At 71.4% G+C, this 55,234-nt stretch carries 53 protein-coding genes (1 of these 53 cut by a window edge); 30 read left to right on the top strand and 23 right to left on the bottom strand.

The genetic code is table 11. The features are described from left to right. From atpE to ACWD5Q_RS22710, 8 genes are all read left to right on the top strand, one after another. Positions 1–119, top strand: the 3' end of a protein-coding gene (gene atpE / locus ACWD5Q_RS22745) for an ATP synthase F0 subunit C (protein ID WP_351250117.1). The gene continues 121 nt to the left of window position 1, outside the view; 119 of the gene's 240 nt are visible here — the last part of the coding sequence; the start codon falls outside the window, past its left edge; the stop codon is at positions 117–119. Positions 120–164: 45 nt separating this feature from the next. Continuing rightward, positions 165–725, top strand: coding sequence for a F0F1 ATP synthase subunit B (locus ACWD5Q_RS22740; RefSeq protein WP_451428862.1), 561 nt, complete (start codon positions 165–167; stop codon positions 723–725). Further along, the gene (locus ACWD5Q_RS22735) at positions 722–1,537 is read left to right on the top strand and encodes a F0F1 ATP synthase subunit delta (protein ID WP_451428861.1); all 816 of its coding nucleotides are present in this window, start codon (positions 722–724) and stop codon (positions 1,535–1,537) included. Before ACWD5Q_RS22740 ends, ACWD5Q_RS22735 begins: the two co-directional genes overlap by 4 nt. Positions 1,538–1,652: 115 nt before the next feature. Beyond that, complete coding sequence (gene atpA / locus ACWD5Q_RS22730; RefSeq protein ID WP_451428860.1) at positions 1,653–3,245, top strand: F0F1 ATP synthase subunit alpha; 1,593 nt, start codon at positions 1,653–1,655, stop codon at positions 3,243–3,245. Between the two features lie 21 nt (positions 3,246–3,266). Further along, positions 3,267–4,178, top strand: coding sequence for a F0F1 ATP synthase subunit gamma (locus ACWD5Q_RS22725; RefSeq protein ID WP_451428859.1), 912 nt, complete (start codon positions 3,267–3,269; stop codon positions 4,176–4,178). Positions 4,179–4,180: 2 nt separating this feature from the next. After that, positions 4,181–5,623, top strand: a complete 1,443-nt coding sequence (gene atpD, locus ACWD5Q_RS22720) for a F0F1 ATP synthase subunit beta (RefSeq protein WP_451428858.1) — start codon at positions 4,181–4,183, stop codon at positions 5,621–5,623. Positions 5,624–5,754: 131 nt separating this feature from the next. Next, positions 5,755–6,129 carry a F0F1 ATP synthase subunit epsilon gene (locus ACWD5Q_RS22715; protein WP_451428857.1) on the top strand — a complete coding sequence of 125 codons (375 nt, stop codon included), beginning with the start codon at positions 5,755–5,757 and terminating at the stop codon, positions 6,127–6,129. Between the two features lie 129 nt (positions 6,130–6,258). Next, positions 6,259–6,705, top strand: a complete 447-nt coding sequence (locus ACWD5Q_RS22710) for a DUF2550 domain-containing protein (RefSeq protein ID WP_451428856.1) — start codon at positions 6,259–6,261, stop codon at positions 6,703–6,705. 36 nt (positions 6,706–6,741) lie between these two features. Here ACWD5Q_RS22710 and ACWD5Q_RS22705 read toward each other — a convergent pair whose 3' ends face one another. The 3 genes from ACWD5Q_RS22705 to ACWD5Q_RS22695 form a co-directional block, all read right to left on the bottom strand. Then, positions 6,742–8,574 (bottom strand): glycosyl hydrolase family 18 protein, encoded by a 1,833-nt coding sequence (locus ACWD5Q_RS22705; RefSeq protein ID WP_451428855.1) that lies wholly within the window; start codon positions 8,572–8,574, stop codon positions 6,742–6,744. 146 nt (positions 8,575–8,720) lie between these two features. Next, the gene (locus ACWD5Q_RS22700; RefSeq protein ID WP_451428854.1) at positions 8,721–9,362 is read right to left on the bottom strand and encodes a response regulator; all 642 of its coding nucleotides are present in this window, start codon (positions 9,360–9,362) and stop codon (positions 8,721–8,723) included. Then, on the bottom strand, positions 9,359–10,525 hold the full coding sequence (locus ACWD5Q_RS22695; protein ID WP_451428853.1) for a sensor histidine kinase: 1,167 nt from the start codon (positions 10,523–10,525) through the stop codon (positions 9,359–9,361). Before ACWD5Q_RS22695 ends, ACWD5Q_RS22700 begins: the two co-directional genes overlap by 4 nt. 152 nt (positions 10,526–10,677) lie before the next feature. On the opposite strand from ACWD5Q_RS22695, the gene ACWD5Q_RS22690 reads away from it, so the two are divergent. Then, complete coding sequence (locus ACWD5Q_RS22690; protein ID WP_451428852.1) at positions 10,678–11,253, top strand: hypothetical protein; 576 nt, start codon at positions 10,678–10,680, stop codon at positions 11,251–11,253. Between the two features lie 87 nt (positions 11,254–11,340). Here the strand turns inward: ACWD5Q_RS22690 and ACWD5Q_RS22685 are convergent, their stop codons facing one another. Then, positions 11,341–11,913 (bottom strand): cob(I)yrinic acid a,c-diamide adenosyltransferase, encoded by a 573-nt coding sequence (locus ACWD5Q_RS22685; protein WP_451428851.1) that lies wholly within the window; start codon positions 11,911–11,913, stop codon positions 11,341–11,343. A gap of 355 nt (positions 11,914–12,268) precedes the next feature. On the opposite strand from ACWD5Q_RS22685, the gene ACWD5Q_RS22680 reads away from it, so the two are divergent. The 3 genes from ACWD5Q_RS22680 (at position 12,269) to ACWD5Q_RS22670 (ending at position 16,483) form a co-directional block, all read left to right on the top strand. Continuing rightward, positions 12,269–13,117, top strand: coding sequence for a 3-hydroxyacyl-CoA dehydrogenase family protein (locus ACWD5Q_RS22680; protein ID WP_451428850.1), 849 nt, complete (start codon positions 12,269–12,271; stop codon positions 13,115–13,117). 151 nt (positions 13,118–13,268) lie between these two features. Beyond that, complete coding sequence (locus tag ACWD5Q_RS22675) at positions 13,269–13,592, top strand: STAS domain-containing protein (protein ID WP_451428849.1); 324 nt, start codon at positions 13,269–13,271, stop codon at positions 13,590–13,592. A gap of 245 nt (positions 13,593–13,837) precedes the next feature. Continuing rightward, positions 13,838–16,483, top strand: coding sequence for an ATP-binding protein (locus ACWD5Q_RS22670; protein WP_451428848.1), 2,646 nt, complete (start codon positions 13,838–13,840; stop codon positions 16,481–16,483). Positions 16,484–16,570: 87 nt separating this feature from the next. Here the strand turns inward: ACWD5Q_RS22670 and nucS are convergent, their stop codons facing one another. Further along, complete coding sequence (nucS, locus tag ACWD5Q_RS22665; RefSeq protein WP_451428847.1) at positions 16,571–17,242, bottom strand: endonuclease NucS; 672 nt, start codon at positions 17,240–17,242, stop codon at positions 16,571–16,573. 290 nt (positions 17,243–17,532) lie between these two features. Here nucS and ACWD5Q_RS22660 point away from each other — a divergent pair, with 290 nt between their 5' ends. After that, positions 17,533–17,925: an SCO5389 family protein gene (locus tag ACWD5Q_RS22660; RefSeq protein ID WP_451428846.1), complete on the top strand. Its 393-nt coding sequence runs from the start codon at positions 17,533–17,535 to the stop codon at positions 17,923–17,925. Positions 17,926–18,029: 104 nt separating this feature from the next. On the opposite strand, the gene ACWD5Q_RS22655 is transcribed toward ACWD5Q_RS22660, so the two are convergent. Then, positions 18,030–19,058 (bottom strand): LLM class flavin-dependent oxidoreductase, encoded by a 1,029-nt coding sequence (locus ACWD5Q_RS22655; RefSeq protein WP_451428845.1) that lies wholly within the window; start codon positions 19,056–19,058, stop codon positions 18,030–18,032. Between the two features lie 221 nt (positions 19,059–19,279). Between ACWD5Q_RS22655 and ACWD5Q_RS22650 the strand changes: the two genes are divergently transcribed. Continuing rightward, the gene (locus ACWD5Q_RS22650; RefSeq protein ID WP_451428844.1) at positions 19,280–19,612 is read left to right on the top strand and encodes an ATP/GTP-binding protein; all 333 of its coding nucleotides are present in this window, start codon (positions 19,280–19,282) and stop codon (positions 19,610–19,612) included. Positions 19,613–19,643: 31 nt separating this feature from the next. Here the strand turns inward: ACWD5Q_RS22650 and ACWD5Q_RS22645 are convergent, their stop codons facing one another. The 7 genes from ACWD5Q_RS22645 to mce form a co-directional block, all read right to left on the bottom strand. Further along, complete coding sequence (locus tag ACWD5Q_RS22645; RefSeq protein WP_451428843.1) at positions 19,644–20,513, bottom strand: ABC transporter permease; 870 nt, start codon at positions 20,511–20,513, stop codon at positions 19,644–19,646. After that, positions 20,510–21,829, bottom strand: coding sequence for an ABC transporter ATP-binding protein (locus ACWD5Q_RS22640; RefSeq protein ID WP_451428842.1), 1,320 nt, complete (start codon positions 21,827–21,829; stop codon positions 20,510–20,512). The genes ACWD5Q_RS22645 and ACWD5Q_RS22640 overlap by 4 nt, the downstream gene beginning before the upstream one ends. A gap of 359 nt (positions 21,830–22,188) precedes the next feature. Further along, positions 22,189–22,689, bottom strand: a complete 501-nt coding sequence (locus tag ACWD5Q_RS22635) for a universal stress protein (RefSeq protein WP_451428841.1) — start codon at positions 22,687–22,689, stop codon at positions 22,189–22,191. A gap of 6 nt (positions 22,690–22,695) precedes the next feature. After that, positions 22,696–23,952 (bottom strand): SLC13 family permease, encoded by a 1,257-nt coding sequence (locus ACWD5Q_RS22630; RefSeq protein ID WP_451428880.1) that lies wholly within the window; start codon positions 23,950–23,952, stop codon positions 22,696–22,698. A 300-nt stretch (positions 23,953–24,252) separates the two neighbouring features. Further along, positions 24,253–25,188: a cellulose-binding protein gene (locus ACWD5Q_RS22625; protein WP_451428840.1), complete on the bottom strand. Its 936-nt coding sequence runs from the start codon at positions 25,186–25,188 to the stop codon at positions 24,253–24,255. A 183-nt stretch (positions 25,189–25,371) separates the two neighbouring features. Further along, entirely contained in the window at positions 25,372–29,220 is a 3,849-nt protein-coding gene (gene scy, locus ACWD5Q_RS22620; RefSeq protein ID WP_451428839.1) for a polarized growth protein Scy, read from the bottom strand. Between the two features lie 234 nt (positions 29,221–29,454). Next, positions 29,455–29,895 (bottom strand): methylmalonyl-CoA epimerase, encoded by a 441-nt coding sequence (gene mce, locus ACWD5Q_RS22615; RefSeq protein ID WP_451428838.1) that lies wholly within the window; start codon positions 29,893–29,895, stop codon positions 29,455–29,457. 148 nt (positions 29,896–30,043) lie between these two features. Between mce and ACWD5Q_RS22610 the strand changes: the two genes are divergently transcribed. The 3 genes from ACWD5Q_RS22610 (at position 30,044) to ACWD5Q_RS22600 (ending at position 33,981) form a co-directional block, all read left to right on the top strand. Continuing rightward, a complete protein-coding gene (locus tag ACWD5Q_RS22610) occupies positions 30,044–31,246 on the top strand; it encodes an acetyl-CoA C-acetyltransferase (protein ID WP_451428837.1) in 1,203 nt (400 codons plus the stop codon). Positions 31,247–31,302: 56 nt separating this feature from the next. After that, positions 31,303–32,259: a methylmalonyl Co-A mutase-associated GTPase MeaB gene (gene meaB, locus ACWD5Q_RS22605; RefSeq protein WP_451428836.1), complete on the top strand. Its 957-nt coding sequence runs from the start codon at positions 31,303–31,305 to the stop codon at positions 32,257–32,259. A gap of 471 nt (positions 32,260–32,730) precedes the next feature. Continuing rightward, complete coding sequence (locus ACWD5Q_RS22600; RefSeq protein ID WP_451428835.1) at positions 32,731–33,981, top strand: MFS transporter; 1,251 nt, start codon at positions 32,731–32,733, stop codon at positions 33,979–33,981. A 24-nt stretch (positions 33,982–34,005) separates the two neighbouring features. On the opposite strand, the gene ACWD5Q_RS22595 is transcribed toward ACWD5Q_RS22600, so the two are convergent. The 4 genes from ACWD5Q_RS22595 to ACWD5Q_RS22580 all read right to left on the bottom strand — a co-directional run bounded on the left by ACWD5Q_RS22595 (position 34,006) and on the right by ACWD5Q_RS22580 (position 36,653). Beyond that, complete coding sequence (locus tag ACWD5Q_RS22595; protein ID WP_451428834.1) at positions 34,006–34,482, bottom strand: MarR family winged helix-turn-helix transcriptional regulator; 477 nt, start codon at positions 34,480–34,482, stop codon at positions 34,006–34,008. Between the two features lie 92 nt (positions 34,483–34,574). Beyond that, positions 34,575–35,330: an AIM24 family protein gene (locus ACWD5Q_RS22590; protein WP_451428879.1), complete on the bottom strand. Its 756-nt coding sequence runs from the start codon at positions 35,328–35,330 to the stop codon at positions 34,575–34,577. A 38-nt stretch (positions 35,331–35,368) separates the two neighbouring features. Then, the gene (locus ACWD5Q_RS22585) at positions 35,369–36,019 is read right to left on the bottom strand and encodes an AIM24 family protein (protein WP_451428833.1); all 651 of its coding nucleotides are present in this window, start codon (positions 36,017–36,019) and stop codon (positions 35,369–35,371) included. Position 36,020: 1 nt separating this feature from the next. Next, positions 36,021–36,653, bottom strand: coding sequence for an AIM24 family protein (locus ACWD5Q_RS22580; protein ID WP_451428878.1), 633 nt, complete (start codon positions 36,651–36,653; stop codon positions 36,021–36,023). Between the two features lie 326 nt (positions 36,654–36,979). On the opposite strand from ACWD5Q_RS22580, the gene ACWD5Q_RS22575 reads away from it, so the two are divergent. The 4 genes from ACWD5Q_RS22575 to ACWD5Q_RS22560 all read left to right on the top strand — a co-directional run bounded on the left by ACWD5Q_RS22575 (position 36,980) and on the right by ACWD5Q_RS22560 (position 39,209). Next, entirely contained in the window at positions 36,980–37,324 is a 345-nt protein-coding gene (locus ACWD5Q_RS22575) for a DUF3817 domain-containing protein (RefSeq protein ID WP_451428832.1), read from the top strand. Next, positions 37,321–37,617: an MTH1187 family thiamine-binding protein gene (locus ACWD5Q_RS22570; RefSeq protein WP_451428831.1), complete on the top strand. Its 297-nt coding sequence runs from the start codon at positions 37,321–37,323 to the stop codon at positions 37,615–37,617. Before ACWD5Q_RS22575 ends, ACWD5Q_RS22570 begins: the two co-directional genes overlap by 4 nt. Positions 37,618–37,795: 178 nt before the next feature. Continuing rightward, entirely contained in the window at positions 37,796–38,548 is a 753-nt protein-coding gene (locus tag ACWD5Q_RS22565) for an SRPBCC family protein (RefSeq protein ID WP_451428830.1), read from the top strand. A gap of 28 nt (positions 38,549–38,576) precedes the next feature. Then, the gene (locus ACWD5Q_RS22560; protein WP_451428829.1) at positions 38,577–39,209 is read left to right on the top strand and encodes a TetR/AcrR family transcriptional regulator; all 633 of its coding nucleotides are present in this window, start codon (positions 38,577–38,579) and stop codon (positions 39,207–39,209) included. 138 nt (positions 39,210–39,347) lie between these two features. Here the strand turns inward: ACWD5Q_RS22560 and ACWD5Q_RS22555 are convergent, their stop codons facing one another. Continuing rightward, on the bottom strand, positions 39,348–39,779 hold the full coding sequence (locus tag ACWD5Q_RS22555; RefSeq protein ID WP_451428828.1) for an SRPBCC family protein: 432 nt from the start codon (positions 39,777–39,779) through the stop codon (positions 39,348–39,350). Between the two features lie 125 nt (positions 39,780–39,904). Here ACWD5Q_RS22555 and ACWD5Q_RS22550 point away from each other — a divergent pair, with 125 nt between their 5' ends. The 3 genes from ACWD5Q_RS22550 (at position 39,905) to ACWD5Q_RS22540 (ending at position 42,602) form a co-directional block, all read left to right on the top strand. After that, positions 39,905–40,414 (top strand): MarR family winged helix-turn-helix transcriptional regulator, encoded by a 510-nt coding sequence (locus ACWD5Q_RS22550; RefSeq protein ID WP_451428827.1) that lies wholly within the window; start codon positions 39,905–39,907, stop codon positions 40,412–40,414. A gap of 73 nt (positions 40,415–40,487) precedes the next feature. Further along, entirely contained in the window at positions 40,488–40,826 is a 339-nt protein-coding gene (locus ACWD5Q_RS22545; protein WP_451428826.1) for a DUF3817 domain-containing protein, read from the top strand. 75 nt (positions 40,827–40,901) lie between these two features. Then, positions 40,902–42,602, top strand: coding sequence for an acyl-CoA mutase large subunit family protein (locus ACWD5Q_RS22540; RefSeq protein ID WP_451428825.1), 1,701 nt, complete (start codon positions 40,902–40,904; stop codon positions 42,600–42,602). A gap of 93 nt (positions 42,603–42,695) precedes the next feature. On the opposite strand, the gene ACWD5Q_RS22535 is transcribed toward ACWD5Q_RS22540, so the two are convergent. After that, positions 42,696–43,316, bottom strand: coding sequence for a TetR/AcrR family transcriptional regulator (locus ACWD5Q_RS22535; protein ID WP_451428824.1), 621 nt, complete (start codon positions 43,314–43,316; stop codon positions 42,696–42,698). Between the two features lie 256 nt (positions 43,317–43,572). On the opposite strand from ACWD5Q_RS22535, the gene ACWD5Q_RS22530 reads away from it, so the two are divergent. The 3 genes from ACWD5Q_RS22530 (at position 43,573) to ACWD5Q_RS22520 (ending at position 46,496) form a co-directional block, all read left to right on the top strand. Next, a complete protein-coding gene (locus ACWD5Q_RS22530) occupies positions 43,573–44,547 on the top strand; it encodes a tetratricopeptide repeat protein (protein WP_451428823.1) in 975 nt (324 codons plus the stop codon). 625 nt (positions 44,548–45,172) lie between these two features. Further along, positions 45,173–45,832: a DUF6230 family protein gene (locus tag ACWD5Q_RS22525; RefSeq protein WP_451428822.1), complete on the top strand. Its 660-nt coding sequence runs from the start codon at positions 45,173–45,175 to the stop codon at positions 45,830–45,832. A 127-nt stretch (positions 45,833–45,959) separates the two neighbouring features. Continuing rightward, on the top strand, positions 45,960–46,496 hold the full coding sequence (locus ACWD5Q_RS22520; RefSeq protein WP_451428821.1) for a DUF6114 domain-containing protein: 537 nt from the start codon (positions 45,960–45,962) through the stop codon (positions 46,494–46,496). A 54-nt stretch (positions 46,497–46,550) separates the two neighbouring features. Here ACWD5Q_RS22520 and ACWD5Q_RS22515 read toward each other — a convergent pair whose 3' ends face one another. Further along, the gene (locus tag ACWD5Q_RS22515; RefSeq protein WP_451428820.1) at positions 46,551–47,036 is read right to left on the bottom strand and encodes a hypothetical protein; all 486 of its coding nucleotides are present in this window, start codon (positions 47,034–47,036) and stop codon (positions 46,551–46,553) included. Between ACWD5Q_RS22515 and ACWD5Q_RS22510 the strand changes: the two genes are divergently transcribed. Beyond that, a complete protein-coding gene (locus ACWD5Q_RS22510) occupies positions 47,023–47,832 on the top strand; it encodes a hypothetical protein (protein WP_451428819.1) in 810 nt (269 codons plus the stop codon). The two genes, ACWD5Q_RS22515 and ACWD5Q_RS22510, sit on opposite strands and share 14 nt — an antisense overlap. A 93-nt stretch (positions 47,833–47,925) precedes the next feature. Here ACWD5Q_RS22510 and pyk read toward each other — a convergent pair whose 3' ends face one another. The 3 genes from pyk to pta form a co-directional block, all read right to left on the bottom strand. Then, positions 47,926–49,356, bottom strand: a complete 1,431-nt coding sequence (gene pyk, locus ACWD5Q_RS22505) for a pyruvate kinase (RefSeq protein ID WP_451428818.1) — start codon at positions 49,354–49,356, stop codon at positions 47,926–47,928. A 72-nt stretch (positions 49,357–49,428) separates the two neighbouring features. Continuing rightward, complete coding sequence (locus ACWD5Q_RS22500; protein WP_451428817.1) at positions 49,429–50,661, bottom strand: acetate kinase; 1,233 nt, start codon at positions 50,659–50,661, stop codon at positions 49,429–49,431. Then, positions 50,658–52,748 (bottom strand): phosphate acetyltransferase, encoded by a 2,091-nt coding sequence (pta, locus tag ACWD5Q_RS22495; protein ID WP_451428816.1) that lies wholly within the window; start codon positions 52,746–52,748, stop codon positions 50,658–50,660. Before pta ends, ACWD5Q_RS22500 begins: the two co-directional genes overlap by 4 nt. Before the next feature lie 260 nt (positions 52,749–53,008). Between pta and ACWD5Q_RS22490 the strand changes: the two genes are divergently transcribed. Next, positions 53,009–54,034, top strand: coding sequence for an ATP-dependent 6-phosphofructokinase (locus tag ACWD5Q_RS22490; protein ID WP_451428815.1), 1,026 nt, complete (start codon positions 53,009–53,011; stop codon positions 54,032–54,034). A 173-nt stretch (positions 54,035–54,207) separates the two neighbouring features. Then, on the top strand, positions 54,208–54,849 hold the full coding sequence (locus ACWD5Q_RS22485) for a GNAT family N-acetyltransferase (RefSeq protein ID WP_451428814.1): 642 nt from the start codon (positions 54,208–54,210) through the stop codon (positions 54,847–54,849). Positions 54,850–55,234 lie beyond the last annotated feature (385 nt).

The raw sequence follows: 55,234 nt of genomic DNA, 5'->3' as shown, positions 1-55,234 counted from the left end.
TGGCCCGCCAGCCCGAGGCCGCCGGCCTGATCCGCGCCAACCAGATCCTGGGCTTCGTCTTCTGTGAGGCGCTCGCCCTCATCGGCATCGTCATGCCGTTCGTTTACACCTACAAGTAAACCGCGGCTGACGACCGTACCTTTTCAGGGAAAGGCACAGATGACATGCAGCTGACACAACAGCTGGTGCAGCTGGCTGCGGTAGAGGAGAACCCCCTCGTCCCGGCGCTGCCCGAGTTGGTCATCGGCCTCATCACCTTCGCCATCGTCTTCTTCTTCCTCAGCAAGAAGTTCCTGCCGAACATCAACAAGGTTCTGGAGGAGCGCCGCGCGGCGATCGAAGGCGGTATCGAAGAGGCCGACGCCATGAAGGTCGAGGCCCAGAGCGTGCTCGAGCAGTACAAGGCTCAGCTCGCCGAGGCCCGGCACGAGGCCGCACGGCTGCGCCAGGAGGCGCAGGAGCAGGGCGCCACGCTCATCGCCGAGATGCGCGCGGAAGGCCAGCGGCAGCGCGAGGAGATCGTCGCCGCCGGTCACGCGCAGATCGAGGCCGACCGCAAGGCCGCCGCGCTGGCACTGCGGCAGGACGTCGGCACGCTGGCCACCGAGCTGGCCGGCAAGCTGGTCGGCGAGTCCCTCGAGGACCACGCCCGGCAGAGCCGCGTGATCGACCGCTTCCTCGACGGGCTCGATGAGACCGCTTCGAAGGCCGAGGCCGCGCGATGAACGGAGCGAGCCGCGAGGCCCTGGCTGCCGCACGTGAGCGTCTCGACGCGCTGACGGACGCCACGTCCGTGGACGCGGCGCAGCTCGCCGACGAGCTGGCCGCCGTCACCGCGCTGCTCGACCGCGAGGCCGGGCTGCGCCGGGTCCTCACCGACCCGGCGCAGGCCGGTGAGGCCAAGGCCGGGCTGGTCCAGCGCCTGCTGGCCGACCAGGTCAGCGGACCGGTCCTGGACTTGACCGCAGGCATGGTGCGCGCGCGCTGGTCCCAGCCGCGCGACCTGGTCGACGCGCTGGAGGAGCTGGCGAACCTCGCCGACCTCACCGGCGCCGAGAAGGCGGGCGCGCTGGACGACGTCGAGGACGAGCTGTTCCGCTTCGGCCGGATCATCTCCTCCAACACGGAGCTGCGCGCCGCGCTCACGGACCGCGCGGCCGGCGTCCCGGCCAAGACCGAGCTGCTGCACCGGCTGCTCGGCGGCCGGGCCAACGTGACCACCGAGCGTCTGGTGCAGCGCCTTGTGAGCGCGCCGCGGGGACGTAGCCTGGAATCGGGAATCGAGTCCCTGTCCAAGCTGGCGGCCGAGCGCCGCAACCGGATGGTCGCGGTGGTCACCTCGGCGGTCCCGCTGAGCGACACGCAGAAGCAGCGCCTCGGCGCCGCACTGGCCAAGCTCTACGGCCGCCCGATGCACCTCAACCTGGACGTCGACCCCGAGGTCGTCGGCGGGATGCGGGTGCAGGTCGGTGACGAGGTGATCAACGGGTCGGTCGCGGACCGGCTCGAGGACGCCCGCCGCCGCATGGCGAGCTAGCAGCAACTCCATACGCAGTACTACGGCCCGAGTTGGGCCGTGCAGAGGATTCCTGGGGGTCGCCCCCAGACCCCCACAGAAACTTCGGGCCCAACAAGGAGAGCAGGGAACCCAGATGGCGGAGCTCACGATCCGGCCGGAGGAGATCCGGGACGCGCTGGAGAACTTTGTCCAGTCGTACAAGCCGGACGCGGCCTCGCGCGAGGAGGTCGGTACGGTCACCCTTGCCGGCGACGGCATCGCGAAGGTCGAGGGCCTGCCCTCGGCCATGGCCAACGAACTGCTGAAGTTCGAGGACGGCACCCTCGGCCTCGCCCTCAACCTCGAGGAGCGCGAGATCGGTGCCATCGTCCTCGGTGAGTTCAGCGGCATCGAGGAGGGGCAGCCGGTGCACCGCACCGGTGAGGTGCTCTCCGTGGCCGTCGGCGAGGGCTACCTCGGCCGCGTAGTCGACCCGCTCGGCAACCCCATCGACGGTCTCGGCGAGATCGAGACCGACGGCCGCCGCGCCCTCGAGCTGCAGGCCCCCACGGTCATGCAGCGCAAGTCGGTGCACGAGCCGATGGAGACCGGCTACAAGGCCGTCGACGCGATGACCCCGATCGGCCGCGGCCAGCGCCAGCTGATCATCGGTGACCGGCAGACCGGCAAGACCGCCCTGGCCGTCGACACGATCATCAACCAGCGTGACAACTGGCGCTCCGGCGACCCGAAGAAGCAGGTCCGCTGCATCTACGTCGCCGTCGGCCAGAAGGGCTCCACCATCGCGTCCGTGCGCGGCGCCCTGGAGGAGGCCGGCGCGCTCGAGTACACGACGATCGTCGCCGCCCCGGCGTCCGACCCGGCCGGCTTCAAGTACCTGGCCCCCTACACCGGCTCGGCCATCGGCCAGCACTGGATGTACCAGGGCAAGCACGTCCTGATCGTCTTCGACGACCTGTCCAAGCAGGCCGACGCCTACCGCGCCGTGTCCCTGCTGCTGCGCCGCCCGCCGGGCCGCGAGGCCTACCCGGGTGACGTCTTCTACCTGCACTCCCGTCTGCTGGAGCGCTGTGCCAAGCTCTCCGACGACATGGGTGCCGGCTCGATGACCGGTCTGCCGATCGTCGAGACCAAGGCCAACGACGTCTCGGCGTTCATCCCGACCAACGTCATCTCCATCACCGACGGTCAGTGCTTCCTGGAGTCCGACCTGTTCAACGCCGGCCAGCGCCCGGCCCTGAACGTCGGCATCTCGGTCTCCCGTGTCGGTGGCTCCGCCCAGCACAAGGCGATGCGCCAGGTCTCCGGCCGTCTGCGCGTGGACCTCGCCCAGTTCCGCGAGCTGGAGGCGTTCGCCGCCTTCGGTTCCGACCTGGACTCCGCGTCGAAGGCGCAGCTGGAGCGCGGTCAGCGCATGGTCGAGCTGCTGAAGCAGCCCCAGTACCAGCCGATGGCCACCGAGGACCAGGTCGTCTCCGTCTGGGCCGGCACCAACGGCCGGATGGACGACGTGCCGGTCGTCGACATCCGCCGCTTCGAGAAGGAACTGCTGGAGTACCTGCACCGTACGCACCAGGGCCTGATGACCTCCATCAAGGAGGGCGCCAAGATGTCGGACGACACGATCCAGGCGGTCGACGACGCCGTCGCCGAGTTCAAGAGGCAGTTCGAGACCTCGGACGGCAAGCTGCTCGGCGAGGACGTTCCTGCCGCTGCCGCCAAGTGACGTAAGGAAGGGACCTGACTCATGGGAGCCCAGCTCCGGGTCTACAAGCGTCGCATCCGATCCGTCAGCGCGACAAAGAAGATCACGAAGGCGATGGAGATGATCGCCGCCTCGCGCGTCGTCAAGGCGCAGCGCAAGGTGGCGGCCTCCACGCCGTACGCGACCGAGCTCACCCGCGCGGTCACGGCGGTCGGCACCGGCTCGAACACCAAGCACCCGCTGACCACGCAGGCCGAGACGGTGACCCGGTCCGCGGTACTGCTCCTGACGAGCGACCGCGGTCTGGCCGGCGCCTTCAACTCCAACGCGATCAAGGCGGCGGAGCAGCTGACCGAGCGGCTGGAGCGCGAGGGCAAGCAGGTCGACATGTACATCGTCGGCCGTCGCGGTGTCGCCCACTACAACTTCCGTGAGCGCAAGATCACGGAGTCGTGGGCGGGCTTCACGGACGAGCCGACGTACGCGGATGCCAAGAACGTCGCGGCGCCGCTGATCGAGGCCATCGAGAAGGAGACGGCGGACGGCGGCGTGGACGAACTCCACATCGTCTACACCGAGTTCGTCTCGATGATGACGCAGACGGCGCTCGACGCCCGGCTGCTGCCGCTCAGCCTCGAGGAGGTGGCCGAAGGGGCGCCCAAGGGCGAGATCCTGCCGCTCTACGAGTTCGAGCCGTCGGCGGAGGACGTCCTCGACGCCCTGCTGCCGCGCTACGTGGAGAGCCGTATCTACAACGCGCTGCTCCAGTCGGCCGCTTCGAAGCACGCCGCCACGCGGCGCGCGATGAAGTCGGCCACCGACAACGCCGGGGATCTCATCGAGAACCTCACCCGGCTTGCCAACGCGGCCCGCCAGGCCGAAATCACCCAGGAAATCAGCGAGATCGTCGGTGGCGCGAGCGCCCTGGCCGACGCGACCGCGGGGAGTGACTGATCATGACCACCACTGTTGAGACGGCCACGGCGACGGGCCGCGTCGCGCGGGTCATCGGCCCGGTCGTCGACGTGGAGTTCCCCGTCGACGCGATGCCGGAGATCTACAACGCGCTGACCGTCGAGGTCCCGGACCCGGCCCAGCCGGGCACCACCCGGACCCTGACCCTCGAGGTCGCCCAGCACCTGGGTGAGGGTGTGGTCCGCGCGATCTCGATGCAGCCCACCGACGGTCTGGTCCGCCAGGCCCGGGTGACCGACACGGGCGCGGGCATCACCGTTCCGGTCGGCGACTTCACCAAGGGCAAGGTGTTCAACACCCTCGGTGAGGTGCTGAACGAGCCCGAGGCCAACGGCCAGGAGACCGAGCGCTGGGCGATCCACCGCAAGGCCCCGAAGTTCGAGGACCTCGAGTCGAAGACCGAGATGTTCGAGACCGGCCTCAAGGTCGTCGACCTTCTCACCCCGTACGTCAAGGGTGGAAAGATCGGTCTGTTCGGTGGTGCCGGTGTCGGCAAGACCGTTCTGATCCAGGAAATGATCATGCGTGTGGCGAAGCTGCACGAGGGTGTTTCCGTCTTCGCCGGCGTGGGTGAGCGCACCCGTGAGGGCAACGACCTCATTGCCGAGATGGAGGAGTCCGGCGTTCTGGACAAGACCGCGCTGGTCTTCGGCCAGATGGACGAGCCCCCGGGCACCCGTCTGCGCGTGGCCCTGGCCGGTCTGACCATGGCGGAGTACTTCCGCGATGTGCAGAAGCAGGACGTGCTGTTCTTCATCGACAACATCTTCCGCTTCACGCAGGCCGGTTCCGAGGTCTCCACCCTGCTCGGCCGTATGCCGTCCGCGGTGGGCTACCAGCCGAACCTGGCCGACGAGATGGGTCTCCTCCAGGAGCGCATCACCTCGACCCGCGGTCACTCGATCACCTCGATGCAGGCGATCTACGTCCCCGCCGACGACCTGACCGACCCGGCCCCGGCCACCACCTTCGCCCACCTCGACGCGACGACGGTTCTGTCCCGTCCGATCTCCGAGAAGGGCATCTACCCGGCCGTGGACCCGCTGGACTCCACGTCCCGGATCCTGGACCCGCGTTACATCTCGCAGGACCACTACGGCGCGGCCACCCGCGTCAAGGGAATCCTGCAGAAGTACAAGGACCTCCAGGACATCATCGCCATCCTCGGTATCGACGAGCTGGGCGAAGAGGACAAGCTCGTCGTCCACCGCGCCCGTCGGGTGGAGCGCTTCCTGTCGCAGAACACCCACGCGGCGAAGCAGTTCACCGGCGTGGACGGTTCGGACGTTCCGCTCGAGGAGTCGATCGCGGCGTTCAACGCGATCTGCGACGGTGAGTACGACCACTTCCCGGAGCAGGCGTTCTTCATGTGCGGTGGTCTTGAGGACCTGAAGAAGAACGCGAAGGAGCTGGGCGTCTCCTGACCCCGTGCTCGTGACCGAGGGGGACGAGACCGACCCTGACCCCGGGCCGCGTCCCGTCCCCCTCGGTACGCCTACTAGAATTCATCCCAACACCCGGCGGTCCAGCCGGGTGGTGACCCGAGGAGCCTCTCTTGGCTGCTGAGCTGCACGTCGAGCTGGTCGCCGCCGACCGCAAGGTCTGGTCCGGCGAGGCCACCCTGGTCGTCGCGCGCACCACGTCCGGCGACATCGGCGTCATGCCCGGTCACCAGCCGCTGCTCGGTGTGCTGGAGACGGGCCCGGTGACCATCCGTACGAGTGAGGGCGGGACGGTCGTCGCCGCGGTGCACGGCGGTTTCATCTCGTTCGCGGACAACAAGCTGTCGCTGCTGGCCGAGATCGCCGAGCTGTCGGACGAGATCGACGTCCAGCGCGCGGAGCGGGCCCTGGAGCGGGCGAAGTCGGAGGCGGACGCCTTCGCCGAGCGCCGCGCGGAGGTCCGACTGCGTGCGGTGTCGACGCACTGACACAGCACGCTGTGTGACGACATGACTCAGCCGCGGCTGGGACCGGAGCGATCCGGACCCAGCCGCGGCTGAGGTGAATCCGGGTGTTTTTTCCGTTCCGTTACCTAGGAGACGAGGAGGTCGGTGTCGATGGTCCTCGCTCTGATCGCGTGCGGATTGGTTGTGGCACTCGTGGTGGTGGGGCTGTTCGTCTTCGGCCTCAGGCGCCGTCTCATCCAGCGCTCCGGCGGCACCTTCGACTGCAGCCTCCGGTGGAACGTCCCGGAGGAGAGCGACACCAGCGGCAAGGGCTGGGGCTACGGTATCGCCCGCTACAACGGCGACCGTGTCGAGTGGTTCCGGGTCTTCTCCTACGCGCCGCGCCCGCGCCGTGTCCTGGAGCGCTCGGCGATCGAGGTGGCCGGCCGGCGCGCTCCCGAGGGCGAGGAGGAGCTGGCGCTGCTCTCCGACGCGGTGATCCTCGCCTGCCACCATCGGGGCACCCGCCTGGAACTGGCGATGAGCGAGGACGCGCTGACCGGGTTCCTGGCCTGGCTGGAAGCCGCTCCCCCCGGCCAACGAGTGAACGTGGCGTAGTGCGGCCGCGTTCACTCGTCGGGTGGGGTCCGGTGGTTACGACAGGCCGTTGCTGAGGGCGCTCACCAGTTCGCCCCCTGCGGTGTCACCGCTGAACTCCCAGAAGAAGGCGCCGCCCAGGCCCTGGGACTTGGCCCACGCCATCTTGGTGCCGATGGTGGCCGGGGTGTCGTAGGACCACCAGTTGCTGCCGCAGTGCGCGTACGCCGTGCCCGCGACGGTGCCGGTGGCGGGGCAGGACGTCTTGAGCACCTTGTAGTCCTCGATGCCCTGCTCGTAGGTGCCTGCCGCCGGGCCCGTGGCCGTGCCGCCCGGGGCGTCCTGGGTGACCCCGGTCCAGCCGCGGCCGTAGAAGCCGATGCCGACCAGCAGCTTGCTCGCGGGCACGCCGGTCGCCTTGTACTTGGCGATCGCGTCGGCCGTGGTGAAGCCGGCCTTCGGGATGCCGTTGTACGAGGTGAGCGGGGAGTGCGGGGCCGTGGGGCCCTGGGCGTCCCAGGCGCCGAAGAAGTCGTACGTCATCACGTTGTACCAGTTGATGTACTGCGAGGCACCCGCGTAGTCGGCCGCCTCGATCTTGCCGCCCATGGAGCCGTCGGCGGTGACGGCCGCGGTGACCAGGGCGGAGGAGCCGAACTTGGCGCGCAGCGCGGCCATCACGTTCTTGAAGGCCGCGGCCCCGCTGGTGTCACAGGACAGACCGCAGGCGTTCGGGTACTCCCAGTCGATGTCGATGCCGTCGAAGACATCGGCCCAGCGCGGGTCGTGCACCAGGTCGTAGCAGGACTGGGCGAAGCCCGCCGGGTCCTTGGCGGCGTCCGCGAAGCCGCCGGACCAGGTCCAGCCGCCGAAGGACCACAGCACCTTGAGGTTCGGGTACTTCGCCTTCAGCTCGCGCAGCTGGTTGAAGTTGCCGCGCAGCGGCTGGTCCCAGGTGTCGGCGACGCCGCTGACGGACTGGTCGGCGGTGAACGCCTTGTCGTAGTCGGCGTACGAGTCGCCGATCGCGCACTTGCCGCCGGTGACGTTGCCGAAGGCGTAGTTGATGTGCGTGATCTTCGCGGCGGAACCGGACGTCACCAGGTTCTTGACGTTGTAGTTGCGGCCGTAGATGCCCCACTCGGTGAAGTAGCCGAGCTTGACCGTGGAGCCCGTGGGGGGCGGGTTGCTGCCGCCGCCGGTGGTGTGCACGGAGACCGCGCCGCTGACCGGACCGGTCTGGTCGGCGGTGTCGCGGGCCTGGACGGTGTACGCGTGGTCGGTGCCGGCGGTCAGACCGGTGTCCGTGTACGAGGTCGTCGTCACGGTGGCGACCTTGGCGCCGTCGCGCAGGACGTCGTAGTTCTTGACGCCCTTGTCGTCCGTGGCCGCCGCCCACGACAGCGTGACGGAGGTGTCGGTGACGCCGGACGCGGTGGGGGTGCCCGGCGCGGAGGGCGGGTTGTCGCCGGGGAGGGTCCCGCCGTCGCAACTGCCGCCGTTCAGCGTGCAGTTGGCGGGGGCGCCGGAGCCCGCGCCGTTGAAGCCGAAGGAGACGGAGGCGCCCGGGGCGAGGGTGCCGTTGTAGGACTTGTTCCTGGCGGTCCAGTGGGTGCCGGAGTTCGTGACGTCCGCGTCCCATGCGGAGGTCACGGACGTACCGGAGGGGAAGTCCCACTCGATCGTCCATGCGCTGACGGTGGTGGTCCCGGTGTTCTTGACGGTCCACGTGCCCTCGAAGCCGGTGCCCCAGTCCTGGGTCTTGGCGTAGGTGGCGGTGGCCGAGGTGGCATCCGCCGCGGCCGGGGCGGGGCTTGCCAGGCCGACCAGTCCGGCCAGCGGGAGCAACAGGGTCGCGAACCCTGCCGCGGCTCTGTGTCTGAAGCGCATGCTGCGCCTCCTCTTGTCGATGTGCGCCGCAGGGGCGTCACAGCCGGTGTCGTGGGCATGACTGAGCCTTCAGCCCACAGTGCGGCGAGAATAGAAAGGTCTGGACCATCGGTCAAGAGGTCTGGACCAGTGCCCCAGGTGGGGTGCTAGATCCCCAACTCCTGGGCGAGTACAGCCGCTTGGACCCGGCTGCGGAGCTGGAGCTTGCCGAGGAGACGGCTGACATGGGTCTTCACGGTGGCCTCCGCCATGGCGAGCCGGCCCGCGATCTCCGCGTTGGACAGCCCCTCGCCCAGGCACGACAGCACCTCCCGCTCACGGCGGGTGAGCACGTCCAGGACGGCCGGATCGGCCCGCGGCTCCCGCACCCCTCCCGCGGCGAACTCCGCGATCAGCCGCCGGGTCACGGCCGGCGCGATCAGTCCCTCCCCGCGCGCCACCGTACGGACCGCCTCCACCAGCTCCCTCGCCTCCGCGTTCTTCAGCAGGAATCCGGCGGCCCCGGCCCGCAGCGCCCCGAACACATAGGCGTCGAGGTCGAAGGTCGTCAGCACCAGGACGTCGGCGAGTTCCTCCCCGACCACCTGCCGGGTCGCCGACACCCCGTCCAGACGCGGCATCTGCACATCCATCAGCACCAGATCCGGCCGCAGCTCCCGGGCGAGCGCGACCGCCTCCTCGCCGTCCGCCGCCTCCCCGACGACCTCGATGCCGGGCGCACCGCGCAGGATGAGCACCAGCCCGGCGCGCACGGCGGACTGGTCGTCGGCGACGAGTACACGGATCACGAGGGGTCTCCCAGAGTGAGGGGCAGGACGGCGCGGACGCACCACAGCGCCCCTTGTGGGCCGGCGTCGAACGTACCGCCGAGCAGCGCGGCCCGCTCCCGCATTCCGACGAGCCCGGACCGGGAACCGGGGGCGCGCGGACCGTCCGGGCGGCCGTAGGGACTGGTCACCCGCACGGCGAGGGCATCGTCGTCCCGGGCGAGGCACACCGAGACACGGCCCGGGCCGGCGTGCTTGAGGGCGTTGGTCAGGGACTCCTGCACGATCCGGTACGCGGCCAGCTCCACCGGCGCGGGCACCGGACCGCACCGCGCGTCGAGCGTGACGTCCAGCCCGTTGGCGCGCGCGTTCTCCACCATCGCGCCGAGCCCGTCGAGGGTCGGCGTCGCGGCCGGGGCGCGGTCGTCCGCGCGCAGGATGCCGATGAGCTGCCGCATCTCGGCGAGCCCCGCCACACTGTTCTCCCGGATGACGCCGAGCGCGTCCCGGGAGGTCTCCGGGTCGTCGAGGGAGAGCGCCGCCGTGGAGTGGATCGCGATCGCGGAGAGATGGTTGGCGACCATGTCGTGCAACTCCCTGGCCACCCGCGCCCGTTCGTCGGTGACCGCCTGGGCGCGGTCCATCTCGGCGAGCAGCGCGGTCTGTTCGGCGCGCAGCCGGGCGGCCTCGGCGGCGTCGCGGTGGCCGCGCACCATCCAGCCGGTGGCGGCGGGCGCGAGGGAGACCACGCCGACCCCGACACCGATCAGGAGCCCCCGCGGGTCGCGCCACAGGGCGAGGGGCAGCACCCCGCCGACCACCGTGAGCAGCCCCGTGATCCAGGGCAGCCGCCGGGCGGAGGACGGGGTGCCGTACAGGACGGCCGCGTACATCAGGTCCGTGAACATCACGACGGTGGCCACACTGCCCTGGGTCACCGTGTCCGCGCACAGCGCGGCCGTGCCGATCAGCAGGGCGGTCTTCGGACGGGTGCGGCGCAGCAGCTCGCAGCCGGCCGTGACGACGAGCGGTACCAGCAGCGCCCCGCGCGCGGGCCACAGCACGGCCGGGTCCTGGATCCCGCGGGGGCTGAGCCCGAGGGCCCACAGCAGCAGTCCGCCGAGCAGCCCGCCCACCGCGATGCGCACATCGTCACGGTGGGGACGGGGGAGTCGAAGGGCCATGGCTTCATCCAACACGGCGCACGGGCCGCCCGCGTGCGTCCCCGGAACGGTTCCCGACTGCACCGTTCGATGTACCGCGGCCTCCTCACCGCCGACGACGACAGGTGCGCCCCGGGGCGGGAGCCTGGTGGGACGAGCGAGGGGAGCCCACCGTGATCGTCGCACTGATCGTCGCCTGTGAGGCCGGCTTCTGGGTGCTGCTGGCGGCGGGCCTGGCCGTCCGCTACCTGCTGAAACGGCGCCGCACCAGCGTGGTGCTGCTGCTGTGCGAACCGCTGCTGGAGCTGGTGCTGTTCGCCGCGACGGCGATCGACCTGAAGAACGGCGCCACGCCGAGCTGGGAGCATGGACTCGCGGCGCTGTACCTCGGCTTCACCGTCGCCTACGGGCCCTACCTGATCCGGTGGCTCGACGGGCACGCCGCCCACCGCCTGGCCGGGGGCCCGTCCCCGCCGAAACCGCCGCGCTACGGCAGGGCCCGCGCCCGGCACGAGGCGAAGCTGTGGCTGCGGGCCGTGCTCGGGGCCGCGGTGGCGCTCGCGCTGCTGGAACTCGCCATCCGGTACGTCGGCGGCGGCGCCGACGTCGGCGCCCTGCGCTCCTTCCAGTGGGTGGCTCTGCGCGCGGTGGGCGTCTACGGGCTGATCACGCTGTCGTATCTGGTCTTCCCCAAGAAGTCCCGGGCCGCCGGCACCGCCGAGGAGGGCCGCACGCTGACCCGGCGGTAGGCGGCCTGCGGGGAGGTGGCATGGGGGAGGGAGGCGATACGGCCCGGCGCGGGAACGGAAAGGCGGCGCACGGTGGGGGAGCGCCGGTCAGCGCTCCCCGCCCGGGACCCACAGCACGTCCCCGGTCTCCTTGTTGGCGTAGCGGGCCAGAATGAACAGCAGGTCCGACAGCCGGTTGAGATAGGTCGCGGTCAGCGGGTTCATCACCTCGGCGTGGGCCTCCAGCGCGGCCCAGGTGGAGCGCTCGGCCCGCCGTACGACCGTGCACGCCTGGTGCAGCAGAGCCGCGCCGGGGGTGCCGCCGGGCAGGATGAACGAGCGCAGCTTCTCCAGTTCGGCGAGGAAGCGGTCGCAGTCCGACTCCAGCCGGTCGACATAGAACTGCTCGACCCGCAGGGGCGGGAACTCCGGGTTCTCCGTGACCGGCGTCGACAGGTCCGCGCCCACGTCGAACAGGTCGTTCTGGACCCGGGTGAGGACCTTGACGACCTCCTCGTCGAGGCGGCCCAGCGCGATCGCGGTGCCGATCACCGCGTTCGCCTCGTTGGCGTCCGCGTAGGCGGCGATGCGCAGATCGGTCTTCGGCACCCGGCTCATGTCCCCGAGGTGGGTGCTGCCCTTGTCGCCGGTCCGCGTGTAGATGCGCGTCAGATTGACCATGTGACCAGCGTAGTGAGCCCCCGGCCGGGCGGAACACCCGTGTGCCCGCGGTCCCGGCCGGCCGGGACACCCGGGCGCACCGGCCGGTGACGGCCGGTGACGGCGCGGCGCGGAGGGCGGCGCGCGATCGGGGATGAGGTGGCGCGCGAGGCGGTCGTTCTTCCGGGGGACAGGGAGCAGCCGTTGGACGAGCGGACGCTCAAGTACGCCGTCCGGGCGGCGGAATGACGCGTGCCGGTGTGATGTCCGTCATGTGAGACGTGACGCGCGTTACTAACCGGTCACACAGCGCCTTCAGGGCGCTAGGGTCCGGCCGAGAGGCCTTATACGGACCGCGCGTCAGGGGAGTCGCACAGTGGCACGGAAGCTTGCCGTCATCGGAGCCGGACTCATGGGTTCCGGTATCGCCCAGGTATCGGCCCAGGCGGGCTGGGACGTCGTCCTGCGTGACGTCACCGAGGGGGCGCTGACGCGCGGCACGGACGCCATCAAGGGCTCCTACGACAAGTTCGTGAGCAAGGGCGGGCTCGAGGCGGACGACGCGGCCGCGGCGCTCGCCCGCATCACGGCGACCACGGATCTGGACGCCGCCGCCGACGCGGACCTCGTCGTCGAGGCCGTCTTCGAGAAGCTCGAGGTCAAGCACGAGATCTTCCGGACGCTCGACAAGCTCGTGCGTGCGGACACCGTGCTGGCGTCCAACACCTCCGCCATCCCGATCACCAAGATCGCGGCGGCCACCGAGCACCCGGAGCGCGTCGTCGGCGTGCACTTCTTCTCCCCGGTGCCGATGATGCGGCTCGTCGAGCTGGTCCGCGGCTACAAGACCAGCGACCAGGCCCTGGCCACCGCGCGCGAGTTCGCCGAGTCCGTCGGCAAGACCTGCATCGTCGTCAACCGTGACGTCGCGGGCTTTGTGACGACCCGTCTCATCTCGGCCCTGGTCGTCGAGGCGACCAAGCTGTACGAGTCGGGTGTGGCCACCGCCGAGGACATCGACCTCGCCTGCAAGCTGGGCTTCGGCCACGCCATGGGGCCGCTGGCCACGGCCGACCTCACCGGCGTCGACATCCTGATGCACGCCACGAGCAACATCTACACGGAGTCCCAGGACGAGAAGTTCGCCCCGCCGGAGCTGATGCGCCGGATGGTGGACGCCGGTGACTTCGGCCGCAAGACCGGGCAGGGCTTCTACACGTACTGAATCCGCACGTACTCCTGAGATATCACCTCATCGGGTGATTTTGGTATCGGTTCGCTTACAGATGGCAACCTGATGGCCTTCGGCGCAGTCAGAGGTTGCACAAGCACCGCCACCACACGGAGTACGGACGACGCACTCTCGGGGAGCACATATGTTCATCAGGGGCGACCACGCCGAGCTGGTCGTCGGGGGCCGCCTCGACGTCCGCAGCGCGGCGGACGCCCGTACGGTCCTTCATTCGGCCGTCGACGACGGGATCGGCGACCTGGTGCTCGACCTGTCCGAACTGGACTCCTGGGACGCCACCGGGCTCGGGGTGATCATGGGCGTCCACCGGCGGGCCGGGCGGTGCGGCCGGCGGCTGGTGCTGCGTGCCGTCCCGCCGCAGATGCAGCGCCTGCTGGTGGCCACCCGGCTGCACCGGATCCTGGCCATCGAGGGCGGCATCGGCGTGGAGTCACTGCCCGGGGTGTGAGCGCCCGGCGCGCGGCGCCAGGGGAGTGGACGCCGACGAAACGTACGTCACGCGCAATCCTCACGAGACTGTGACGTCTCGGACCGGGCGGTACCCCGGTTCGTCGGAGATACTGTGTGAAGGTTTAGGGTGCGCGTGCCCGCCGCCCGCGTCCCTCGTGCGGGCACCGGACCAGAAGCGACAGCGCAGTGTGCGGCAAGGCCGGGAGGGGCTCAGCACACAACGCTTTTGGGGGGCTTGGACCTATGGACCCGAACCAGCCGGGACCCGAGGAGTACGGTCACGACGGCGACCGTGGCACACCGCGCCAGCGCCCGCCGCGGGACCCCATGACATCCGACTTCGCGCAGCCGGCGCCGGCACTCGCCCGCACCGTGCCGCTCGTGGCGGGTGACTTCCTCGTCACCGTCAACCCCGTCGACGGCAGCGAGATAGAGGTGTGCCCGCCCGGCCGGCGGCCCGAGCCGCCGGCGAAGCACACCGCCGCCGAGCGGGCGGAGCGGGCCCGCTCCGCGAAGCCGCCGGTACCGCCCGGTCCGGCCCGGCCGCAGCCGCCCCTGCTGGAGCGCCAGGAGGAGCGGGAGCGGCTGGTGCGGCTCCTCGCACGCGGCCGTTCGGTCCGGCTCACCGGCCCGTCCGGCTCCGGCCGCACCGCGCTCCTGGACCTCGTCGCGGAGGACTGCGCGGACCTCGCCCCCGACGGTGTGGTCCGCCTCTCCGGCTACCGGCGCACCACGAGCGACCTGCTGCACGACCTCTTCACCGCCGTGTACGACGCGCCCCAGTTCCGCCCGGGCCGGGACGAGCTGACGCGGTATCTCCAGGAGATCGGCGCCGTCGTCGTCCTGGACGACCTGGAGTTCGGCGGCAGCGCGCTCGACGAACTGCTCGACGCGACGCCCGAGTGCGCCTTCCTGCTCTCCGCCACCCCCGAGGTGCCCGCGCCCTCGGCCGACTCGCACGTGGAGGAGGTCTTCCTCGGCGGCCTCGACCGCGCGGGCAGCCTGGAACTCCTGGAGCGCGCCGTCGGCCGCGACCTCACGGAGGAGGAGGTGAACTGGGCGGGCGACCTGTGGTTCGAGTCCGAGGGGCTGCCGCTGCGCTTCATGCAGGCCGGTGCGCTGCTGCGGCAGCGGGACCGGCAGCGGGCCGAGGAGGACGCCGTCGACGAGTTCGGCGTCTTCCAGGACGTCCCCTCCGCCGCGGCGCCCGAGCAGGCCGGCGCCCGTGACGCCGGGGACGGACCCGGCGTACCCCTGCCGTCCCTCGCCGAGGCCGCCGCGGCCGCCCCGCTGCTCGCCTCCCGGCTCAGCGCCTCGGCGCGCGAGACGCTCAGGTTCGCGGTCGCGCTGGGCGGCGAGGTGCCCCACCAGACCCATCTGCCGGCCCTCGTGGACGACACCCACGCGGACGCGGCGCTGGCCGAGCTGGCCGACTGCGCGCTGGTCTCCCCGGTCGGCTCCCGCTACCGCCTCGCGGCCGGGGTACCGGCCCAACTGGAGGCGGCCGGGTACGCGACCAGGGCGGAGGAGTACGCGGTCAAGGCCGCCCAGCACTACTCCTGGTGGGCCGGACACCCCTCCGTGACCCCGGCGAGGGTCGTGGCCGAAGCGGACGCCGTGCTGGCCGCGCTGACCGTCCTGGTGCCCCTCTCCCCCGAGGTCCCGGCACCGGCTGAGCAGGAGGGTCCCCCGTCCTCGCCCGGAGCGGACGAGGACGGGAGCCCCGCCGTACGGCTGGCCCGGCAGGCCGCGCCCGCGTTCGCCGCGGGGCTCGACTGGGGGGCCTGGGAGCGGGCGCTGCGCTCCGGCATGGAGGCGTCCCGGCTGGCCGGTGAGGTCGGTGAACAGGCCTACTTCCACCATGAGTTGGGCATACTCGCGCTCTGCGAGGGGCAGCTCGACCGGGCCCGCGCCGAACTCGAGGCGTCCATCGGGCTGCGCGGCGCCCTCGCCGACAAGCGCGGCACGATCGCCGGGCGGCGCGCCCTCGCCCTGGTCTCCGACCGTGCGGACACGGCGCCGCTCGCCGTGCGCACGGGTGAGGAGGCGCCCGGCACGCGGCAGGAGGGGCCGGTGTCCCCGCCCAGGGGTGTACCGGCTGCCCTCGGGCCGGCCGCGCCGAGCGGTGACACGGCGACGCTCCTCACCTACCGGGCGACGCCCGCGGCGGTGCCCCGGGCCGGCGGGCTCCGCGGTGTGGTGCGGGGCACCCGGCGCAATCTGGTGGCCGCGGGCGCGGGGGCGGCCCTGGTCGCCGTGCTCGGCACCGTGGTGACCCTCGGCATGACCAACGACCACAGCGACACCCCGTCCGGGAACGTCCGGGTGGGCCCCTCGGCCGGCGAGAGCCCCAGCGACGACAGCCCCGGCGCGGACAAGTCCGGCGGCGACTCGGGCGGCGTGGGCGTCGCGAGCCGCCCGACCGGCCCGGGCAAGGGCGCCGTCCCCGGGACCTCGGACGAGTCGATAACGCCGGGGAGCACCCAGTCGCCGCAGCGCGGCACGCCGTCCGGTGGCGATACGTCCTCGGGCTCGCCCTCCAAGTCGCCCCAGCCGTCGGGGTCGTCCAGCGCGTCGCACGGCGGTGGCACGACCGGCGGGACCAACGGCGGCCCCACGGACGGGACGACCGGCGGGACCAACGGCGGCCCCACGGACGGGACGACCAGCGGGACGAGCGGCGGCCCCACGGACGGGACGAGCGGCGGCCCCACGGACGGGACCACCAGCGGTACGAACGGCGGTGCCAACGCCGGGACCACGGGAGGCACCATGACGCCGACGTCCAGCCTCTCGGCGAGCGGCCCGACGCCCAGCAGCCCCGCGAGCAGCGCCGCGAGCAGCACCGCCCCGGCGTCCTCCGGCTCCTCCGGGGCGGCGGCCGTCTGACGCCCGCCACGACCGACGGCCGGGGCCGAGCCCCTGTGGAACGGGCTCGGCCCCGGCCGTCGGTCGGCGGAGCCCGGAACGGCTGGGTCAGAACAGCCGCAGCTTGTCGTCCTCGATGCCCCGCAGCGCGTCGTAGTCCAGGACCGTGCAGCCGATGCCGCGGTCCGTGGCGAGGACGCGGGCCTGGGGCTTGATCTCCTGGGCCGCGAAGACGCCGCGGACCGGCGCGAGATGCGGGTCGCGGTTCAGGAGTTCCAGGTAGCGCGTGAGCTGCTCCACCCCGTCGATCTCGCCGCGCCGCTTGATCTCGATCGCCACGGTCCGGCCCTCGGCGTCCCGGCACAGGATGTCCACCGGGCCGATCGCCGTCATGTACTCGCGGCGGATGAGCGTGTAGCCCTCGCCGAGGGTCTCGATGCGGTCGGCGAGCAGCTCCTGCAGGTGCGCTTCCACGCCGTCCTTGATCAGCCCGGGGTCCACGCCCAGCTCGTGCGAGGAGTCGTGGAGGACCTCCTCCATCGTGATGATCAGTTTTTCGCCCGTCTTGTTGATGACGGTCCAGACGCCTTCCTCGTCCCCCGTCCCCTCCTTCAGCGTGCAGGGCGGCGACATCCAGTTGAGGGGCTTGTAGGCCCGGTCGTCCGCGTGGATCGAGACGCTGCCGTCCGCCTTCACCAAGATCAGACGAGGTGCGGAGGGAAGGTGGGCGGTGAGCCGACCCGCGTAGTCGACGGAGCACCGGGCAATGACGAGACGCATGGTCGGCAACGCTACTCGACCTCACCGCCCCGGCGCGATTCGCCCTCCTTGGCCCCTCCGGCGGCGCTCTCCCCACGTCCTCCGTTTCACCCGGGATGCCCCTGTTCGCCAATGGCTGGTTGTGTGCCTAATGAGAGTCGGCTCTGTGCGCATTCTCCTGGTGCCGCCCCCGGCCGTTGCCTACGGTAGTAACCAGGAGGTCGCGCGGCGTGTACGCAGCGTGTTCGATGGTGCGAGCTCCCTTCCCTGTCCGTAAACCCCTGTGGTCTCGGGGTGCGAGAGGAGTACCCATGTCGCTCGACGTCTCACCGGCCCTACTTGAACAGGCCGAGCGAGGCGAGGTCGACGAAGCCGATTTCGTCGACTGCGTCCGGACCTCCCTGCCCTATGCGTGGGAGATGATCAGCTCTTTGGTGGCCCAGCTGAAGGTGGACGGCGGCGAGTTCGCCGACAACCAGACGCCCCCGCCGGACGAGCAGGCACGTGGACAGCTGCTGCGTGCGCTTGCCAGCGACGCGATACGCGGCGCCCTGCAGCGGCACTTCGGAGTGCGCCTGGCCTTCCAGAACTGCCACCGGGTGGCGGTGTTCCCGCTGGACGCCTCAGTGGACGACAGGTTGGCTCGCTTCACGTCGATCCGCGGTCAACTGCTCAACCAGTCGCCGGAACTGCGCGACTGCTGAGACACACCAAGCCGTAAGGCTTGCCGCTCGGTACGCGGGAGGTGCATCTGTACCGGAGCGGCAAGCTCCCGCCGGGCCCGGGTGACGGGCCCGGCCCGGCGGGTTCAGCAGAGCTGGGGGAGCACCTCGGCACCCAGCCTGCGCACGTTCTCCTCCGTGGCCGCGAGGTCCCCGGAGCCCTCGAGCAGCAGGGCGAAGCGGCGGATGCCCGTGCGCTCCGAGGTCGCCGCCAGCCGGTCCGCGCACAGCCGCGGGGTGCCCACCGGGTGCAGTCCGCAGAGCAGTTCGGTGTACGCCAGCGGGTCCCGCATGGTCCGGGTCCGGCCGTCGACCGTCACATGCGCGTCGAGCCCTAGTTTCAGCCAAGCCGGCATCGCCTTCGTCAGTGTCTCGACCGCGTCGGTGCGGCGGTCGGCGATCTGGCAGACGCCCGCCGAGACATGACCGGCTCGGGCGATCGCGTCCGCGTCGATCCCGGCCGCGTGCGCGCAACTGCGCCACAGCGCGACCATGTCCGCCTTCTCCTCGTCCCCGACATGCATGCCGAGGAGCATCGGCAGCCCCCGCTCGGCCGCCAGCCGTACGCTCACGGGTGAGGTGCAGGCGACGACGACCTCGGGGCCCTCGGTGTCGGTGAGCGACTCGGACGGGCGCGGGACGACGGGGACTTCACGGAAGGTGAATCGTTCCCCCGCGGCGGCGACGGAGGGTTCGCGCAGCCAGCGCACCAGCAGATCGAGTGATTCGGGGAAGTCCGTCTCGTACGCCCGCAGGCCCGTGCCGAAGACCTCCAGGTCCACCCAGGGGCCGCCGCGCCCCACCCCGAGGGAGAAGCGCCCGCCCGTGGTGAGGTGCAGCAGCGCGGCCTGCTCGCCGAGCGCCACCGGGTGGGAGGTGGGCAGCACGCTCACCGCCGTGCCGACCCGGATCCGGCGGGTGCGGCCCAGCAGGAGGGCCGCCAGGGTGACGGCGGAGGGGCACGTCCCGTACGGCACGAAGTGGTGCTCGGCCAGCCATACCGCGTCGAGGCCCGCCTCCTCGGCCACGTCGGCGGACCGCACCGCACGATGCAGCGCCTCCCCCTGCCCCTGGCCCGGAAACCGGGCCGCCAGTACAAAACTTCCTACGCGCATGGCATTTTCCTGCTTTCCTGGCTCCGACACGGAGCTCCCCCGCCCGGCATAACTGCCTGACATGTGCCCAAGTCACGGCCTCACGAGGAGATTTGCGGATTGTCTACGTAATCGGCCGGTGGGAGGGGGGTCTGTCAGGGTTGGATACGTACGCGTACCCCCGCGGGGCCCGCGTAGGCTGGATACGTTCCTGCTCCCCGGATGGCTCCGTGAGGTGTTCCGTGTCTCCGCGTCGCAACCGCCCCAAGGGCTCAGGCTCGTCCGGCCGGAGCGCGGACGGGGACGACCAGCCCCGCTTCGGAGGCCGGCAGACCACCGAGAGCTGGCGCGGCGAGGAGTGGAGCGTGCGCCATGTGGCGGGCGCCGCGGCCGAGGGCAAGACCTACCGCTGCCCGGGCTGCGACCAGGTGATCCCCTCCGGCGTCCCGCACGTGGTGGCCTGGCCCGAGCACGCCGGCGTGGAAGACCGCCGGCACTGGCACCGGGCGTGCTGGAACGCGAAGGACCGCCGCACCACGCGGGTGCAGCGGTCCCGTCACGCGCCGAGGTACTGAGGCCTGAGAGTTCGGAGCTCTGAAGGACTGACTACACGTCCCGCCGCTCCAGCAGCAGCCACGCGCCCGCGAAGACGGCGGCGGTCACCACCGCGATGATCCACAGCGGGTCCCAGCCGGACGGGCCCGACGAGGTAAGGGAGTTGGAGTAGAAGACGCTGAGCTGGTTCGGGATCGAGTACTCGAACAGGGCCTTGCGCAGGCCGTCGAGGGAGTCCGAGAACATGAACAGCGCGATGACCAGCGGCGCCAGCACAAGGCCGATCATGACGGTGATGGCGCCCGCCGAGTGCCGGATGACCGAGCCGACGGCGAGCGAGAGCAGCCCGAGCAGCGCGAGATAGAGCGAGATGCCGAGCGTGCCCTTCAGCCACTCCCCGCCGGAAGGCGTCCGGGCGCCGTCGAGCAGGGCCACGTCGGCGAGGGCGACGAGGGCGACGGAGACCAGGGTCACGGTGAACGCGACCGCGAAGAACACCACCGCCTTCGCCGCCAGCACCCGTCCGCGGGAGGGGCAGGCGACCATCGTGGTCCGGATCATGCCGGTGCCGTACTCCGAGGCCGTGGTCAGCACGCCGAGCGTGATGAGGCACATGCTGCCGAGCAGCAGCCCGAAGACGCCGAACGACAGCGGGTTCTGCCCGGTCAGCTCCCCCGCCCCGGCGTGGGCGGCCACCAGCGCGGCGACCAGCAGGCCGATGCCGACCACGAGCAGCACGAACACGCCCAGCGTCCACATCGTGGAGCGCACCGACCTGATCTTCGTCCACTCCGAGGCGATGGCGTGCCCGAGGTGGGTGCGCACCACGGGGATCGGTGAGGTGTAGGTGGGATACGCGGAGCCGGGGGCCGGCTGCCAGGCGGGCGCGGCCTGCGGCATCGGGGTCTGGGGCGTGCTCATCGGGCGTCCTCGGACTTGGTCAGGTCGGCGGCAGGGGCGGGAGCGGGAGCCGGGGCGGCGGCCGGGGCGGGGGGAGTGGCGGCCGCCGGCTGCGCGGGCGGCTGCGGGGCCGCGGGGGTGGGCGTGGCGGCCGGGGCCGCGGGAGCCGTGGCCGGGGCCGTGGCGGCCGGGGCCTGGTGCTGCGGGGCCGGCTGTGCGTAGGGGTTCGGCTGCCCGTTCGCGGCGGGCGTGCCCGGACCGCCGTAGGGGCTCGCGGGCGGCTGCCCGGGCAGCGCGAACGGCTGCCCGCCCTGCTGGGGCGGCGGCGGGGCGTACCAGCCCGGCTGGCCCTGCCCCGGCACCGGCGACGGAGGCTGCACGCCAGGCGGCAGCGGCTGCATCAGACCGGCCTTCTGGTCGATGGTCGAGCGGTAGTCGACCGCGGCCTGCGTCATCCGCATGTACGCCTCTTCCAGCGACGCCTGGTGCGGCGACAGCTCCCACAGGCGTACGTCGCTGTCGTGCGCGATGTCGCTGATGCGCGGCAGCGGCAGCCCGGTGATCCGCAGCGCGCCGTCCTGCTCGGGCAGCACATGGCCGCCCGCCTCGGTGAGCGCGGAGGTCAGCTTCTCGCGCTGCTGCGGCTCGCTGTCGGGTGTGCGCACCCGCGCGAAGTCGGCGGAGTTGGCCGAGATGAAGTCCGTGACGCTCATGTCGGCCAGCAACTGCCCGCGCCCGATCACGATCAGGTGGTCGGCGGTGAGCGCCATCTCGCTCATCAGATGAGAGGAGACGAAGACCGTGCGGCCCTCCGCCGCGAGCGCCTTCATCAGATTGCGCACCCAGAGGATGCCCTCGGGGTCGAGGCCGTTGACCGGTTCGTCGAACAGCAGCACCTGGGGATCGCCGAGGAGCGCGGCGGCGATGCCGAGACGCTGGCCCATACCGAGGGAGAAGCCCTTGGACCGCTTCCTGGCCACGTCCTGGAGCCCGACGACGCCGAGCACCTCGTCGACGCGGCGGGCCGGGATACCGGACAGCTGGGCCAGGCTGAGCAGGTGATTGCGGGCGGACCGGCCGCCGTGCACGGCCTTGGCGTCGAGCAGGGCGCCGACCTGGCGGGGGGCGTTCGGCAGCCTGCGGTACGGGTAGCCGCCGATCGTCACCTGCCCGGAGGTGGGATTGTCCAGGCCGAGGATCATCCGCATGGTCGTCGACTTGCCCGAGCCGTTGGGCCCGAGAAAGCCGGTGACGGCACCCGGCCGCACCTGGAAGGAAAGGTTGTACACGGCCGTCTTGTCGCCGTAGCGCTTCGTCAGGCCGACTGCCTCGATCATGCTCCGCACCCATCGAAAGGTTCAGGACGTCGGGGCCCACACTGCCCCCGTAAGGGTTAGGAGGATATCCGGGCGCTGACGGTTCCACTCAAGAGAATGTAAAATCTCGCAGCTCACCGGCGTGAACCGGCCCCTCCCCTGGGAAGCGGCGGCCCTGCCCGGTCAGCGGCGCCCACGGCGCGGGGGCGGGACGGCGGCCGGATGCTCGGGCGTCTCGTCTCCTCAGCAGGACGCACCCCCGGCCACCCACAGCACCATGATCCCGAGACCGCCCTGGGGGACCGGCCGTGGGGACCATCGGTACAGCCGTTGGCGCTAAGGACTTGATCTTGAGCCGGTGAACCTTTCCGGTCGCAGCACTAGCGATGGTGCGGCGGGTGGGGTGGCGGTGGCGGGACGGTGGCCGTGCCGGGGGCGGACTCTGGCCAGACCAGCAGGACGGGGCAGGGGGCGTGGTCGACGATGAAGCGGCTGGCGGGGCCGAGGCTGCGGGGGCCGAGGTGGGTGCGGTCGCCGTCTCGGGCGAGGATGAGCAGGTCGGCGCCTTCTGCGGCGGCCACGACTTCCCCTTCGACGCGGCCCGAGCGCTCTTGCCGGGTACACGGGCGTCCCAGCCGCTCGGCCGCTCTGGCCAGGAGCTGTTCTGCCGAGGCGGCGGCCAGGTGTTCCACTGCGGTGCCGGGGTCGCGGTCGGGGCGTGCGCGGCCCAGTAGTCCGGCGTGGGCGCCGTGTGCGGTGCCCGGCACCTCGTGGCCGGTGACGTGCAGCAGCACCAGGTCGGCGTCTGCGGGCGTGTGGGTGCGCGCGGCGTCGACGCAGGCGGGCCAGGTGCCCTCCACGATCCAGACGATGACGGTCACGGGTGTTCAGCCTCCGATCGATTGGAGCGAGACCCACAGTGCCACCACCGCGAGCAGTAGGGCGGCGGGCACGGCGAACAGGCCGAGCCGGGTGAACTCGCCCAGCTCTACGTCCGTGTCGTGTTCACGCACGATGCGCCGCCACAGCAGGGTGGCCAGCGAGCCGGCGTAGGTGAGGTTCGGGCCGATGTTCACGCCGAGGAGCACGGCCAGGACGGCGCCCGGGCCGGTGGGGGCGGTCAGTGGCAGCAGTACCAGGACGGCGGGCAGGTTGTTGATGACGTTCGCCAGTACGGCAGCCAGTGCCGCGATGGCCAGAAGGGCCGCCAGGCCGGTGCCGCCGGGCACCAGATGGCCCAGCGCGCCCGCGAGTCCGTTGTCGACGACCGCGCGGACCACGATGCCCAGCGCCAGGACGAAGGCGCAGAACGGGAGGGCTGCGGCCCGAACGATCGCCGTGGGGGTGGTGCGGCGCCGGGCCAGGGCACGGGCCGCCAGGACGGCGGCGCCCGCGGCCGCCGCCCAGGCCGGGTTGATGCCGACCGCCGAGGTCAGCACGAAGCCCGCCAGGGTGCCCGCAACCGTGAGCAGGGCGAACAGCGGCAGTTCGCGGGGCTCGTCGGCGGGCGGGGCCTCGGCGCCCGCGTCCAGGTCGGTGACGAAGAAGCGGCGGATCACCACGTACTCGGCGCCGATCGCGACCAGCCAGGGCAGCGCCATCAACGCGGCGAAGCGGGTGAAGGCCAGGCCGCTGGCGGCGAACGCCAGCAGGTTGGTCAGGTTGGAGACCGGCAGCAGGAGCGAGGCGGTGTTGGACAGGTGGGTGCAGGCGTAGACGTGCGGCTTCGCGCGGGCGCCCAGCCGGGCGGCGGTGGCGAACACCACCGGGGTCAGCAGCACCACCGTGGCGTCTAGGCTGAGCACCGCGGTGATCAGCGAGGCCGTCACGAAGACGAAGACGAGAAGCCGACGGGGCCGGCCGGCCGCCCTGCGGGCCATCCAGGCGCCGCAGGCGTGGAACAGGCCCTCGTCGTCGCACAGCTGGGCCAGGACCAGGACGGCCGCGAGGAAGCCGATCACCGGGCCCAGCCGGGCGGCCTCGGCCGCCGCGTGGTCGAGCGAGATCGCGCCGGTGGCGATGACCACCCCGGCGGCGGGGACGGCCACGACGGCCTCCGGCCAGCCCCATGGCCGGATCACCGCGCAGGCCAGCACCGCCAGGAGCAGGACGCCGGACAGTGCTTCTGCGAGTGAGGCGTTCAGGGGCGGAGCCTTTCCGGGTGGAGTCCTAGCGTGAGGAGTTCGTCGTACACCTTCGCGCGTACGATCGCGACGTCATCCACGGGGGTGTCTGTGGCGTTCGGGTGGGGCTGGGCCTGGAGCCGGTCGCGCAGGTCGATCTCTTCGAGGGTGAGCGGGTCCTCGGGCCGGCGGATGCAGACAGGCTTGGGTCTGAGCGGCAGGTCGTCTGGTCCCCACGGCCGGGGCCGTACGGAAGGAGCCCGCGTACGACAGGGCCCGCACCCCTCGGGTGCGGGCCCTGTCCAGACGGCCGGTCAGGTGTTACCGGGTCTGCTGCGCCGGAACCCCACGGGAGATCGGCTCGTCCTCGGCCGGTGCGCCCGCGGCGGCCACCGCCGCGCCCGTGAGCGTCGCGAGCATCTCGCGGACGTTCGTGAGCTGGGCGTTGATGGAGTCGCGACGGTTCGTCAGGGCGGCCAGCTCGCGCTCGGATTCCGAGCGGATGCGGTCGGCCTTGGCGTTGGCGTCGGCCACGATGTCCTCGGCCTGGCGCTGGGCCGTCTCCACCGTCTGGCGGGCGCGGCGATCGGCGTCCGTACGCAGCTTCTCCGCCTCCAGGCGCAGCTGCTCGGCACGGTGCTCGATCTCGGCCAGCCGCTTCTCGGCCTTGGCCTGACGGGACGCCAGGTCACGCTCGGACTGCTCGCGCCGCTTGGCGAGGTTCGTCTCGAAGTCGGCGGCGGCCTGCGCGGCCTTGGCGCGGGTCTCCTCGAAGAGGGCGTCCGCCTCCTCGCGCTTGGACTGCGCGTCCTTCTGCGCCTCGGTACGCAGCTGCGAGGCGTCGCTCTTGGCCTTGTCGACGATCCGGACGCCCTCGTCCTCGGCCTTGGCCTTGCGCTCCGCAGCGAAGGACTCCGCGTCGTTGCGCACCTGCTGGGCCGCCGACTCGGCCAGCTCACGGTGCTGTTCGGCGGCGCGGCGGGCCTCCTCGCGCAGGTCCTTGGCCTCCTCCTCGGCGAGACGGAGGATCTTCTCGACGCGTGCGCCGAGACCCGCGTACGACGGCTCCGCGTCGCTGACCTGGGCCTGGGCGTTCTGCGTCTCGAGGTGGAGCTCCTCGATGCGCTTCTCCAGCGCGGTGATGCGCGCGAGAGCACTGTCACGGTCGGAGACGAGCTTGGAGATCCGTTCGTCCACCTGAGCGCGGTCGTACCCACGCCGCACAAGCTCGAAGCCGTAGGGGGAAGTGTCGCTCATGGGGTTCCTGTCGAATGAGACCAGTGAGGTGATAAGGGAATCCTAGGGCTCGATGCGGCGTGTCATCGAGCGGATGCGTGTTTGATCTGGAGAATGACACCTCTTTTGGGTGGCTGACTGTCGGGGGGCTTGCCAGGACCTGTGGGAAACGTGTCCCGGCAAGCACAGAATCGGCGCTTCTGGCTACCCTTCTGACGCTTTGCCACCCGAACGGGTCGCGCCCGCAGCGGCTCCGGCCTTGACACCGCCGTCCTTGCCACCGGACGGCGCCTCGAAGGACTCCAGCGCCTCCAGGACGTCCTGGACGCGGGAGATCTCCGTGTTGATGTCCGCACGCCGGCGCACCAGGATCTCCAGTTCCCGCTTGCCCTCCTCGACGGCCTTGCGGGCCTCGCGGATGGCCTCGGCCTTGATCTGCTCGGCCTCGGCGACCAGCGTGGCCTTCTTCTGCTCGGCCTCCTTCAGCAAGCCCTCCGCCTTCTTGACCGCGGCGATACGGACCTTGCCCGCCTCGGAGTCGGCCTCCGAGAGGGTCTCCTCCGCCTCGGCCTTGGCCGTCTGAAGCTGTTCCTCGGCGGCCTTGACCAGCGCGTCGCACCGCTCGCCCGCCGACTTCATCGCCTCGGCCGACTCGCGCCGCGCCCGCTCGTGCAGCTCCTCGACCTCCGCGGTGACGCGCTGGCGCAGCTCCTCCGTGCGTTCCCGGGTCGCGGTCGCGTCCCGGCGCGCGCCGACGAGCAGTTCGTCCGCGTCCGACCGGGCCCGCTCCACCAGCGTGTTGCCCTCGACCGTCGCCTCGGCGACCAGGCGCTCGGCCTCCTTGCGCGCGGCACCCACCATCGTGTCCGCCTGCGCCTCGGCCTCCGCCGTCGTCGTGCGCGCGGTCTGCTGGGCCTCCGCGAGCAGCTTGTCGGCCTCGGCCGCGGTCTCCGAGATCAGCGTGTCCACCTGTTCGGCCGCCTCGGAACGCCGCTTGTTGGCATCCCTGCGCGCCTCGTCCAGGGTGTGGCCGGCCTCCTCGCGCGCGGCCGTGGTGACCCGCTCGGCCTCCGCCTCCGCCCCGGCCCGCAGCCGCTCCGACTCGCCGCGGACACGCTCGGCGTGCGCCTGCGCGGACCCGACCGTCTCGGCGGCCTCCGCCCGCAGCCGCTCCGCCTCGCCGGTGGCCTCCGCAAGGAGCGCGTCGGCCGTGGCCACGGACTCGGCCCGGACCCGCTCGGCCTCGGCGGCGGTCTCCACGGTCAGCCGCTCGGCCTCCGACGCCGCCTCGGTGATGAGGGCGTCCGCCTGCGTGGCCGCGTCCGAACGGATCCGGTTCGCGTCCTCGCGCGCCTGCGCGCGGGTGCGCGCCGCGTCCTGCTCGGCGGTGGCGATGGTGTCCGACGCCTCGGTCCGGGCGCGCTGGGCGTGCTCGGTGGCGTCCGAGCGGACCCGCTCGGCCTCGGCGATCGCCTCCGTGACCGTCCGCTCGGCCAGCGACTTGGCGGCGTCCGTCTCCTCGGCAGCCTGCCGGCGGACGCGGTTCGCGTCCTCGGTGGCCCGCTCGCGCTCCGCGTGGGCGTCGGCGCGGACCCGGTCGGCCTCCTCCTGCGCCTCGGCGCGCGTCCGCTCCGCCGCGTGCTCGGCGGCCGAGCGCAGTCCGGTGATCTCGTCCTGGGCCTGCTCGTGCAGCCCGGCCACGGAGTCCCGCACCTGCTGGGCGTGGAGCTCGGCGGCCGACACCATCTCGGTGGCGCGCCGGTCGGCCTCCTCCACCAGGCGTACGGCCTCGGCCTGGGCCTCCTCGACGCGGGCGCGCGCCACCGCGAGCAGTTCCTCGCTCTGCGCGCGGGCCCGCTCGCGCTCCTGGTCGGCCTCCTGGCGTGCGCCGCCGAGCAGTTCCTCGGCCTCGCGGCGGCGCCGGGCGGCCTCCTCCTGGGCGGCGGCGAGCGTCTCCGTGGCCTCGGCGGCCAGCCGCTCGGCGGCGGCCTGGGCCTCGGCCCGGACCCGGTCGGCGGTGTCCTGCGCCTCCACCTTCAGCCGCTCGGCCTCGGCCGCCGCGTCCGACCGCAGACGTACGGCGATGGCCTCGCCCTCGGCGCGGGAGGCGGACGCGTCGGCGGCGGCCTCCGTGCGCAGCCGGTCGGCCTCGGCCCCGGCCTGCGCCTGGAGCGTACGGCTGCGCTCGGCGGCCTCGGCACGCAGCCGGTCGGCCTCGTCGACGGCCTCGCGGCGGATCCGCTCGGCCTCCGCCCGTGCGTCGGAGAGCGCCTGTTCGGCGGAGGCGAGCCGCTGCTCGGCCTCGGCCTGGACACGGGCCAGCTCCTCGGCGGCCTCCGTGCGGCGCGCCTGGACGGCCCGCTCGGTCTCCTCGCGCAGCTCGCGGGCGGCCTTCTCCGCCTGCTCCTTGATCGCGTCCGACAGCTCGACGGCCTCGGCGCGCTGGGTCTCGGCCTCCGTGCGGGCGCGCTCCAGGGTCTCCTCGGCCTGGCGGCGCAGCAGCGAGGCGCGGTCGATGGCCTCGGCGCGGACCTTCTCGCTGTCGGTGCCGGCGCTCTGGCGCAGCTCGTCCGCGTCGGCCTTCGCCTTGGCGAGCAGCTCCTCGGCGGTCCTGGCCGCCTCCTCGATCTGCTGGACGGCCTCGCGCCGGGCCTCGGCGCGGATCTTCTCGCCCTCGGCGACCGCCTCGGAGCGGAGCTGCTCGGCCTCGCCGCGCAGCCGCCGGGCCTCCTCCTGTAGCTCGACGGTCTTGGCGCGGTACTCCTTGGTGTCGTCCTTCGCCGCGCCCTTGAGCTGCTCCGAGATGTCGTGCGCCTCGGCGCGCAGCCGGTCCGCCTCGGTCTCCGCCTCCCGGCGGATCCGCTCGGCCTCCTCGGCGGCGGCCTTGGTGGTCGCCTTGGCGTCCTCCGACGCCTTGGTGAGGACGTCCTCGGCCGTACGAGCGGTCTTGGCGAGCTGGGAGGCGGTCTCCTCGGCGGTGATGCTGCGGGCCTTCTCGGCGGCCTCGGTGACGATCTTCTCGGCCTCGGCACGCGCGTCCGCGACCACCTGCTCGGCCTCGGCCTTGGTGGCCTCCGCCTCCTTGGTGGCCTCGCTGACCAGCCGGGCGACCTGCTCCTTGGCGGTGCGGGTGCGCTGCTCGTTGGTCGACTCGGCACCGGCGAGGGCCTTGGCGGCGGCATCCTTCGCCTCGGTGACGGCCCGGTCGGCCTCGGTACGCGCCTCGCGCAGGGCCGTCTCGGCCTCCGCCATCCGCTGCTCGGCGGCCCGGCTCAGCTCCGTCGCCTGACGGCGGGCGGCGTCCGACTCGCTCGCGGTGGCGGACCGCAGCTGCTCGGCGTGGTCGGTGGCCTCCTGGGCCTGGGTGGACGCGGCGTCGAGCAGCCGCTCGGCGTCCGCGCGGGCCCGGCGCAGGAGCTGGTCGGCCTCGGCGCGGGCGCCCTCGGACTCGCTCTGCAGCCGCTGCCGGGCCTCGGCGGTGAGCCGCTCGGCCTCGGCGCGGGCGGCGGCCAGGGACTGCTCGGCCTCGGCGCGCGACTCCTCGACCAGCCGGCGGGCCTGCGACTCGGAGCGGGCGCGCAGCTGCTCCGCCCACGCCACGTTCTCGTTGACGTGCGACTCGACGGTCTGCCGGCGCTCCGCCAGCTCCTGGTCCAGCTGCTGGCGGCGGGTGACCGCCTCCGCGTGCAGCTCCGCCTGGAGGCGGGCGACCTGCTCGGCGTGCTCCTGGAGGATGCGCTGCGTCTGCGCGCGGGCCTGGCTCAGCTCGCGCTCCGCGTCCGCCCGCAGCTGGTCCGCCTGCATCTGCGCCGTACGGAGCATCTGCTCGGCCTGATAGCCGAGGTCGGCCCCGTCGTAGGCGGGACGGGTCATGAGCGTGCGGCGCGCCTCGTGCAGCTTGGCGCGCAGCACCTCGACCTGGTAGCCGAGGTCCTCGGCGTGCTGGATCGCCTTTTCCCGCTCGGTCTTCAGCCGCTCCATCTCGGCCTCGAACCGAGAGAGGTGGTCGACGTCAGCCGCCGGCTCTCGCTCCTGGCGTTCGTAGCCCCGCACTGCGCGGTCCCATCCGTCCCCTGGTCGCAAGTCTCTCCAAACGAGCCCCGTTCATCCGCCGAACGGAGCCCCCGGGGAATGGTGTCAGATCAACGGCGGAGCATGGGCTGCCGCCCCGACGCTCGTCCCCCGAAAACCCGGACCCCGGTCTCCCGTCCCGTCGTCACGACGGGACGCGGTCGCCCTGGTGGAGCGACGACCGGCCCCAACCCTACCGGCCCTTATGTACGGGAGTCAGTGCTCAGGTGACTCAACGGCCGCCGATGTGACGAGTTCTGTGAGGACGCCATGGGAATCCTTGGGGTGCAGGAACGTGATCCGCGACCCCATGGAACCACGTCGCGGCTCCTCGTACAGGACGCGTACGCCCTTGTCCCGGATGGCGGCCGAGTCCCCGTCCACGTCCGCCGTGCCGAAGGCGATGTGGTGCACGCCCTCGCCGTTCTTCGCCAGCCATTTGGCCACGGTGGAGTCCTCGCGGACGGGTTCGAGGAGCTGGAGGTAGGAGGCGCCGCCGTCATCCGTGTTGTTGATCTTCAACATGGCCTCGCGCACGCCCTGCTCCTCGTTGACCTCGGTGTGGAACACCGTGAAGCCGTACGTCGAGGTGTAGAACTCGACCGTCTTCTCCAGGTCGAAACAGGCGATTCCAATGTGGTCGATTCGCGTCAGCATGGAATCAGTGCAGCGCTCCGGCCGTGGTTACGCAACGTGCGCGCGATCACACTGACAGCCCGATGACGGGGTGCGGTACCGCTCAGTACATTCGAAGTAAACCCTCGTTCACTCCTCGGCTGTGCAGGCCGGAAGGGGATCGCAGCTCATGTCTGGAACGAACAGCACGACCTCCGTCATCGTCGCGGGTGCCCGCACCCCGATGGGGCGGCTCCTCGGCTCGCTGAAGTCCTTCTCCGGAGCCGACCTCGGCGGCTTCGCGATCAAGGCCGCCCTCGACCGTGCGGGGATCGGCGGCGACCAGGTGCAGTACGTGATCATGGGCCAGGTGCTGCAGGCCGGGGCGGGGCAGATCCCGGCGCGCCAGGCCGCGGTGAAGGCCGGCATCCCGATGACCGTGCCGGCCCTGACGGTCAACAAGGTGTGCCTGTCCGGTCTGGACGCGATCGCGCTCGCCGACCAGCTGATCCGCGCGGGTGAGTTCGACGTGATCGTCGCGGGCGGCCAGGAGTCCATGACCAACGCCCCCCACCTGCTGCCGAAGTCCCGCGAGGGCTTCAAGTACGGCGCCGTCCAGATGCTCGACGCGATGGCCTACGACGGTCTGACCGACGCGTTCGACGGCATCCCCATGGGCGAGTCCACGGAGCGTCACAACACCCGTCTGGGTCTCGGCCGCACGGAGCAGGACGAGATCGCCGCCCTGTCCCACCAGCGGGCCGCGGCCGCCCAGAAGAACGGCATCTTCGAGGCCGAGATCACTCCGGTGGAGGTACCGCAGCGCAAGGGCGAGCCCGTCGTCTTCAGCAAGGACGAGGGCATCCGCGGCGACACGACGGTTCAGACGCTGGCGAAGCTGCGTCCGGCCTTCACCAAGGACGGCACCATCACGGCCGGCTCCTCCTCGCAGATCTCGGACGGCGCGGCGGCCGTGGTCGTCATGAGCAAGGCCAAGGCGCAGGAGCTGGGCCTGGAGTGGATCGCCGAGATCGGCGCCCACGGCAATGTGGCGGGTCCGGACAACTCGCTCCAGTCGCAGCCGTCGAACGCGATCCTGCACGCGCTGAAGAAGGAGGGCCTGGAGGTCTCGGACCTCGATCTGATCGAGATCAACGAGGCGTTCGCGGCGGTCGCCGTGCAGTCAATGAAGGACCTTGGGGTTTCCACCGAAAAGGTGAATGTCCATGGCGGTGCGATTGCCCTCGGCCACCCGATCGGCATGTCCGGCGCCCGGATCGTCCTCCACCTCGCGCTGGAGCTCCGGCGGCGCGGCGGCGGCGTCGGCGCGGCCGCGCTGTGCGGTGGCGGCGGCCAGGGCGACGCGCTGATCGTGCGGGTACCCAAGGCCTGAACGGCCTCGACTCGACCTCTAGACGTGAACGTCGTGAACGCGTGAACGGAGCTGTGATGCAGGACGTCTCCTCGCTGGTGGCCCAGGCCAGGGAAGGCAAGCCGCGTGCCGTGGCCCGGCTGATCTCCCTGGTGGAGGGGGCGTCCCCGCAGCTCAGGGAGGTCATGGCGGCCCTGGCCCCGCTGACGGGCAACGCCTACGTCGTGGGCCTGACGGGTTCCCCGGGCGTGGGCAAGTCCACCTCCACGTCGGCGCTCGTGACCGCGTACCGCAAGCAGGGCAAACGGGTCGGCGTCCTGGCCGTGGACCCGTCCTCGCCCTTCTCGGGCGGCGCGCTGCTCGGCGACCGCGTCCGGATGTCGGAGCACGCGTCCGACCCCGGTGTGTACATCCGCTCCATGGCCACGCGCGGCCATCTCGGCGGCCTCGCCTGGGCCGCCCCGCAGGCGATCCGGGTGCTGGACGCGGCGGGCTGCGACGTGGTCCTGGTGGAGACGGTGGGCGTCGGCCAGTCGGAGGTGGAGATCGCCTCCGAGGCGGACACCTCGGTCGTCCTGCTGGCCCCCGGGATGGGCGACGGCATCCAGGCCGCGAAGGCGGGCATCCTGGAGATCGGCGATGTGTACGTGGTCAACAAGGCCGACCGGGACGGCGCGGACGCGACCGCGCGCGAGCTGAACCACATGCTGGGGCTCGGGGAGTCGCGGACCCCGGGCGACTGGCGCCCGCCGATCGTGAAGACCGTCGCGGCGCGCGCCGAGGGCGTCGACGAGGTCGTCGAGGCGCTGGAGAAGCACCGGGCGTGGATGGAGGAGCGGGGCGTGCTCACGGAGCGCCGGCTGGCCCGCGCCGCCCACGAGGTCGAGACGATCGCGGTGACGGCCCTGCGGGAGCGGATCGGCGACCTCCACGGCGACCGCCGGCTGGGCGCCCTGGCCGAGCGGATCGTGGCGGGCGAACTGGATCCCTACCGGGCCGCGGACGAACTGGTGGCGGGCCTGACGAACGGTTGACGGGCCGGGCCGCGCCCGGACGCCGGGAGGCTCGTGGCCGCCGGGATACGCCGGTGGCCGGGCGGAAGGCGTGTGGTTGCCGGGGGCCGGTGGCCGGGCGGAAGGCGTGTGGCTGCCGGGGGCCGGTGGCCGGGCGGAAGGCGTGTGGTTGCCGGGGGCCGGTGGCCGGGCGGAAGGCGTGTGGTTGCCGGGGGCCGGTGGCCGGGCGGAAGGCGTGTGGCTGCCGGGGGCCGGTGGCCGGCTGGAAGGCGCGTGGCTGCCGGAACCCCGAGTCCGCGGAGCCCCGTGACGTCCGGAGTCTCGTGGCAGGCCGGAAATCCGTGGTCCGTTCGGGTGCTCGCTGGTAGCGTGCCCCGCGTGTTCCTCCTCTTGGCCTAGGACCCGCCCCGGTCCGCGATCGGCATACGGCAGTCGGCCGTGACCCGTCGCGGCGCTCAGGCGTCCCGTCCGTGCCTCCCGTAGAGGAACCCCGTGTCCGCACCCCCTTCCGCGCGGCCCTCGTATGCCGCCGTTCTGCGTGTCCCGTATGCCCGCCGTACCTTCGTCGCCGCGCTGGCCGGCCGGCTGTCGTACGGGATGGTGTCCCTCGCCGTCATGTTGTCCCTGACCCGGGCGACCGGGTCCTATGCCCTGGCCGGTACGGTCCTGGCGCTCTTCGGGGCCATGACGGTCCTCCTCTCACCGCTGCGGGCGGCGCTCGTCGACCGCTACGGGCCGCGGCGGGCCCTGATCCCGATGGCGTTCGGCTACGCGGGGCTGCTGGCGGTGCTCGCCGCCGCGACCCTGCGGCCCGGCGCCCCGGCGCTGCTGCTCGGTGCCCTGGCCGTCGCCGCCGGTGCCTTCCCGCCCCCGCTGGGCCCCACCATGCGAACCGTGTGGCGCGAACTCGTCGACGACCGGCGGTTGCTGCAGCGCGCGTACGGGCTCGACGGGGTGGCCGAGGAACTGCTGTTCGTGTCCGGGCCGCTGCTCGTGGGCGTAGTGGTGCGCTGGGCCCCGCCCGCGGCCGCGGTGGCGGTCAGCGCGCTGCTGGTGGCGGCCGGGACCGTCGCCTTCGTCGCGTCCCCGGCGGTGGCCGGTGCCCGCCCCGATGCCGTGGAGGCGAGGCGTTCCGGGGGGCGGTCGCGCAGGGCGCGGGGCCTGGCGTCGCCCGTGCTGGGGGCCGCCGGGGCGGGGCTCGCGGTCGGCGCGCTCGAACTGCTGGTCCTGGCCTTCGCCCAGGAGCGGCGGTACGACGACTCCGCCGCGGCGTGGGTGCTGGCGGCGCTGTCCGCGGGCAGTGTGGTCGGCGGACTGCTGAACGGGGCGGTCGACTGGCGGGTGAGCGCGCGAGCCCGGCTGCCGCTGCTCGCTCTGGCTCCCGGGCTGGTGGTCGCCGTGGCGGGCCTGGCCCCCGGCCTCGCCTCGCTCACGGTGGCCGGGGCCTGTGCGGGCCTGTTCATCGCCCCGGCCCTCACCACGGCTTATCTGCTCGCGGACGCCTCGGCCCCGCCGGGCTTGCGCACCCGGGCCGGAGCCTGGGTCAACACCGCGGTCAACGCGGGCGGTTCGGCCGGTTCGGCGGCGGCGGGGGCGCTGGTGGGCCGGCTGCCGCTGTGGCTGTGCTTCGCGGTGTCAGGGGCGGTCACCTGCGCGGCGGCGCTGGCCGCCGTGCCCTTCGGACGCATCCCGGGACGGTCGGCGGATGCCGCGCAACCGCCGACCGAACCCGTGGCTTCGTGAGGTGAGGCGTCGGACGGGGCGGCCCTACGGCCTGCCCCGCTGGCCCCTCAGGTGCTCCGCGATCGGGAGCAGGGACTTGTGCAGTTGTTCCAGCTCGTCCGGGGAGAGCAGATCGATGAAGTGCCTCCGCACGGACGCCACATGGTGGGGCGCGACCTTTCTCATCGTCTCCAGGCCGTGGTTCGTCAGAACGGCGAACAGACCCCGCCGGTCGGACTCGCAGTTCTCGCGGCGTACCAGGCTCGCGTTCTCCATACGGGTGATCTGGTGCGAGAGGCGGCTCTTGGACTGGAGGGTGGCGGCGGCGAGGTCGCTCATGCGCATCCGCATGCCCTCCGACTCCGAGAGGTTCACCAGGATCTCGTAGTCGTTGATCGTCAGGCCGAACGGTTGCAGATCCTTTTCGAGCTGGTGCGTCAACAGCCTGTTGACCTCCAGCTGGGTGCGCCAGGCGCACTGCTCCGCATCGGTCAGCCAGCGCGTGGCCGTCTCGGTCTCCATGAATGAAGTCTACCTAAAAGGTTGAAAGGTGTACTAGTCGAGGTGGTGTGACAGTGCGCACGCGTTCGACGTCACACTCCGCAGACTACCGCTCACAGCCCGAAGCGGCGCTGGAGATCACCCAGCTGTCCGGGAAGGCGCGGTGTCCCCGGCTGTCCCTGATGACCGGGTACCCCTCCGCCACCGCTCGGTACGCCGGGCTCGTGCGGAACCGCTCCCGTGGCCTGCTCCGCCATGAGCGTCTCCGAGGACTGGAGCAGCACGGTGCCCGCTCCGAAGAACTCGAACTGGTGCTCCTCCCCGGAGGCCCCGCCGAGGCCCGTCAGTGCACGTAGACCGCCCCATACTCCGGTCAGATACCCGTGGTCGTAGTGATGGCACGGGGCCGGGCAGTCGGCCCAGCCCACCAGTGCCTGGGGGTCCACCCGGATCGGCGGTTCCATGAACACCACCGGACCGTTGGACGCGGCCACGAACGTGCCGGTTCCGATGAGCGTCAGGAAGCCGGGAATGATCGACTGCTTGAGCGCGAGACTTGGCTGAAAAGCGAGGAGATTGCCCGAGCGAATGGTCAGATTGCCGTTGTCCAGGTCGTAGGAATTCACATCGAAGGCCCGGTCGGCGAGGAGCATCTTGCCGGAGCCGTCGGCCACCACCCAGTCGCTCGCGTGCAGAGGCGAATGGAAGGACGTGCGGACGAGACGGTCGAGGCGGCCGTGTCCCACACCGTTGAACGCGATCGAGCCGTAGTACGCGATCATCTTCCCCTTCTGCAGGAACCACTGGCTCCCCTTGAGCTCCACGCAGAAGGTGTACTTGTCGACGTTGTCGTCGGCCGGCAGCGTCATCGGGTCGTACACGACGGGGCCGGCGCCCGGGTAGGTGGTCACAGCTTCTCCTCGGACGCCTGGACGTACACCGCACCACTGCCGCTCAGCTCCAGCTGGAACGCCTCGCCGGAGCCGCGGCCCACCATGTCGCGCCAGCCGAGCGCCGTGGACAGCTTGTTGCGGACGTCACCGTGGTGCGCGACGTACGCCTGGGGGTCGACATGGACCGGGCGCTGCGGGGTGATCGGCACCTCGAAGACGCCGCCGTGCGCCATCACGGCGACCGCGCCGTGCCCGGCGAGGCTGGTCGTGAACAGGCCCTGCCCGGTGACCTGGCCCCGCACCAGGCCCATGACGCCGCCCTGTGCGCCCAGGAACATCGTGCCCTGCTGGAGCGTGCCCTCGAAGGCGAGCAGACGGTCCGCCTCGACGTAGAGCGTGTCTCCGGTGAGGTCGATCACCTGGATGTGGTGGCCGCCGTGCCCGAAGAACACCGTGCCGCTGCCCTCGACCGACATCAGCGGGGTCGCCTCGCCCGCGATCCGGCGGCCGATCATCGACATGACCCCGCCCTGGCCGCCCTGGACGTTCGGGGTGAAGGAGACGTCTCCCTTGTACGCGAGCATCGCGCCCCGCTGGCTGTACAGGCGCTGCCCCGGCACGACCGTCGCCTCGATCATCTTGGCGTTCACCTCGCGGAAGCCCATGTCAGAGGTCCCCCGCGATCGTGTCGCGCTCACTGGGCTGGACGTAGACCAGTCCGTCGCCCTCGAAGCGGATCTGGAAGGCCTCGCCGCCGCCCTCGCCGAGGAACGTGCGGAACGTCACGCCCGACTGGAACGACTGCCGCAGGTTCCCCTGGTGCGCCACGTACGCGCCCGGGTCGACGGTCAGCGGGTACTGCGCGCTCACCCGCAGCACCACCGCCGGACCGTCCGACATGATCGCGGCCTGGCCGTGGCCCTCGACGGTCGTGGTGAACAGGCCGTTGCCCTGGGAGGCGCCGCGCAGGCCGGTGAACGTCGTGCCCGTGCGCAGGCCGGCGTCCGTCGCGAGGAGGTTGTTCGACTCGACGTACAGCTTGTCCCCCTGGAGGCTGACGAGGTTGATCTCGGCGGCCCGGTCCGCGAACCAGCACGTCCCGTGTCCCTTCACCTCCATCACGGTCATCTGCTCGCCGGTGAGTCTGCGGGTCACCATGCCCCGGATCCCCTCGCCGCCGCCGGTGAGCTTCTTGAAGGCCATCTGTCCGTCGTACGCGACCATCGAACCGTTCTTCGCCTTCACGGCGTCTCCGGTCATGTCGACGGCCAGCACCTTGCTGTCTTGGAGTCGGAACATCGCCACGAGGTGAAGGTAGCGGCCGGGCGGGTGGAGCGGACAGGGCCCGAAGGGGGATCCCGACCCTGACCGGACCCCTAAGGGGCCGAGGCGAAGGGGGCGAGGCCCTGGCCCGGGCGTCGTGCTCCCGGGGTCCGGGACCGCCTCCCGTGCTCCCGGGGTCCGGGACCGCCTCCCGTGATTCCGAGGCCGCCTCCCCTCGGTCCGTCGCCGACATCCGCCCCCCATGCCCGGACCGCCGCGTCCCGGATGTCACAATGGGGGACGCTTGTGCATACGTTCACAAAGCGCTGCGTCGTCAGCGAATCTCCCACCGAAGGTGACCCGTGGACATAAAGACCGCCACCGCCCTCCGCCGGCTCCGCCTGGTCTCGGCCCCCGAGGCCGTCTCCTTCCTGCTGCTGCTCGTCTGCTCGGTGCTCAAGCGCACCACGGACTTCAACGCGGTCCCCGTCATGGGCGCGATCCACGGTGTGCTCTTCATCCTGTACGTGATCTTCTGGGCGGACGCCTGGAACCGCGCCAAGTGGTCCGTGAAGACGGCCGCCGTCTATTTCGTCCTTTCCGTGCTGCCGACCGGCGGCTTCTTCGCCGAGCGGATGCTCCGCCGTGAGGCCGAGGACGCGGTCATCGCGGCCCGCGCCCGCAAGGAAGGGGTCGTGAACGCATGATCGTCGCATTCTCGGTGACACCCCTGGGTGTCGGGGAGGACGTGGGGGAGTACGTCGCCGACGCCGTGCGGGTGGTGCGGGAGTCCGGTCTGCCGAACCGCACCGACGCGATGTTCACGTCGGTCGAGGGCGACTGGGACGAGGTCATGGACGTGGTGAAGCGCGCCGTGGCGGCGGTCGAGAAGCGCGCCCCACGGGTCTCCCTCGTCCTGAAGGCGGACATCCGCCCGGGCGTGACGGACGGCCTCACCTCGAAGGTGGAGACGGTGGAGCGGCACCTGTCCGCCGGGTGAGAGCCTCCGGCAGCGAAGAGCACGGCGAAAGAACCCAGGGGAAGACCCCACGGGAAGCCCCGGCCCGGCCGGGGCTTTCCCGTTCCAGGCGTTTGAGCGACCGCTCAAACGCCTGTACTGTCAGGCCAGTTGATTTGAGCAGTCGCTCACATGGGGCCGCTGGCATGGGGGATCGGCAATGGGGCTCTACGTGGAGGCGCACATACAGGGCGATCTCGACGAGCTGTGGGCTCGGACCCAGGACCCGGCGCAGCACCGGCGCTGGGACGTCCGCGTCACCGAGATCGACTGCCTGCCGGGCGCGGAGGGCGAACCGCGCCGCTTCCGCTACGCCACGCGGGTCCTGCCGTTCCTGACGGTCCGGGGGACCGGGGTGTCGGCCGGGGAGAGGACGCGCCCGGACGGGACGCGCACCTCCGCGCTGCGGTTCTCCTCGCCGCACCCGCTGTCGCCGATCGCCGAGGGCGGCGGCTACTGGCGCTATGTGCCCGACGGTGACGGCGTCCGCTTCCTCGCCGGGTGCGACTACCGGCCGCGCTGGGGTGCCTTCGGCCGCCTCGCCGACCGGCTGCTCCTGCGGCGCCTCATGGGCTGGGCGACGGCCTGGTCCTTCGACCGCCTCCGCCTCTGGGTGGAGCGGGGGGTGACACCGGAGCGGGCCCTCGCGAACTGGTGTGCGGAGCTGGCCGTCCGGGGCCTGGTCGTCACCGTCGCCTGCACCGGCCTCGGGCTGCGCTCCCTGATCCGGCTGTTCGGCCCGTTCGCGGCGACGATGGCGTACCTGTGCCCGCTGCTGCTGACCCTCGCCATCTCCGTGGCCCTGTTCAAGGAGCCCCTCGCCGGCACTCCGGCGGCGCGCCGCTGTCTGCGCACCCCGCCGACACGGGTCGGTGCGCCGCGTCTGCTCGCCGCCCTGGAGCGGCCGTCATGATCTCGGTCTTCCCTGAGGAGGCGCGGGCGTGAGCGAGGCGACGAAGGTGAAACTGCTTCAGGGGGCGCTGCGGACGCTTACCGAGCAGGGGATCGCCAAGACGTCCGCGCGGACGATCGCGGCGACCGCCGGTGTCAACCAGGCGCTGGTCTTCTACCACTTCGGCACGGTGGACGAGCTGCTGGCGGCCGCGTGCCGGTACGGCACGGAACAGCGGGTGGCGCGGTACCGGGAGCGGCTGGAGAGCATCGGCTCGCTCGGTGAGCTCCTCTCCTTCGGGCGGGAGATGCACGAGGAGGAGAAGGCGGCCGGGCATGTGGCGGTGCTGGGCCAGCTGCTGGCCGGCGCCCAGACCCACCCCCGGCTCGCGCCGGCCACGGCGGCCGGGCTCGACCTGTGGATCGCGGAGATCGAGCGGGTGCTGGTGCGGGTACTGGCGGCGACACCGGCGGGGGTGTTCGCGGACCCGGCCGGCCTGGCCCGCGCGGTGTCCGCGTCCTTCGTCGGGATCGAGCTGTACGAAGGAGTGGACCCGGAGGGGGCGCGCGCCGCCCTGGCCGCCCTGGACCAGCTGGCGTCCCTGGTGGCGGCCCTCGACGATCTCGGCCCGGTGGCACAGCGGGCGGTACGGCACGCACTGCGCCGGACCTCCCGCGCGTAGGGCGCGCCCCCCGGCCGTGGAGCCGCACCCACCGCGCCTACCGCCGCACCGCCGCTCGGGAGGCCGCCGCAGCCCGCGCCGGCCTCCGCCGCACCCCGCTCAGGAATCCGCCGCAGCCCGCGACGGCCCCCCCGGTGCTCACCGGTTCCGTTCCAGGTGCTCCTTGAAGTGCTCCAGATCACCGCGGACCAGCCGCTCGATCGCGTTCGCCTGGGCGAACCCCTTCGGTCCGCCGAAGGTCTCCCTGACGGGCCCGGGATCGTACTCCAGCCGCGCCTGGACGCGGGTGTGGTCCTGGTCGATCGGCTGCAGCGAGAACGACCCCGACAGCCGGGGGTCGCCCGTGGTGCGCCACTCCATCACGCGCCGGTCGCCGTGGTCGGAGACCTCGGCCTCGAACGACCGGGACCGGCCGCCCGCCTCGACGTCCAGACGCGTCCGGCCGCCCGCCTCCGGACGGGCGTCGCGTACCCCGTCCAGGAAGCGCGGATAGTCCTCCGCGTGGTGCAGGCTGTCCCAGGCCGCGTCGATCGGGACCGCGATGTCGACGTGTTCCTCGAGGGTGCTCATGGCTCACCTCCACGTTCGCCCCGTACCCGGGGCCCTCTGCCTCCAGTGTGCGCCCGCCGCCCCTGGGGCGACCGAAAGGCGAGACGGTGCTGACCAGCATGTGACCGGCGGGTAAGGTCGATGCCGTGCCGAAGCCGCTCAGCCTGTCCTTCGATCCCATCGCCCGCGCCGACGAACACTGGACGCAGCGGTGGGGCAACGTGCCGTCGATGGCCGCGATCACCTCGATCATGCGGGCCCAGCAGATCCTGCTCGCCGAGCTGGACGCGGTCGTGAAACCGTACGGACTCACCTTCGCGCGGTACGAGGCGCTGGTCCTGCTCACCTTCTCCAAGGCGGGCGAGCTGCCCATGTCCAAGATCGGCGAGCGGCTCATGGTGCACCCCACGTCCGTCACCAACACCGTCGACCGGCTGGTGCGCTCCGGGCTGGTCGCCAAGCGGCCCAATCCCCACGACGGCCGCGGCACCCTGGCCTCCATCACCGAGAAGGGCCGCGAGGTCTGCGACGCCGCCACCCGTGAACTGATGGCGATGGAGTTCGGGCTCGGGGCGTACGACGCGGAGGAGTGCGCCGAGATCTTCGCGATGTTGCGCCCGCTGCGCGTCGCCGCGGGGGACTTCGCGGGCGAGTAGCCCCGGGGCGGCGCCCCACGGGCGCCCGGGGGCACCCGAAGATCGCCCCAAACGTGCCGTTACGCTCGGAGCCATGAAAAAGAGCGTGCTGACCCGCTATCGCGTGATGGCCTACGTCACCGGTGTGCTGCTGGTCCTGCTGACCCTCGGTGTCATCGCCAAGTACGTGCTCGACGTGAACGGTGCCGCGGACTTCACCCGCGTCGTCGGCATCGCCCACGGCTGGCTGTACGTCATCTACCTGGTCTTCGCCTTCGACCTGGGCTCCAAGGCCAAGTGGCCGGTCGGCAAGCAGCTCTGGGTGCTGCTGGCGGGGACCATCCCCACCGCCGCCTTCTTCGTGGAGCGCAAGGTCACGCACGAGCTTCAGGCGCGGGTCGCGGAGGGTACCCCCGCGGTCGCCGAGGCGTAGCGGACACCGCCGTACGGAAGCCGTACGGCGGTCTGCCATCGACAGATACTTGGACGTCCTAGTAAATTCATCGGTATGGACGCTGACGCCATCGAGGAGGGCCGCCGACGCTGGCAGGCCCGCTATGACGCCTCACGCACCCGCGAGGCCGACTTCACCACGCTCTCCGGCGACCCCGTGGAGCCGGTGTACGGGCCGCGGCCTCACGACACGTACGAGGGCTTCGAGCGGATCGGCTGGCCCGGCGAGTACCCCTTCACTCGCGGTCTGTACCCGAGCGGTTACCGCGGGCGGACCTGGACCATCCGGCAGTTCGCCGGGTTCGGCAACGCCGAGCAGACGAACGCGCGCTACAAGATGATCCTGGACGCCGGCGGCGGAGGCCTGAGCGTCGCCTTCGACATGCCCACCCTGATGGGCCACGACTCCGACGATCCGCGCTCTCTCGGCGAGGTCGGGCACTGCGGGGTCGCGATCGACTCGGCCGCGGACATGGAGGTCCTGTTCAAGGACATCCCGCTGGGGGACGTCACGACCTCGATGACGATCAGCGGTCCGGCCGTCCCCGTCTTCTGCATGTACCTGGTGGCCGCCGAGCGGCAGGGCATCGACCCGGCCGTGCTGAACGGCACGCTCCAGACCGACATCTTCAAGGAGTACATCGCCCAGAAGGAGTGGCTCTTCCAGCCCGAGCCGCACCTGCGCCTGATCGGCGACCTGATGGAGCACTGCGCGGCCGGCATCCCCGCCTACAAGCCGCTGTCCGTCTCCGGCTACCACATCCGCGAGGCCGGCGCGACGGCCGCGCAGGAGCTGGCGTACACGCTGGCGGACGGGTTCGGCTATGTGGAGCTGGGCCTCAGCCGCGGCCTCGACGTCGAGGTGTTCGCCCCCGGTCTGTCCTTCTTCTTCGACGCGCACGTCGACTTCTTCGAGGAGATCGCCAAGTTCCGGGCGGCGCGCCGTATCTGGGCGCGCTGGATGCGGGACGTGTACGGGGCGAAGACCGCCAAGGCGCAGTGGCTGCGCTTCCACACCCAGACGGCCGGGGTCTCGCTGACCGCGCAGCAGCCCTACAACAACGTCGTCCGTACGGCGGTGGAGGCGCTGGCGGCGGTGCTGGGCGGGACCAACTCGCTGCACACCAACGCGCTGGACGAGACGCTGGCGCTGCCGAGCGAGCAGGCCGCGGAGATCGCGCTGCGGACCCAGCAGGTGCTCATGGAGGAGACCGGCGTCGCCAACGTCGCCGATCCGCTGGGCGGTTCCTGGTACGTCGAGCAGCTGACGGACCGGATCGAGGCGGACGCGGAGAAGATCTTCGACCAGATCAAGGAGCGGGGGCTGCGGGCCCACCCCGACGGGCGGCACCCCATCGGGCCGATGACCTCCGGGATCCTGCGGGGCATCGAGGACGGCTGGTTCACGGGCGAGATCGCCGAGTCCGCGTTCCGCTACCAGCGGTCGCTGGAGAAGGGCGACAAGAAGGTGGTGGGCGTCAACGTCCACACCGGGTCGGTCACCGGGGACCTGGAGATCCTGCGGGTCAGCCACGAGGTGGAGCGCGAGCAGGTGCGGGTGGTGCGGGAGCGGAAGGCCGGGCGGGACGACGCGGCGGTGCGCGCGGCGCTCGACGCGATGCTCACGGCCGCACGCGACGGCTCCAACATGATCGGGCCGATGCTGGACGCCGTCCGCGCGGAGGCCACGCTCGGCGAGATCTGCGGGACGCTGCGGGACGAGTGGGGCGGCTACACCGAGCCCGCGAACTTCTGACGGGCGGACGCGAAGGGCCGGCGGGAACCCGTTTCCCCCGGCCCTTTCGCGGTGCGCCGGTACGGCGAGGGCCCGACGTCCTGCCGTACGGCGTCAGGTCCCGGTCGCCGCGAGCCCGCCGAACAGCACCGCGGCGAAGCGCCGGGCCCAGTCCTCGTCTACGGGCTCGGCGCTGACCAGGGTGCGGTGGACCACCGCGCCCGCGACCATGTCGAAGATCAGGTCCGCCGTACGCGAGGCGGCCCCGGAGTCCGTCTCGGGGGGCAGCTCGCCGCGGGAGGCCGCGCGGGCCCGGCCCTGGAGGACCAGGCGCTTCTGGCGGTCGACGATCGAGGTGCGGATGCGTTCGCGCAGCGCCTCGTCCCGCGTCGACTCCGCCACGACCGCCATCAGGCCGCTCTTCGCCTCGGGGCGGTTCAGGATCGCCGCGAACTGCAGCACCACACCCTCGATGTCCGCGGCGAGGCTCCCCCGGTCGGGCAGCTCCAGCTCGTCGAAGAGGGCCGCCACCGCGTCCACCACCAGCTCGTTCTTCCCCGCCCAGCGGCGGTAGAGAGTGGTCTTCGCCACTCCCGCACGGGTCGCCACGTCCACCAGCGTGAGCTTCGACCAGCCCAGCTCGACGAGCGCCTCCCGGGTCGCCGCCAGGATCGCGGCGTCCGCGGCGGCGCTGCGGGGGCGCCCCGTACGGGCGGGGGGCGTGCTGCGCTGCATGTCGGAGACCCTATCCGGCGCGGTGATTCGGCCATATACGTGCGTTGTGTGAAGTGGTGGGGGAGATCACTCGCGTACGGGTCACGGCGACCCCCGGGGGCAGTTACGCTACGACTCGTAGCGAAAGCGCGTCCACGCAGCGCGCGGACGAGCGACGACCACGGGCGCCGGGTGGGGACCCGGCGCCGACCATCTGGCGGGCACGGCTTTCACGCCGCTTTTCACAGCGGCGTTTCGGAGGGGGGAGGATGTACTCATGCAGCCACGGAACATGTCCATGAGCGGAGTCGTCGACCTCGCCGCGGTGAAAGCCGCCCAGGAGGCCAAGGCGAAGGCGGAGCAGGCGCGCGCCGAAGCGGCCCGGCAGGGCGGGGGAGGGGCGGTCTCCCCGGCCGACCTCGTCATCGACGTCGACGAGGCGGGGTTCGAGCTCGACGTCCTGCAGCGCTCCACCGAGGTGCCGGTCGTCATCGACTTCTGGGCCGAGTGGTGCCAGCCGTGCAAGCAGCTGAGCCCGGTCCTGGAGCAACTGGCCCTCGAGTACAACGGCCGCTTCGTGCTCGCCAAGATCGACGTCGATGCCAACCAGATGCTGATGCAGCAGTTCGGCATCCAGGGGATCCCCGCCGTCTTCGCCGTCGTCGCCGGCCAGGCGCTCCCCCTCTTCCAGGGAGCCGTCCCCGAACAGCAGATCCGCGCGACCCTCGATCAGCTCGTCCAGGTCGCCGAGGAGCGCTTCGGGCTGACCGGTCTGGTGGTCGACCCGGACGCAGAGCCGGGCGGGGCGCCGGCGGACGCCGAGGTTTCGGCGGGCCCCTACGACGCGCTGCTCGAAGCGGCGGTGCAGGCCCTGGACGCGGGCGATCTGGGCGGCGCGATCCAGGCGTACAAGAACGTGCTGAGCGACGACCCGGGCAACACGGAGGCCGAACTGGGCCTCGCCCAGGCCGAGTTGCTCCAGCGCGTGCGCGACCTGGACCCGCAGCGGGTGCGCGAGGAGGCCGCGGAGAAGCCCGATGACGTACCGGCGCAGATCGCCGCGGCGGACCTGGACCTGGTGGGCGGACACGTTCAGGACGCGCTCGGGCGGCTCGTCGAGACCGTGCGGCGTACGGCGGGGGAGGACCGGGAGGCCGCGCGGCTGCGGCTGCTGGAACTCTTCGAGGTGGTCGGGGGCGAGGACCCGCGTGTGACGGCGGCGCGCCGGGCGCTCGCCAGGGCTCTGTTCTGACCAGTCGTTAAACACCCGGGCTTGTGATGCCCGGGTGAAAGTTTGCCGACAGAGGCAGGGAGCGGCCGCGCTTTACCAAATCTTGGTAATCGCGGCCGCTGTTACTTGGAGTAAGTCGGACCCCGCGGTCTGTCGGGTTCTGTCCGCGCTTCAACCGTTTCGTCATCTCCTTCTGGGCCACGAAGAGTTGCCGAACGAGACCGGGGGGTCGTTGTTCGGTTATCCGGCCGTTACTAGTGAGTAACGAACCCCCTTGCGGGGGCGGCGAGAATGCACCACGATCGGCGACGCTCGGTCCATCGCCGTACCCGACAGCCAGCCGGGGCAACGGGTTTCCATGGGTCCCCACCGGGCAGGAGCCGACGGCAGTGGCGTCGGCTCCTGGACAGGGGGGTCTCCGCTCCGGCGGAGCCTGTCCGGCAGGTTGTGCGTGATGCGTGTCAGGCGCGACCAGTGGTTGTCGCTCGGGGGTGATCGCCGGTGATTCGGGCGCGGTTCGGTTCGCGTCGCTGAGCGCGGGCGCTCTCCTTCCCGAGGACGTAGCACTTCTCCCATCCCTGCCCGGCTGAGCCGCCGAACGGTAGCGAGCTGGGGTCAGGAGATGTACGTCCGAGAAGGAGGAAATATGGAGTCCCAGGTGCGTGGCGGGACCAAATGGAAGCGGTTCGCTGTGGTCATGGTGCCCAGCGTGGCCGCGACGGCAGCGATAGGCGTGGCCCTGGCGCAGGGCGCTCTGGCCGCTTCGTTCAGCGTGTCGGGCCAGCAGTTCAAGGTGACCGCCACCCAGCTCGAGGGCTGGGGCTTCGAGCAGTACGGGGCGGTTGACAACGGCTACACGCTCGACGGCAAGCAGACGGCCCACCCCGTCGCGGTATCGGCGTTCAAGAAGGCCGAGATCACGGACCTGTGCCAGTCCGTGGTCACCCCGATCCCGGTGCTCGGCGACTTCACGCTGACGCTGACGGCCGGTGGGGCGGGTCACCCCAAGGTCGAGGCCCAGAACATCTACATCGATGTCAACGACCTCAAGGCCGACGCGAAGTTCGACAACATCGACATCGGCGTGGCCGCCGGCCAGACCGGCGCCGACAAGGGTGGCAAGGGCCCTGGCATGAAGGGGGGCGGTGAGCAGGCCAACCCGTACGGATTCGCCCAGCAGGCGAGTCACGCGGTGCTGAGCGGTGTGGAGCAGCACGCCTGGGCGACCACCGCCGGCACCTTCACGCTGAGCGGGCTCAACATGAGCCTGTCGAAGGGCGACAACGAGTGCCAGCTCAAGCACTGAGCGCTCGGTGACGGGCGGGGGAGCCGACGGCGCCCCCGCCCGTTCCACCTTCAACCGCTCCTTCACACACCCCCCACACCCCTCGCATCACCACCCACAGCAACGCTGCACCAGGGAGCTGTTTTCCATGAGCGCCGAGACTTCTGCCGTACCCGGCCAGTTCACCCGCCGGAGGCTGCAGTTCCGCGCCTGGCGGGGCACGAGGCCGTTCTGGGCCGGACTGTACGTCCTGCTCGGTGGCTTCCCGATCATCTACTTCCCGTACGCGCACCTGCAGCTCGGTCACCTGACGCTGGCCATGGCCACCACCGCGGGTGCTGGTTCCTTGATCATCGGTGTGCTGCTGATCGTCCTCGGCTTCAGCCTCTGGTTCCAGAAGCACATCCGCACGTTCGCGGGTGTCGCGGCGATTCTGCTGGCCCTGGTGTCCCTCCCGGTGTCCAACTTCGGCGGCTTCGTCGTGGGCTTCCTGCTCTCCCTGGTCGGCGGCGTGATGGCCGTGTCCTGGGCGCCGGGCACGCCGCCCGAGAAGCAGTCGGGCCAGGCGGAGGCGGCAGGCGACGGCGGTGCCCGCGAGGCGACCCCGGTTGGGGTGAACGAGCCGCAGGACCTGACCAAGACGACCCCGGTCAACGGGACGAACGGGAGGCACAGTGCCGGCTGACGAGGTGACCCACGGGACGGACGTGGACGCGTCCCGTGCGAGAACCGGGCCGCGTCACGCGGCCCCGAGGAAGCCGCTGTTCACCCGGTTCCACGTGCCGGCCGGCAAGGCGATAGCCCTGGCGGCGATGCCGACGGCGGTCCTCATGGGGATGGGGCTGACGCCGACCCTCGCCCGCGCGGACGACCACGCGTCGTCGAAGACCATGACGGCCGACGAGTACCAGAAGTGTGTCGAGGTCCTGGACAAGTCCAAGGGCTCCACGGACGCGTCGGCCACGCCGTCGCCGTCCGCCTCGGCGAGCGCGTCGCCGTCCGCCGGTACGGCGGAGCCGACCCCCTCGGCGTCCTCGGACAAGGCACCGGACAAGACGTCGGACACGACGTCGGGCAGGTCCTCTTCGTCGGATTCAGGTGCCGACGACAAGGCCGTGCCCGCGCCGTCCGCGTCCTCCGCGAGCGGGTCGGGTACGCCGTCGGGCGGCGGCTCCACGCCCAGCCCGTCGGCCTCCGCGAGCCACGGCGGCGTGCTGGACGACATAGGCAACGCGCTCAAGGACGTCCTCACGCCCGGCGGCACCGCGTCGGGGAACGGGACCGCGAGCGCCACACCGTCGCCGTCCGCCTCGGCGTCCGCGACCCCGGACGGCAAGGCCGCCACGGACAGCGGCGGCACGTCCGCGTCGTCCTCCGTCACCAAGACCGTCCAGAAGGTCACCGGTACGGTCGAGGGCACCGTGAAGGACACCACGGACACGGCGACGAAAACGGCCGCCGAGGCCACCAAGGCGGCGGACGGCACCGTGAACGCGGCGGCGTCCGCGACCCCGGGCCCGTCCGCGAGTTCCAGTCCCCCCGCGGACTGCGTCGCGGCCACCGACGACGAGGGCGGCGTCGAGAAGATCCTGGCGCTGCCCGACGCGCCCTGGCACCTTCAGGCCAGCTCGCTGACGCTCAAGGGCGCCGACTACCAGGGCGTCGTCAAGGTGCGCACGGCGAACGGGACCGTCAAGAAGGTCCTGAAGTACGTGATCTCGGACGGCACCGACATCGGCGACCTGCACCAGCTCGTCGACGGGCAGAACGGCGAGACGTACCACGTCCAGGCCGCCAAGGGCTCCGTGTCCACCATCACCGACGGCACGACGGTGATGTACACGGAGAGCATCTCCGGCAACCTGCTGGGTCTGATCCCGGTCACGTTCAGCCCGGACAACCCGCCGCCGCTGAACATCCCGTGGATCTACTTCACCAAGGTGAATGTCACCCAGGCCGGCCAGTTCGGCGGGACGCTGACCATCCCCGGCATGCACCAGTACATCACCGGCGCGAACTGAGCGCCCCTCAGGACCCGTTCGGGAGCCGCACAGGATGAGGGCGCCCCCTGCCACAGGGGGCGCCCTCATCGCCGTACGGCCGTCGTCGAGGCGTCAGACGCGGCGGCCCTCGCCCAGGTGGTGGACGCGGACCATGTTCGTGGTGCCGGGGACGCCGGGCGGGGAGCCGGCGGTGATGACCACGATGTCGCCGTCGTTGAACCGCTTCAGCCGCACCAGGTGCTGGTCGACCAGGTCGACCATCTCGTCGGTGCTGTTCACGAACGGCACGACGTGCGACTCCACGCCCCAGCTCAGCGTGAGCTGGTTGCGGGTGGACTCGTCCGTGGTGAACGCCAGGATCGGCTGGCAGGCCCGGTAGCGGGACAGCCGACGGGCGGTGTCACCGGACTTGGTGAAGGCCACCAGGCCCTTGCCGCCCAGGAAGTCCGCGATCTCGGCCGCCGCGCGGGCCATCGAACCGCCCTGCGTCCGCGGCTTCTTGCCCGGGACCAGCGGCTGGAGGCCCTTGGAGAGCAGCTCCTCCTCGGCGGCCTGGACGATCTTCGACATCGTCTTGACCGTCTCGACCGGGTACGCCCCGACGCTCGACTCGGCCGACAGCATGACCGCGTCGGTGCCGTCCAGGATGGCGTTGGCGACGTCGGAGGCCTCGGCGCGGGTCGGCCGGGAGTTGGTGATCATCGACTCCATCATCTGGGTCGCCACGATCACCGGCTTGGCGTTGCGGCGGCACAGCTCGATGAGCCGCTTCTGCACCATCGGGACCTTCTCGAGGGGGTATTCGACGGCCAGGTCGCCGCGGGCGACCATCACGCCGTCGAACGCCATCACGACGGCCTCCATGTTCGCCACCGCCTGCGGCTTCTCCACCTTGGCGATGACCGGGACGCGGCGCCCCTCCTCGTCCATGACGCGATGGACGTCCTTGACGTCGTCGGCGTCCCGCACGAAGGACAGCGCGACCATGTCGCAGCCCATGCGCAGCGCGAACCGCAGGTCCTCGATGTCCTTCTCGGACAGCGCCGGGACGTTCACCGCCGCGCCGGGCAGGTTGATGCCCTTGTGGTCGGAGACGACGCCGCCCTCGATGACGATCGTCTTGACCCGGGGGCCCTCGACGTCCACGACCCTCAGCTCGACGTTGCCGTCGTTGATCAGGATCTGGTCGCCCTTGGAGACATCGCCCGGCAGGCCCTTGTAGGTGGTGCCGGAGACCGACTTGTCGCCCGGCACGTCCTCCGTGGTGATGGTGAACTCGTCACCGCGCACCAGCTCGACGGGACCCTCCGCGAAGGTCGCCAGCCGGATCTTCGGACCCTGGAGGTCGGCGAGGACGCCGATGGCCTTGGCGGTCTCGGCGGACGCGGCACGGACGCGGTCGTACCGCCCCTGGTGCTCGGCGTGGGTGCCATGGCTGAAGTTGAAGCGGGCGACATCCATGCCGGCTTCGATCAGCGCGATGAGCATCTCGTGGGAGTCGACCGCGGGGCCGAGAGTACAGACGATTTTCGAACGGCGCATGGGGCGATCCTATCGGTTTGTTTCGCTGCGGAATATTCCGGCGGGTGGAAATGCAAACGGGCGGACCGGCGCTCAGGCGTGACCGCTCGAATTGTTCACTTGTCCCTTTTCGACCAGCGCGTACGTCTGCCTGGCGATCTCCAGTTCCTCGTCCGTCGGCACCACGGCGACCGCCACCCGCGCGGACGCGGGAGAGATCAGCCGCGGCGCGTCACCGCGTACGGCGTTCAGGCCGTCGTCCACCGCGAGGCCCAGTCCCTGAAGGCCCGCCACGGCGGCCTCGCGCACCGTGGCCGCGTTCTCGCCCACGCCCGCCGTGAAGGCGACCGCGTCCACCCGGCCGAGTACCGCGTAGTACGCGCCGATGTACTTCTTCAGCCGATGGATGTAGATGTCGAAGGCGAGCCGTGCCTCCTTGTCGCCCTCGTCGATCCGGCGCTGTATCTCCCGCATGTCGTTGTCGCCGCAGAGGCCGAACAGACCGCTCCTTTTGTTGAGGAGAGTGTCGATCTCGTCCATGGACATTCCGCCAACCCGCTCCAAATGGAAGATGACGGCGGGATCCAGGTCCCCGGAACGCGTCCCCATCACCAGTCCCTCCAGCGGGGTGAACCCCATGGAGGTGTCCACGCACCGGCCGCCCCGGACCGCCGAGGCGGACGCCCCGTTGCCCAGGTGCAGCACGATGACGTTGACCTCCTCCGGCTCCTTGCCCAGCAGCTTCGCGGTCGCCCGGGACACAAACGCGTGCGAGGTCCCGTGGAACCCGTAGCGCCGCACCCGGTGCCGGTCGGCGATCTTCGTGTCGATGGCGTAGCGCGCCGCCGACTCCGGCATCGTCGTGTGGAACGCGGTGTCGAAGACCGCGACCTGCGGCAGGTCCGGCCGCAGCGCCATGGCGGTGCGGATACCGGTGAGGTTGGCCGGGTTGTGCAGCGGCGCGACCGGGATCAGCCGCTCGATCTCGGTGAGCACGGCCTCGTCGATGACGGTGGGCTCGGTGAAGAACATGCCGCCGTGCACCACCCGGTGGCCGATGGCGGCCAGCTCGGGCGAGTCGAGGCCCAGCCCGTCCCTGGCCAGTTCCTCGGCGACGGCTTTCAGCGCGGCCTGGTGGTCGGCGATCGGCCCGTTGTGCTCGCGGGTGTCGCCCGCGGCGAGCGCCGTGTGCCTCAGTCGGGACGTCTGCTCGCCGATGCGCTCGACGAGACCCGCGGCCAGCCGGCTGCCCTCACGCATGTCCAGCAGCTGGTACTTCACCGACGACGAGCCGGAGTTGAGGACGAGGACGCGGGACGGGCTCACTGGGCGGTCGCCTTCTCGTGGGGGGTCTGGGCCTGGATCGCGGTGATGGCGACCGTGTTGACGATGTCCTGGACGAGGGCGCCCCGGGACAGGTCGTTGACGGGCTTGCGCAGGCCCTGCAGGACCGGGCCGACGGCGATCGCGCCGGCCGAGCGCTGCACGGCCTTGTAGGTGTTGTTGCCGGTGTTGAGGTCCGGGAAGATCAGCACGGACGCCTGCCCGGCGACCTCGGAGTCCGGCAGCTTGGTCGCCGCGACGGTGGGCTCGACCGCGGCGTCGTACTGGATCGGACCCTCGACCGGCAGATCGCCGCGGCGCAGCCGCACCAGCTCGGTGGCCTCGTGCACCTTGTCGACGTCGACGCCCGAGCCGGAGGTGCCGGTGGAGTACGACAGCATCGCGATCCGCGGCTCCACGCCGAACTGCTCGGCGGTGGCGGCCGACTGGATGGCGATGTCGGCGAGCTGCTCGGTGTCCGGGTCGGGGTTGACCGCGCAGTCGCCGTAGACGAGCACCTTGTCGGCGAGGCACATGAAGAACACCGAACTGACGATCTTCGCGTCGGGCTTGGTCTTGATGATCTCGAAGGCGGGCCGGATGGTGGCGGCCGTGGAGTGCACGGACCCGGAGACCATGCCGTCGGCGAGGCCCTCCTGGACCATGAGCGTGCCGAAGTAGTTCACATCGGCGACCACGTCGTACGCCAGCTCCATGGTGATGCCCTTGTGGGCGCGCAGCCGGGCGTACTTCTCGGCGAAGGTGTCGCGCAGCTCCGAGACGGCCGGGTCGATCAGCTGCGAGTCGCCGAGGTCGATGCCGAGGTCGGCGGCCTTCTTGCGGATCAGGTCGACGGGCCCGAGCAGCGTCAGGTCGCACACGCCGCGGCGCAGCAGCACCTCGGCGGCGTGCAGCACGCGCTCCTCGGTGCCCTCCGGGAGCACCACCCTGCGCTTGTCGGCGCGGGCCTGTTCGAGCAGCTTGTGCTCGAACATCATCGGCGTGACCCGGTCGCTGCTCGGGGCGGACACCCGCTTGACGAGGTCGGTGGTGTCGGCGTACCGCTCGAACAGACCGAGCGCCCGCTCCGCCTTGCGCGGGGTGGCCGCGTTCAGCTTCCCCTCCAGGGAGAAGAGCCGGGCGGCGGTGGGGAAGCTGTTGCCGGACACGGCCAGCACGGGGGTGCCCGGGGCGAGGCGGGCGGCGAGGGTGAGGATCTCCTCGCGGGGCACCTCGTTCAGGGTGAGCAGCACCCCCGCGATCGGCGGGGTGCCGGCGCTGTGGGCGGCGAGCGAGCCGATGACGAGGTCGGCGCGGTCTCCCGGGGTCACCACCAGACATCCCGGGGTCAGGGCGCCCAGGAGGTTCGGCAGCATGGCGCCGCCGAAGACGAAGTCGAGCGCGTCCCGGGCCAGCCCCGCGTCGTCGCCGAGGAGGACCCTGGCGTCGAGGGCGTGGGCGATCTGGGCGACCGTCGGGGCCGAGAGGGCGGGATCGTCGGGAAGGACGTAACAGGGCACGGGCAGCCGGGAGTCCAGCCGCTCGGCTATCTCGTCCCGGTCCTCGCGGGCGACCCGGTTGACGACCATGGCGAGGACGTCGCAGCCCAGCCCGTCGTACGCGCGGTAGGCGTTCCGCGTCTCGGCCCGCACGGACTCGGTGCTCTGGTCGCGCCCGCCGACGACGGGTATCACCGACGCCCCGAACTCGTTGGCGAGCCGGGCGTTGAGCGACAGCTCGTCCGGGAGCTGGGTGCCGGCGAAGTCGGAGCCGAGGACGAGGACGACGTCGTACGCGTCGGCCACCGCGTGGAACCGGTCCACGAGCGCCGACACCAGCTCGTCCGTCCCCCGCTCCGCCTGGAGCGCGGACGCCTCCCGGTAGTTCATGCCGTACACGGTCGCCGGGTCCTGGGACAGCCGGTACCGGGCGCGCAGCAGCTCGAAGAGGCGGTCGGGTCCGTCGTGGACGAGCGGGCGGAACACGCCCACCCGGTCGACCTGCCGGGTCAGGAGCTCCATCACTCCCAGCTCGACGACCTGACGGCCGTCGCCGCGGTCGATCCCGGTCACGTACACGCTGGGCGTCACGCGTGCTCTCCGTTTCGTCTCTCGGGTGAGGTCCCTGACCGTTCCTGGGTGGATTTGTCGGGTCCTGTGGCGCGCGAAATTCCTCCGCGAGGGTGAGCAGAACCCTCTTGACAATACCCTTGGGCCTGGTTAAGGCGCCCGTCAGGTCGCGGGGATCGGACGGCGGCCGGGACCGGCCGGACGGGCACGGCACCGGCCGGGGGAGCGTGAAAGAATCGGATTGGCTCACCGGTATCGAAGCGAGCAGGAGACACAGCACGATGCGCATCGGAGTCCTCACCGCGGGCGGCGACTGTCCGGGCCTGAACGCAGTGATCCGGTCGGTCGTCCACCGGGCGGTGGCACAGTACGACGACGAGGTCATCGGCTTCGAGGACGGCTACCGAGGCCTGCTGGAGGGGCACTACCGCGCCCTCGACCTGGACGCCGTCAGCGGCATCCTGGCCCGCGGCGGCACCATTCTCGGCTCTTCCCGCCTGGAGCGCGACCGGCTGCGCGAGGCCTGCGAGAACGCCTCGGACATGATCCGCGACTTCGGGATCGACGCCCTGATCCCGATCGGCGGCGAGGGCACGCTCACCGCGGCGCGCATGCTCTCGGACGCGGGTCTGCCGGTGGTCGGCGTGCCCAAGACGATCGACAACGACATCTCGTCCACCGACCGCACCTTCGGCTTCGACACCGCGGTGACCGTGGCCACCGAGGCCATGGACCGTCTGAAGACGACGGCCGAGTCCCACCAGCGCGTGATGGTCGTGGAGGTCATGGGCCGCCACGCCGGGTGGATCGCGCTGGAGTCCGGCATGTCGGCCGGCGCCCACGGCATCTGTCTGCCCGAGCGCCCCTTCGACCCCGCCGACCTGGTCAAGATGGTCGAGGAGCGCTTCGCCCGCGGCAAGAAGTTCGCGGTGATCTGCGTCGCCGAGGGCGCGCACCCCGCCGAGGGCACCATGGACTACGGCAAGGGCGAGATCGACCAGTACGGCCACGAGCGCTTCCTGGGCATCGGCACGGCACTGGCGTACGAGCTGGAGCGGCGGCTCGGCAAGGAGGCCAAGCCGGTCATCCTCGGCCACGTCCAGCGCGGCGGCACACCGACCGCCTACGACCGCGTGCTCGCGACCCGCTTCGGCTGGCACGCGGTGGAGGCGGCCCACCGCGGCGAGTTCGGCATGATGACGGCGCTGCGCGGCACGGACGTGGTGATGGTGCCGCTGGCGCAGGCGGTGACCGAGCTGAAGACGGTACCCAGGGACCGGATGGACGAGACGGAGTCCGTGTTCTAGTGACCTGAGTCAGAGATTCCCTGGTAGTTCTCTCTGCGCGGCGTGATCTTCCTTTGGTGATCCTCGATCTTGCGAAGAACTTCTGACTCAGGTTATTCGGGTCGCGCCCGCAGCAGGCGGTCCGGGAACAGAATTGACTGGTCCGCCGGTCCCGGCGGCCGTAGCATCCGTGCATGATCGAGGACGTGGCAGAGGCTGTGACTGGGCGCGTTGCCGGGGAGGAATCGGAGGGGGACGCGGGATCGCCCCGGGAGATCTGCTGGCGGGGTAGAGGCGTCGCCCTCGCGCCGCTCGACGTCGACGACGCGGAGTTGGTCCACGCCTGGCGCGCCGACCCCGTGGCCGCCCACGAGGTCGGCATGTGGCCGCGTTCCCTCTCTGCTGTGCGCGAGCGCATCGAGCGTGACCGAGATGAGCACGACCGAGATGACTTCCTCGTCCTGCTCCCCGACGGCACGCCGATCGGCCACATCGCCCTGACAGACCAGGACATGGTCGACGGCACAGCCGAGATCATGCTGATGCTGGACCCCGACCACCGGGGCCAGGGCTATGGCGCGGATGCCGTGGACGCGCTGGTCGACCTCGCCTTCGGCGAACTGCCCATGCACCGCGTCCAGGCTGTCACCCACACCACCAACACCGCGGCCCTCGGCGTCCTGGCCAGGGCTGGCTTCGTCCAGGAGGGGGTGCGCCGCTCCGCTTGCCTGCATCGGGGCCGCCGGTACGACGTCGCGGTGCTGGCCCTGCTCCGGGACGAGTGGCAGGCACTCACTCGACCTCGTTCCTGGGACGTGCCGGTCGCCGGCCGGTGACCTGAGTCAGGGATTCCTCAGATGGGCGTGGGTCGCCCGGTGAGCACCCGGGACAGGGCCTGCGTGCTCACCGCGTTCGGGGTCAGGTGCGTCGTGCCGCTCGGCGGCTGGTCCGAGACCACCACGAAGTGGACGTGCGGGACCGGTCCGGCGGCAAGGCCGCGCTCGGCGGGGACTGCCTGGCCGATGTCGGGATGCTGCGAGCGGAGCCGGGCGTGTTCGGGCCGGTGAAGAGCCGAGGGGTGAGGACTGCACTCTTTCTAGTGACATATGAGCGATCGTTAGCATTCATGAGTGAGTGCCTCGTACCGTCGTGGTTGTGAATCTGACTGAGTGGGCGAGGGCTCAGGGTGTGCACCCGCAGACGGCGCGGCGGTGGTTCCAT

The sequence above is a fragment of the Streptomyces sp. NPDC002513 genome (assembly GCF_053595355.1).
Note: the sequence above shows the minus strand (reverse complement) of the source record. Positions and strands in the feature narration are given on the sequence as shown.

Bases quoted from the DNA above. Each gene is read 5' to 3' on its own strand.
- ACWD5Q_RS22740 (WP_451428862.1), top strand. From the start codon at position 165: ATGCAGCTGACACAACAGCTGGTGCAGCTGGCTGCGGTAGAGGAGAAC.
- ACWD5Q_RS22735 (WP_451428861.1), top strand. From the start codon at position 722: ATGAACGGAGCGAGCCGCGAGGCCCTGGCTGCCGCACGTGAGCGTCTC.
- atpA (WP_451428860.1), top strand. From the start codon at position 1,653: ATGGCGGAGCTCACGATCCGGCCGGAGGAGATCCGGGACGCGCTGGAG.
- ACWD5Q_RS22725 (WP_451428859.1), top strand. From the start codon at position 3,267: ATGGGAGCCCAGCTCCGGGTCTACAAGCGTCGCATCCGATCCGTCAGC.
- atpD (WP_451428858.1), top strand. From the start codon at position 4,181: ATGACCACCACTGTTGAGACGGCCACGGCGACGGGCCGCGTCGCGCGG.
- ACWD5Q_RS22710 (WP_451428856.1), top strand. From the start codon at position 6,259: ATGGTCCTCGCTCTGATCGCGTGCGGATTGGTTGTGGCACTCGTGGTG.
- ACWD5Q_RS22705 (WP_451428855.1), bottom strand. From the start codon at position 8,574: ATGCGCTTCAGACACAGAGCCGCGGCAGGGTTCGCGACCCTGTTGCTC.
- ACWD5Q_RS22695 (WP_451428853.1), bottom strand. From the start codon at position 10,525: ATGGCCCTTCGACTCCCCCGTCCCCACCGTGACGATGTGCGCATCGCG.
- ACWD5Q_RS22685 (WP_451428851.1), bottom strand. From the start codon at position 11,913: ATGGTCAATCTGACGCGCATCTACACGCGGACCGGCGACAAGGGCAGC.
- ACWD5Q_RS22675 (WP_451428849.1), top strand. From the start codon at position 13,269: ATGTTCATCAGGGGCGACCACGCCGAGCTGGTCGTCGGGGGCCGCCTC.
- ACWD5Q_RS22670 (WP_451428848.1), top strand. From the start codon at position 13,838: ATGGACCCGAACCAGCCGGGACCCGAGGAGTACGGTCACGACGGCGAC.
- nucS (WP_451428847.1), bottom strand. From the start codon at position 17,242: ATGCGTCTCGTCATTGCCCGGTGCTCCGTCGACTACGCGGGTCGGCTC.
- ACWD5Q_RS22660 (WP_451428846.1), top strand. From the start codon at position 17,533: ATGTCGCTCGACGTCTCACCGGCCCTACTTGAACAGGCCGAGCGAGGC.
- ACWD5Q_RS22655 (WP_451428845.1), bottom strand. From the start codon at position 19,058: ATGCGCGTAGGAAGTTTTGTACTGGCGGCCCGGTTTCCGGGCCAGGGG.
- ACWD5Q_RS22645 (WP_451428843.1), bottom strand. From the start codon at position 20,513: ATGAGCACGCCCCAGACCCCGATGCCGCAGGCCGCGCCCGCCTGGCAG.
- ACWD5Q_RS22640 (WP_451428842.1), bottom strand. From the start codon at position 21,829: ATGATCGAGGCAGTCGGCCTGACGAAGCGCTACGGCGACAAGACGGCC.
- ACWD5Q_RS22625 (WP_451428840.1), bottom strand. From the start codon at position 25,188: ATGAGCGACACTTCCCCCTACGGCTTCGAGCTTGTGCGGCGTGGGTAC.
- mce (WP_451428838.1), bottom strand. From the start codon at position 29,895: ATGCTGACGCGAATCGACCACATTGGAATCGCCTGTTTCGACCTGGAG.
- ACWD5Q_RS22610 (WP_451428837.1), top strand. From the start codon at position 30,044: ATGTCTGGAACGAACAGCACGACCTCCGTCATCGTCGCGGGTGCCCGC.
- meaB (WP_451428836.1), top strand. From the start codon at position 31,303: ATGCAGGACGTCTCCTCGCTGGTGGCCCAGGCCAGGGAAGGCAAGCCG.
- ACWD5Q_RS22595 (WP_451428834.1), bottom strand. From the start codon at position 34,482: ATGGAGACCGAGACGGCCACGCGCTGGCTGACCGATGCGGAGCAGTGC.
- ACWD5Q_RS22590 (WP_451428879.1), bottom strand. From the start codon at position 35,330: ATGACGCTGCCGGCCGACGACAACGTCGACAAGTACACCTTCTGCGTG.
- ACWD5Q_RS22585 (WP_451428833.1), bottom strand. From the start codon at position 36,019: ATGGGCTTCCGCGAGGTGAACGCCAAGATGATCGAGGCGACGGTCGTG.
- ACWD5Q_RS22580 (WP_451428878.1), bottom strand. From the start codon at position 36,653: ATGTTCCGACTCCAAGACAGCAAGGTGCTGGCCGTCGACATGACCGGA.
- ACWD5Q_RS22570 (WP_451428831.1), top strand. From the start codon at position 37,321: ATGATCGTCGCATTCTCGGTGACACCCCTGGGTGTCGGGGAGGACGTG.
- ACWD5Q_RS22565 (WP_451428830.1), top strand. From the start codon at position 37,796: ATGGGGCTCTACGTGGAGGCGCACATACAGGGCGATCTCGACGAGCTG.
- ACWD5Q_RS22555 (WP_451428828.1), bottom strand. From the start codon at position 39,779: ATGAGCACCCTCGAGGAACACGTCGACATCGCGGTCCCGATCGACGCG.
- ACWD5Q_RS22545 (WP_451428826.1), top strand. From the start codon at position 40,488: ATGAAAAAGAGCGTGCTGACCCGCTATCGCGTGATGGCCTACGTCACC.
- ACWD5Q_RS22540 (WP_451428825.1), top strand. From the start codon at position 40,902: ATGGACGCTGACGCCATCGAGGAGGGCCGCCGACGCTGGCAGGCCCGC.
- ACWD5Q_RS22535 (WP_451428824.1), bottom strand. From the start codon at position 43,316: ATGCAGCGCAGCACGCCCCCCGCCCGTACGGGGCGCCCCCGCAGCGCC.
- ACWD5Q_RS22530 (WP_451428823.1), top strand. From the start codon at position 43,573: ATGCAGCCACGGAACATGTCCATGAGCGGAGTCGTCGACCTCGCCGCG.
- ACWD5Q_RS22525 (WP_451428822.1), top strand. From the start codon at position 45,173: ATGGAGTCCCAGGTGCGTGGCGGGACCAAATGGAAGCGGTTCGCTGTG.
- ACWD5Q_RS22520 (WP_451428821.1), top strand. From the start codon at position 45,960: ATGAGCGCCGAGACTTCTGCCGTACCCGGCCAGTTCACCCGCCGGAGG.
- ACWD5Q_RS22515 (WP_451428820.1), bottom strand. From the start codon at position 47,036: ATGTCGTCCAGCACGCCGCCGTGGCTCGCGGAGGCCGACGGGCTGGGC.
- pyk (WP_451428818.1), bottom strand. From the start codon at position 49,356: ATGCGCCGTTCGAAAATCGTCTGTACTCTCGGCCCCGCGGTCGACTCC.
- ACWD5Q_RS22490 (WP_451428815.1), top strand. From the start codon at position 53,009: ATGCGCATCGGAGTCCTCACCGCGGGCGGCGACTGTCCGGGCCTGAAC.
- ACWD5Q_RS22485 (WP_451428814.1), top strand. From the start codon at position 54,208: ATGATCGAGGACGTGGCAGAGGCTGTGACTGGGCGCGTTGCCGGGGAG.